56 protein-coding genes and 1 tRNA gene (2 of these 57 running past the window's edge) are annotated in these 55,675 nt (G+C 68.3%); 28 read left to right on the top strand and 29 right to left on the bottom strand.

The annotated features are described in order from the left end of the window. Positions 1-644: the 5' portion of a PPE family protein, SVP subgroup gene (locus tag ACKY0W_RS15625; protein ID WP_409434807.1), read on the bottom strand. It extends 634 nt beyond the left edge of the window; the window shows 644 of its 1,278 coding nt (coding positions 1-644); it begins with the start codon at positions 642-644; the stop codon falls past the left edge of the window. A 4-nt stretch (positions 645-648) separates the two neighbouring features. Next, on the bottom strand, positions 649-1,989 hold the full coding sequence (locus tag ACKY0W_RS15620; RefSeq protein ID WP_409434806.1) for a PPE family protein, SVP subgroup: 1,341 nt from the start codon (positions 1,987-1,989) through the stop codon (positions 649-651). A gap of 201 nt (positions 1,990-2,190) precedes the next feature. Here ACKY0W_RS15620 and ACKY0W_RS15615 point away from each other — a divergent pair, with 201 nt between their 5' ends. Then, positions 2,191-2,913, top strand: coding sequence for a response regulator transcription factor (locus ACKY0W_RS15615; protein ID WP_409434805.1), 723 nt, complete (start codon positions 2,191-2,193; stop codon positions 2,911-2,913). Further along, positions 2,910-4,370 (top strand): sensor histidine kinase, encoded by a 1,461-nt coding sequence (locus ACKY0W_RS15610; protein WP_409434804.1) that lies wholly within the window; start codon positions 2,910-2,912, stop codon positions 4,368-4,370. The genes ACKY0W_RS15615 and ACKY0W_RS15610 overlap by 4 nt, the downstream gene beginning before the upstream one ends. Here ACKY0W_RS15610 and ACKY0W_RS15605 read toward each other — a convergent pair. Together ACKY0W_RS15605 and ACKY0W_RS15600 are read right to left on the bottom strand one after the other, a co-directional pair. Next, positions 4,367-5,335 carry a dimethylarginine dimethylaminohydrolase family protein gene (locus tag ACKY0W_RS15605; RefSeq protein ID WP_409434803.1) on the bottom strand — a complete coding sequence of 323 codons (969 nt, stop codon included), beginning with the start codon at positions 5,333-5,335 and terminating at the stop codon, positions 4,367-4,369. The two genes, ACKY0W_RS15610 and ACKY0W_RS15605, sit on opposite strands and share 4 nt — an antisense overlap. Positions 5,336-5,355: 20 nt before the next feature. Further along, entirely contained in the window at positions 5,356-6,216 is an 861-nt protein-coding gene (locus tag ACKY0W_RS15600; protein WP_409434802.1) for an SDR family oxidoreductase, read from the bottom strand. A 262-nt stretch (positions 6,217-6,478) separates the two neighbouring features. Here ACKY0W_RS15600 and ACKY0W_RS15595 point away from each other — a divergent pair, with 262 nt between their 5' ends. From ACKY0W_RS15595 to ACKY0W_RS15585, 3 genes are all read left to right on the top strand, one after another. Continuing rightward, positions 6,479-7,117 carry a TetR/AcrR family transcriptional regulator gene (locus ACKY0W_RS15595; RefSeq protein WP_409437806.1) on the top strand — a complete coding sequence of 213 codons (639 nt, stop codon included), beginning with the start codon at positions 6,479-6,481 and terminating at the stop codon, positions 7,115-7,117. Between the two features lie 79 nt (positions 7,118-7,196). Further along, positions 7,197-7,370 carry a CsbD family protein gene (locus ACKY0W_RS15590; RefSeq protein ID WP_406758167.1) on the top strand — a complete coding sequence of 58 codons (174 nt, stop codon included), beginning with the start codon at positions 7,197-7,199 and terminating at the stop codon, positions 7,368-7,370. A gap of 155 nt (positions 7,371-7,525) precedes the next feature. Further along, positions 7,526-8,059: an anti-sigma factor antagonist gene (locus tag ACKY0W_RS15585; protein WP_409434801.1), complete on the top strand. Its 534-nt coding sequence runs from the start codon at positions 7,526-7,528 to the stop codon at positions 8,057-8,059. 16 nt (positions 8,060-8,075) lie between these two features. Here the strand turns inward: ACKY0W_RS15585 and ACKY0W_RS15580 are convergent, their stop codons facing one another. Continuing rightward, on the bottom strand, positions 8,076-8,573 hold the full coding sequence (locus ACKY0W_RS15580; protein WP_409434800.1) for an aminoacyl-tRNA deacylase: 498 nt from the start codon (positions 8,571-8,573) through the stop codon (positions 8,076-8,078). Positions 8,574-8,776: 203 nt separating this feature from the next. Here ACKY0W_RS15580 and ACKY0W_RS15575 point away from each other — a divergent pair, with 203 nt between their 5' ends. After that, entirely contained in the window at positions 8,777-9,445 is a 669-nt protein-coding gene (locus ACKY0W_RS15575) for a sigma-70 family RNA polymerase sigma factor (protein ID WP_409437805.1), read from the top strand. Then, the gene (gene rsrA, locus ACKY0W_RS15570) at positions 9,442-9,741 is read left to right on the top strand and encodes a mycothiol system anti-sigma-R factor (RefSeq protein ID WP_406758170.1); all 300 of its coding nucleotides are present in this window, start codon (positions 9,442-9,444) and stop codon (positions 9,739-9,741) included. Before ACKY0W_RS15575 ends, rsrA begins: the two co-directional genes overlap by 4 nt. A gap of 191 nt (positions 9,742-9,932) precedes the next feature. On the opposite strand, the gene ACKY0W_RS15565 is transcribed toward rsrA, so the two are convergent. Next, on the bottom strand, positions 9,933-10,007 hold the full coding sequence (locus ACKY0W_RS15565) for a 50S ribosomal protein bL37 (protein ID WP_011728008.1): 75 nt from the start codon (positions 10,005-10,007) through the stop codon (positions 9,933-9,935). A gap of 115 nt (positions 10,008-10,122) precedes the next feature. Beyond that, positions 10,123-10,560, bottom strand: coding sequence for a hypothetical protein (locus ACKY0W_RS15560; protein WP_409434799.1), 438 nt, complete (start codon positions 10,558-10,560; stop codon positions 10,123-10,125). A gap of 263 nt (positions 10,561-10,823) precedes the next feature. On the opposite strand from ACKY0W_RS15560, the gene ACKY0W_RS15555 reads away from it, so the two are divergent. Together ACKY0W_RS15555 and ACKY0W_RS15550 are read left to right on the top strand one after the other, a co-directional pair. Further along, positions 10,824-11,039, top strand: a complete 216-nt coding sequence (locus tag ACKY0W_RS15555) for a biotin/lipoyl-binding carrier protein (RefSeq protein WP_409437804.1) — start codon at positions 10,824-10,826, stop codon at positions 11,037-11,039. A gap of 32 nt (positions 11,040-11,071) precedes the next feature. Further along, a complete protein-coding gene (locus ACKY0W_RS15550; protein WP_406758172.1) occupies positions 11,072-12,568 on the top strand; it encodes a sensor histidine kinase in 1,497 nt (498 codons plus the stop codon). 67 nt (positions 12,569-12,635) lie between these two features. Here the strand turns inward: ACKY0W_RS15550 and ACKY0W_RS15545 are convergent, their stop codons facing one another. Next, positions 12,636-12,890: a WhiB family transcriptional regulator gene (locus ACKY0W_RS15545; protein ID WP_024443658.1), complete on the bottom strand. Its 255-nt coding sequence runs from the start codon at positions 12,888-12,890 to the stop codon at positions 12,636-12,638. Positions 12,891-13,143: 253 nt separating this feature from the next. Then, positions 13,144-14,109, bottom strand: a complete 966-nt coding sequence (locus ACKY0W_RS15540; RefSeq protein ID WP_409434798.1) for a diacylglycerol/lipid kinase family protein — start codon at positions 14,107-14,109, stop codon at positions 13,144-13,146. A gap of 13 nt (positions 14,110-14,122) precedes the next feature. Between ACKY0W_RS15540 and ACKY0W_RS15535 the strand changes: the two genes are divergently transcribed. Further along, entirely contained in the window at positions 14,123-14,557 is a 435-nt protein-coding gene (locus ACKY0W_RS15535) for a hypothetical protein (protein ID WP_409434797.1), read from the top strand. Here ACKY0W_RS15535 and ACKY0W_RS15530 read toward each other — a convergent pair. Together ACKY0W_RS15530 and ACKY0W_RS15525 are read right to left on the bottom strand one after the other, a co-directional pair. Next, complete coding sequence (locus ACKY0W_RS15530; protein WP_409437803.1) at positions 14,517-15,575, bottom strand: isochorismate synthase MenF; 1,059 nt, start codon at positions 15,573-15,575, stop codon at positions 14,517-14,519. The genes ACKY0W_RS15535 and ACKY0W_RS15530 overlap by 41 nt on opposite strands. 59 nt (positions 15,576-15,634) lie before the next feature. Then, a complete protein-coding gene (locus tag ACKY0W_RS15525; protein ID WP_409434796.1) occupies positions 15,635-16,231 on the bottom strand; it encodes an acid phosphatase in 597 nt (198 codons plus the stop codon). A 78-nt stretch (positions 16,232-16,309) separates the two neighbouring features. On the opposite strand from ACKY0W_RS15525, the gene ACKY0W_RS15520 reads away from it, so the two are divergent. Beyond that, positions 16,310-17,110, top strand: a complete 801-nt coding sequence (locus tag ACKY0W_RS15520) for a ParA family protein (RefSeq protein ID WP_409434795.1) — start codon at positions 16,310-16,312, stop codon at positions 17,108-17,110. 105 nt (positions 17,111-17,215) lie between these two features. Here ACKY0W_RS15520 and ACKY0W_RS15515 read toward each other — a convergent pair whose 3' ends face one another. Next, the gene (locus ACKY0W_RS15515; protein WP_409434794.1) at positions 17,216-18,451 is read right to left on the bottom strand and encodes a hypothetical protein; all 1,236 of its coding nucleotides are present in this window, start codon (positions 18,449-18,451) and stop codon (positions 17,216-17,218) included. Between the two features lie 14 nt (positions 18,452-18,465). Then, a complete protein-coding gene (locus ACKY0W_RS15510; protein WP_409437802.1) occupies positions 18,466-19,968 on the bottom strand; it encodes a DEAD/DEAH box helicase in 1,503 nt (500 codons plus the stop codon). Between the two features lie 267 nt (positions 19,969-20,235). Between ACKY0W_RS15510 and ACKY0W_RS15505 the strand changes: the two genes are divergently transcribed. The 4 genes from ACKY0W_RS15505 to ACKY0W_RS15490 all read left to right on the top strand — a co-directional run bounded on the left by ACKY0W_RS15505 (position 20,236) and on the right by ACKY0W_RS15490 (position 22,224). Continuing rightward, entirely contained in the window at positions 20,236-20,931 is a 696-nt protein-coding gene (locus ACKY0W_RS15505; RefSeq protein ID WP_409434793.1) for a ferritin-like fold-containing protein, read from the top strand. Positions 20,932-21,011: 80 nt separating this feature from the next. After that, complete coding sequence (locus ACKY0W_RS15500) at positions 21,012-21,464, top strand: helix-turn-helix transcriptional regulator (RefSeq protein WP_409434792.1); 453 nt, start codon at positions 21,012-21,014, stop codon at positions 21,462-21,464. Next, positions 21,461-21,868, top strand: coding sequence for a VOC family protein (locus ACKY0W_RS15495; RefSeq protein WP_409434791.1), 408 nt, complete (start codon positions 21,461-21,463; stop codon positions 21,866-21,868). Before ACKY0W_RS15500 ends, ACKY0W_RS15495 begins: the two co-directional genes overlap by 4 nt. Before the next feature lie 101 nt (positions 21,869-21,969). Then, positions 21,970-22,224, top strand: coding sequence for a DUF3107 domain-containing protein (locus ACKY0W_RS15490; protein ID WP_409434790.1), 255 nt, complete (start codon positions 21,970-21,972; stop codon positions 22,222-22,224). On the opposite strand, the gene ACKY0W_RS15485 is transcribed toward ACKY0W_RS15490, so the two are convergent. Then, positions 22,214-22,900: a TetR/AcrR family transcriptional regulator gene (locus ACKY0W_RS15485; RefSeq protein WP_409434789.1), complete on the bottom strand. Its 687-nt coding sequence runs from the start codon at positions 22,898-22,900 to the stop codon at positions 22,214-22,216. The two genes, ACKY0W_RS15490 and ACKY0W_RS15485, sit on opposite strands and share 11 nt — an antisense overlap. A 202-nt stretch (positions 22,901-23,102) precedes the next feature. On the opposite strand from ACKY0W_RS15485, the gene ACKY0W_RS15480 reads away from it, so the two are divergent. The 3 genes from ACKY0W_RS15480 (at position 23,103) to ACKY0W_RS15470 (ending at position 26,375) form a co-directional block, all read left to right on the top strand. Then, positions 23,103-24,137: a DUF3152 domain-containing protein gene (locus ACKY0W_RS15480; protein ID WP_409434788.1), complete on the top strand. Its 1,035-nt coding sequence runs from the start codon at positions 23,103-23,105 to the stop codon at positions 24,135-24,137. Between the two features lie 98 nt (positions 24,138-24,235). Then, positions 24,236-25,429: an adenylyltransferase/sulfurtransferase MoeZ gene (gene moeZ, locus ACKY0W_RS15475; protein WP_409434787.1), complete on the top strand. Its 1,194-nt coding sequence runs from the start codon at positions 24,236-24,238 to the stop codon at positions 25,427-25,429. Positions 25,430-25,520: 91 nt separating this feature from the next. Beyond that, entirely contained in the window at positions 25,521-26,375 is an 855-nt protein-coding gene (locus ACKY0W_RS15470) for a TIGR02569 family protein (protein ID WP_406758185.1), read from the top strand. A gap of 94 nt (positions 26,376-26,469) precedes the next feature. Here the strand turns inward: ACKY0W_RS15470 and ACKY0W_RS15465 are convergent, their stop codons facing one another. Both ACKY0W_RS15465 and ACKY0W_RS15460 read right to left on the bottom strand, forming a co-directional pair. Then, the gene (locus tag ACKY0W_RS15465) at positions 26,470-26,766 is read right to left on the bottom strand and encodes an MGMT family protein (RefSeq protein WP_409434786.1); all 297 of its coding nucleotides are present in this window, start codon (positions 26,764-26,766) and stop codon (positions 26,470-26,472) included. 11 nt (positions 26,767-26,777) lie between these two features. After that, entirely contained in the window at positions 26,778-27,566 is a 789-nt protein-coding gene (locus ACKY0W_RS15460) for an alpha/beta fold hydrolase (RefSeq protein ID WP_409434785.1), read from the bottom strand. Positions 27,567-27,624: 58 nt separating this feature from the next. Here ACKY0W_RS15460 and ACKY0W_RS15455 point away from each other — a divergent pair, with 58 nt between their 5' ends. Genes ACKY0W_RS15455 through nudC form a run of 4 tightly spaced genes read left to right on the top strand, consistent with a single transcriptional unit; the run spans position 27,625 to position 36,194 of the window. Continuing rightward, the gene (locus ACKY0W_RS15455) at positions 27,625-30,765 is read left to right on the top strand and encodes an ATP-dependent helicase (RefSeq protein ID WP_409434784.1); all 3,141 of its coding nucleotides are present in this window, start codon (positions 27,625-27,627) and stop codon (positions 30,763-30,765) included. Then, on the top strand, positions 30,762-34,085 hold the full coding sequence (locus ACKY0W_RS15450; protein WP_409434783.1) for an ATP-dependent helicase: 3,324 nt from the start codon (positions 30,762-30,764) through the stop codon (positions 34,083-34,085). Before ACKY0W_RS15455 ends, ACKY0W_RS15450 begins: the two co-directional genes overlap by 4 nt. Before the next feature lie 56 nt (positions 34,086-34,141). Next, entirely contained in the window at positions 34,142-35,218 is a 1,077-nt protein-coding gene (locus tag ACKY0W_RS15445) for a potassium channel family protein (protein WP_409434782.1), read from the top strand. Positions 35,219-35,270: 52 nt separating this feature from the next. Further along, positions 35,271-36,194: an NAD(+) diphosphatase gene (gene nudC, locus ACKY0W_RS15440; RefSeq protein ID WP_409434781.1), complete on the top strand. Its 924-nt coding sequence runs from the start codon at positions 35,271-35,273 to the stop codon at positions 36,192-36,194. A 5-nt stretch (positions 36,195-36,199) separates the two neighbouring features. On the opposite strand, the gene ACKY0W_RS15435 is transcribed toward nudC, so the two are convergent. Continuing rightward, a complete protein-coding gene (locus ACKY0W_RS15435) occupies positions 36,200-36,448 on the bottom strand; it encodes a mycoredoxin (protein ID WP_024443678.1) in 249 nt (82 codons plus the stop codon). Positions 36,449-36,521: 73 nt separating this feature from the next. On the opposite strand from ACKY0W_RS15435, the gene ACKY0W_RS15430 reads away from it, so the two are divergent. Then, positions 36,522-38,675 carry an ATP-dependent DNA helicase UvrD2 gene (locus ACKY0W_RS15430; RefSeq protein WP_409434780.1) on the top strand — a complete coding sequence of 718 codons (2,154 nt, stop codon included), beginning with the start codon at positions 36,522-36,524 and terminating at the stop codon, positions 38,673-38,675. 308 nt (positions 38,676-38,983) lie between these two features. After that, positions 38,984-39,229, top strand: coding sequence for a WhiB family transcriptional regulator (locus tag ACKY0W_RS15425; protein ID WP_409434779.1), 246 nt, complete (start codon positions 38,984-38,986; stop codon positions 39,227-39,229). Positions 39,230-39,241: 12 nt separating this feature from the next. Here the strand turns inward: ACKY0W_RS15425 and ACKY0W_RS15420 are convergent, their stop codons facing one another. From ACKY0W_RS15420 to ACKY0W_RS15410, 3 genes are read right to left on the bottom strand one after another with little or no spacing between them, the layout of a single operon-like run. Next, positions 39,242-40,597 (bottom strand): ABC1 kinase family protein, encoded by a 1,356-nt coding sequence (locus tag ACKY0W_RS15420; protein WP_409434778.1) that lies wholly within the window; start codon positions 40,595-40,597, stop codon positions 39,242-39,244. Positions 40,598-40,652: 55 nt separating this feature from the next. Further along, on the bottom strand, positions 40,653-41,522 hold the full coding sequence (locus ACKY0W_RS15415) for a cyclodehydratase (protein WP_409434777.1): 870 nt from the start codon (positions 41,520-41,522) through the stop codon (positions 40,653-40,655). Between the two features lie 40 nt (positions 41,523-41,562). Next, on the bottom strand, positions 41,563-42,138 hold the full coding sequence (locus ACKY0W_RS15410; protein WP_409434776.1) for a TetR family transcriptional regulator: 576 nt from the start codon (positions 42,136-42,138) through the stop codon (positions 41,563-41,565). A gap of 47 nt (positions 42,139-42,185) precedes the next feature. On the opposite strand from ACKY0W_RS15410, the gene ACKY0W_RS15405 reads away from it, so the two are divergent. Further along, a complete protein-coding gene (locus tag ACKY0W_RS15405; protein ID WP_409434775.1) occupies positions 42,186-43,052 on the top strand; it encodes a lysophospholipid acyltransferase family protein in 867 nt (288 codons plus the stop codon). Positions 43,053-43,067: 15 nt separating this feature from the next. Here the strand turns inward: ACKY0W_RS15405 and ACKY0W_RS15400 are convergent, their stop codons facing one another. After that, positions 43,068-44,408: a zinc-dependent metalloprotease gene (locus ACKY0W_RS15400; RefSeq protein ID WP_409434774.1), complete on the bottom strand. Its 1,341-nt coding sequence runs from the start codon at positions 44,406-44,408 to the stop codon at positions 43,068-43,070. A gap of 100 nt (positions 44,409-44,508) precedes the next feature. On the opposite strand from ACKY0W_RS15400, the gene ACKY0W_RS15395 reads away from it, so the two are divergent. Continuing rightward, the gene (locus ACKY0W_RS15395; protein ID WP_409434773.1) at positions 44,509-45,528 is read left to right on the top strand and encodes a PDZ domain-containing protein; all 1,020 of its coding nucleotides are present in this window, start codon (positions 44,509-44,511) and stop codon (positions 45,526-45,528) included. Positions 45,529-45,584: 56 nt separating this feature from the next. Continuing rightward, entirely contained in the window at positions 45,585-48,545 is a 2,961-nt protein-coding gene (locus ACKY0W_RS15390; protein WP_409434772.1) for a UPF0182 family protein, read from the top strand. A 12-nt stretch (positions 48,546-48,557) separates the two neighbouring features. Here the strand turns inward: ACKY0W_RS15390 and ACKY0W_RS15385 are convergent, their stop codons facing one another. The 4 genes from ACKY0W_RS15385 to ACKY0W_RS15370 are packed head-to-tail and all read right to left on the bottom strand — an operon-like array spanning position 48,558 to position 51,807. Further along, complete coding sequence (locus ACKY0W_RS15385) at positions 48,558-49,790, bottom strand: TetR/AcrR family transcriptional regulator (protein WP_409434771.1); 1,233 nt, start codon at positions 49,788-49,790, stop codon at positions 48,558-48,560. Continuing rightward, positions 49,783-50,589 carry an oxygenase MpaB family protein gene (locus tag ACKY0W_RS15380; protein ID WP_409434770.1) on the bottom strand — a complete coding sequence of 269 codons (807 nt, stop codon included), beginning with the start codon at positions 50,587-50,589 and terminating at the stop codon, positions 49,783-49,785. The genes ACKY0W_RS15385 and ACKY0W_RS15380 overlap by 8 nt, the downstream gene beginning before the upstream one ends. 2 nt (positions 50,590-50,591) lie before the next feature. Next, on the bottom strand, positions 50,592-51,530 hold the full coding sequence (locus ACKY0W_RS15375) for an oxygenase MpaB family protein (RefSeq protein ID WP_409434769.1): 939 nt from the start codon (positions 51,528-51,530) through the stop codon (positions 50,592-50,594). Positions 51,531-51,573: 43 nt separating this feature from the next. Continuing rightward, positions 51,574-51,807 carry a hypothetical protein gene (locus tag ACKY0W_RS15370; RefSeq protein WP_409434768.1) on the bottom strand — a complete coding sequence of 78 codons (234 nt, stop codon included), beginning with the start codon at positions 51,805-51,807 and terminating at the stop codon, positions 51,574-51,576. A gap of 351 nt (positions 51,808-52,158) precedes the next feature. On the opposite strand from ACKY0W_RS15370, the gene ACKY0W_RS15365 reads away from it, so the two are divergent. Beyond that, a tRNA-Met gene (locus ACKY0W_RS15365) sits at positions 52,159-52,232 on the top strand. A gap of 80 nt (positions 52,233-52,312) precedes the next feature. Here ACKY0W_RS15365 and ACKY0W_RS15360 read toward each other — a convergent pair. The 4 genes from ACKY0W_RS15360 to ACKY0W_RS15345 all read right to left on the bottom strand — a co-directional run. After that, a complete protein-coding gene (locus tag ACKY0W_RS15360) occupies positions 52,313-53,020 on the bottom strand; it encodes a DsbA family protein (RefSeq protein ID WP_409434767.1) in 708 nt (235 codons plus the stop codon). Beyond that, positions 53,017-53,817 carry a maleylpyruvate isomerase family mycothiol-dependent enzyme gene (locus ACKY0W_RS15355; protein ID WP_409434766.1) on the bottom strand — a complete coding sequence of 267 codons (801 nt, stop codon included), beginning with the start codon at positions 53,815-53,817 and terminating at the stop codon, positions 53,017-53,019. The genes ACKY0W_RS15360 and ACKY0W_RS15355 overlap by 4 nt, the downstream gene beginning before the upstream one ends. An 84-nt stretch (positions 53,818-53,901) precedes the next feature. Continuing rightward, complete coding sequence (locus tag ACKY0W_RS15350; protein WP_409434765.1) at positions 53,902-55,323, bottom strand: TIGR00366 family protein; 1,422 nt, start codon at positions 55,321-55,323, stop codon at positions 53,902-53,904. 92 nt (positions 55,324-55,415) lie between these two features. Then, positions 55,416-55,675, bottom strand: partial view of a TetR/AcrR family transcriptional regulator gene (locus tag ACKY0W_RS15345; RefSeq protein WP_409434764.1) — the 3' portion only. 328 nt of this gene lie beyond the right edge of the window; the window shows 260 of its 588 coding nt (coding positions 329-588); its start codon lies beyond the right edge, outside the window; its stop codon occupies positions 55,416-55,418.

Genomic DNA, 55,675 nt, shown 5'->3' with positions numbered 1-55,675 from the left:
GCCAGGGCAGACGAGGACTCCAGCGCATGGGTGAGTCCGGTGACGACGCCCTCGCCGTGGCCCTCCGAGGTGGTGGCGGCCGCATGCATGACGGCCGCTGACTGCGCGGACGCGGCGGCGGAGTTGGTGGTGCGCGGTGGTTGCCGGAACGGGGCCAGCCTGCTGGCGGCCGCGGCACCGGCGGCGTAGCCGTACATAGCGGTGGCGTCCTGGGCCCACATCTCGTAGTAGTGGGCCTCGGTGGCCGCGATCGCGGGAGTGTTCTGGCCGAGAAAGTTGGTCGCGACCAAGGTCATCAGCAGGCTGCGGTTGGCGGCGATGACCGGCGGCGGCACGGTCATGGCGAAAGCGGACTCGTAGGCGGCGGTGGCGGAGCGGGCCGCGATGGCGGTCTCCTCGGCCTGGATCGCGGCGGTGTGCAGCCACTGGGCGTACGGTGCTGCCGCGGCGGTCATCGCCCGCGCGCTCGGGCCTGCCCAGCCGGCGCCCAGTTCGGTGAGCACCGAGGTGTAGGCCAGGCCCGCGCTGTGCAACTCGGCGCCCAGAGCGTCCCAGGACGACGCCGCGGCCAGTAAGGGGCCGGCGCCCGCGCCGGAGTACATCCGGGCGGAGTTGACTTCCGGTGGTAACAGTGCGAAATCCATGGTGCTACCGGCCGAGGAGGCGCCGCTTCTCCTGGGTGAACTCTTCGTCGGTGAGGATTCCCGCATCGCGCAGATTGGCCAGCTCGCGCAGCTCGCCGGAGATCCGCGTGATCGGTCCGTTCAACGGCCGTACCGGCTGCTTCTCCGGCTTCTCGGCTTGGTCGCGCAGCTTGACCATGGCGCGAGGCGCCCGTTTGGGGGTTGCCTTCGCATTAGTGGTGGCGCCGCGACCCCGCCCGATGCCGGCGGTGGCCCGGCCGGCCAGTCCGGCGGCGCCGATGGCGGCCAGCGGTAGCGCGCTGGCCCCGGCCGCAGCGGCTGGGAGTGCGCCCTCCGCCGCGGTCGCCAACGCGCCACCAACCTGCTGGATCACCGTGGTCGTCGGCGCCGCGGTCGCCCAGGACTGCGGCACCGACAGGCCGCTGAGGGTGGCTGCCTCGCCCACCTCCGCGGTCACCGGCGTGACCGCACTGGCCAGGGCCATCTCCGGCAGAAGTTCGCTCTCGATCTCGCCGACGCCGATCAGGTCGATACCGAAGGTGCCGGCCGCGTCCACGCCGAAGGTGCCGGCCGAGTCGATGACAAACGTGCCGAACAGGCTGGAGGCCAGCGCCAGGTAGGACGCCGCCAACCCGGGTTCCATCGCCGCCGCCGAACCGATCGAACTCGTCAGCGCCGCATTCGATCCCGCCGCCGCCGACCCCGGCGCGCTGAGGCCCTGCAGGGCTTGAGTGATCGCGGACACCGCGGTATCGGCGTGGCTGCCTGCCGCGGTGGCGGTGGACTGGCCGACCGCGCCGGCCTGATTCGCCGCCCCGCCGGGGTTGGTGGTGCGCGGGGGCGGGGTGAACGGGACCAGCCTGGTGGCGGTGGCGGAACTGGTGGCGTAGCCGTACATGGCGCTGGCGTCCTGGGCCCACATCTCGTAGTACTGGGCGTCGGTGGCCGCGATGGCAGCAGTGTTCTGCCCCAGGTAGTTGGAGGCCAGCAGGGACATCATCTGGGTGCGGTTGGTGGTGACTACCGGGGGAGGGACGGTCATGGCGAACGCCGCGTCGTAGGCGGCGGCCGCGGACCGGGCCGCCGAAGCGGTGTGTTCGGCCTGGGTGGCAGTGGCGTGCATCCACTGGGCGTACGGTGCCGCGGCTGCGGCCATCGCGGTGGCGCTGGGGCCGGCCCATTCGGCGGTCAACTCGTCGATCATCGAGTCGTACGCCAGGCCCACGCTGTTCAGTTCGGCGGCCAGCGCGCTCCAGGCGGAGGCGGCGGCCAGCAACGGCTGTGCGCCCGCCCCCGAATACATCCGCATCGAATTGACCTCTGGCGGCAGCGTTGCGAAATCCATTGTCAGACAGTCCCGTTGGTAGTAGGCGTCATCGTGTCTCCTGAATTTCCCCGGTTCGCGCCGGTGCGAAGGGCGCCGGGCGCACTCGGTCACCGTGACCGTAGCGAGCCAACTTGAAGTGAACCTGAAGAACGCGATGGCGGGCGAAAGCCGCGCCGCTGGGATCTCCCCATCGCGGCGTGACGGTGTTATCAATGGACCATGGCCGATTCCCGGTCCGCCGACCGTCGCGGCGGCACCCCCTTCAGTGTGGGGACGCCGCGGGTGCTGGTTGTGGAGGACTCCGAGACCATTCGCGAGATGGTCAGCGAGGCGCTGGCCGATGCCGGCTACCTCACCGACACCCAGCCTGACGGGCACGGTCTGGAGGAGGTGCTCGACGGCTTCCGGCCGGATCTGGTGGTACTGGACGTCATGCTGCCGGGACGCGACGGCTTCGCGCTGATGGATGTGATCCTGCGCTGGGGCGAGGTGGGGGTGGTGTTGCTCACCGCGCGCGACGGCTTACCCGACCGGCTTCGCGGTCTTGATGGCGGCGCCGACGACTACGTGGTCAAGCCGTTCGAGCTGGCCGAACTGGTGTCGCGCGTCGGTGCGGTTCTACGCCGGCGGGGACGGCTGCCGGCGGCCGTGCAGTTCGGGGATCTGATGGTCGATGTCGACGCCGGAGTGGCCGCCCGTTCGGGCACCCCGCTGGGCTTGACCGCCACCGAGCTTCGGGTACTGGTCTACCTCGTGGAACAACGTGGCCGCATCGTCAGCAGTGCGCAGATCCTCAACGCGGTGTGGGGTTATGAGGCCTACGATCCCAACCTGGTGCAGGTCCACATCAGCGGGCTGAGGCAGAAGCTCGAGGCACACGGACCGCGGATCCTGCATACGGTGCGCGGGATCGGTTACCGGCTCGAGCTTTCGGCTTCATGACAGCCACCCCCTCGCTGCGGCGCCGGCTGACCGTGATGGTGCTGGCGTTGCTGGTCATGCTGATGCTGGCCATGGGGTTGGTGATCAATGCCACGTTGACCGCGCTGGCAACGCGCAGCGTGCACGAACGACTCGCGGCGGCCACAGCGCGGGCGGATTCCTTGGTGGCGCTGGGGATCTCGGCTGAGCAGATGTCGGAACAACTCAACGGCGGCATCATCGCCGCGCTGGTCGTCACTGCCGACGGCACCAGCTACGGCGACCCGGCGATCGAACCCGACGCGACCACCGGGTCCAAGATTCCGGCCCCGCCGCTGGAGCCCGATGACACCGCGACGGTCCTGGTGCATCCATTGGCCAACGGCAACCGGGTGATCCTGGTCGCAGACACCACCGAGTCCGACGAGACATTGCGCAGACTGCGGCGCTTGATGATCGAGGCCGGCGTGGGGACTCTGCTGCTCGCGTCGACTCTGCTGGCCGGTGCGAGTCGTGCCCTGCTCGCGCCGCTGGACCGTCTCACCGACCTCGCCCGCGACATCACCACCGGGGACCGGGGCCGGCGACTGCGCCCCGACCGCCCCAAGACCGAACTTGGCCGGGCGGCAGAAGCTTTCGATGACATGCTCGATGAGTTGGAGGACTCCGAGAAGCGAGCGCAGCGCGCCGCGCAAGGGGCGCAGCGCGCCGAGGCCGCGGTCCGGCGTTTTCTCGCCGACGCCGCTCATGAGCTGCGCACCCCGATAGCGGGAATGCAGGCCGCCGCCGAGCAGATTGCCGGAAACGTCAGCGCGCAGGTCGGCCCGTCGATCGGCGAAGAGGCGATCGAACCCGAAGTGCTGCGCCAACATCGTCGCGCCAGCCTGCTGTTGACCGAAGCCCGGCGGGCCACTCGTCTGGTCACCGACATGCTGGATCTGAGCTATATCGATGCGGGATTGCCCCTGGAGCTCAAGGAGGCCGACCTGGTCGGCATCGTCGATACCCAACTGGATCGGGCAGCGCTGCTTGCCCCGCAACTGCGGATCGGGCGCACGGGCCTGGACTCCGTAGCAGTCCGGGTCGACCCCACTCGGGTGGCGCAGATTCTGTCCAACCTGCTCGACAACGCGCGCCGTTACACCCCGCCAGGCGGGCAGATCAACATCGACGTCGGTCAACTCGGCGGTGCTGTCGCCGTGGTCGTCACCGACACCGGCATCGGTGTTCGTAGCGAGGACGCCGAGCGGATCTTCGATCGGCTGGTGCGCCTGGACAGCGCCCGCGGCCGCGACCACGGTGGTGCTGGACTGGGGCTGCCGATCGCTCGGGCGCTGGCCGTCGCGCACGGCGGGACGCTGACCTGCATTCCCCACGACGGGGGCGCCTGCTTCCGGCTGGTCATCCCGGGGCGGCCGCAAAGCGAGCCGTTGCCGCCCGGCGCCCCGCCGGGGGTCGCGCCGCGGGACGTCGGTTAGCGGCGGCGCAGCAATGGCTGGGTGCTGCACCGGAATGCGCCGCCCAGCGATCGGCTGATTCCGAACTCGACATACTCGACGGTGATCCCACGGTGTTCCAGTTGCTCACCGAGCCAACCGAAGACCGGATCGGTGACATAGACGTCGGGGGAGATCGGCAAACCGTTGGTGGCCAGATCCTTGGTCTGCGACAGCGAAACCGGAATCCGCTCCCAGGATTTCAGCGCGGCCGGGACCCCGTCGAGCAACGCCTCTTCGCAGACGACCAGCAACCCGTCGCGAATCAAACCGAGCGCGCAATCCAAGTGCAAGATGTCGGGGGCCAAACGAATGACCTCAACGGTGTAGCCCCGCGGGGCGAGCAGCTTGGCCAGCCAGCGCGCTCCGAGCTCATTCGACGCCAGCCCTGATGTCCCCACGAACACATGCTTGTCGAGCACCAGCACGTCGCCGCCCTCCAGGAACGGCCCGGGCCAAAGCGTCGCGTCGTCGTCGGCGGCGATCTCGGGAGCCGGTACGGCGACATAGTCACACAGCGTCGGATAAACCCGCTTGAGCAGGATGTCGCGGACCGGCAAGACCTCCCGGCGGCGGTGCCGAAACCGAAGTGATCCCTCGATCACGACGTCTCCGATGGTGAAAAACGGGTCGCGCACAAAGAAATTGGCGTATCCGTCGGATCCGGCCGCGGCCTTCTCGGCCGCGGTCAACATCCGCGGACGTAGTACTTCGACACCGTATCGGAGCAGCACCGCCTCGAAGTTGCGCCGTTCCCGCAGCCACAACTGCTGCCGCCTGGGGAAAGCTGCGCCGAAATCCTGTCCGGCGGAGATCGTTTCGTTCGATCCCGCGGGAAGAAAGGCCAGTTCGACGTCCGGGATGTCTTGCGGCAGGGCTAGTTCGGACTGGGCGAGCACCACGGTGCGCAGCGGCGCGAACTCGCTTTCGACGAAGACCTCGGTCACGGTCGGCTCATCGGGCGGCGCTAAGGCTGCACGTACCCAGGTGGGTTGACGGTGTCGACCCACAGGTCCACGCCCAGGTCACTACCGGGCACGCAGTCATAGACCGACAGGTCGGTGACGCCGGAATCCAGCAGCACGTCTTCGCACAACAGCGAGTTGCCGGTGTAGGAGGTGGCAGGCTTGGTCACGATGGCGTAGGCGGCATCGGCATAGACGTCGGGCGTGCGGGCTCGCGCCATCGCTTCGTCGCCGCCGAGCAGGTTCTGCACCGCGGCGGTCGCGATCAGGGTGCGCGGCCACAGCGTGTTGGACGCGATCCCGTGCGAGCGCAGCTCTTCGGCCATACCCAGCGCGCACAGGGTCATCCCGAATTTGGCCATCATGTACGCGGTGGGCTTGAGCCATTGGGGCTCCAGCCGGATCGGCGGGGACAGCGTCAGGATGTGCGGGTTCTCGCGGCCGATCATGTGCGGAATGCAGGCCTGCGACACCGCGTAGGTACCGCGCACCTCGATGCCGTTCATCAGGTCGAAGCGCTTGAGCGGTACTTCGAGGATCGAACCGAGGTTGATCGCCGAGGCGTTGTTCACGCAGATGTCGATGCCGCCGAACCGCTCGACCGTCGCGGCCACCGCGCCTGCCACGGAGTCTCCGTCACGGATATCACCGACGATCGGCAGCGCCTGTCCGCCGGCCTCTTCGATCTCGGCGGCCGCGGTGTAGATGGTGCCGTCGAGTTTCGGATGGGGTTCGGCGGTCTTGGCGATCAGCGCGATGTTGGCGCCGTCGGCCGCGGCTCGCTTGGCGATCGCCAGCCCGATGCCGCGGCTGGCACCCGAAATGAACATGGTTTTCCCGGAGAGCGGGCCTGTGTTGGGCATGGCTGTCAGCCTATGCCGCGGGGGCCTGCTGCGGGTGGCCGGCGTTCAACGCCGGACCGTTTGCGTTGACCCGGCACTTTCACGTCTGACAACCGGCTTACGACGTAAACTGAGGCACCAATCGTCGCCGACATGCAGACCGGGTGATCTTCGTGTCGGAGCACTGAGAAGGGGTGGTCTGGTGGATGCCGGGGTGGACGCTGCGGCCACGGGCGACGGCCTGCGCTCGTCGCCGCAGTTGAGCCGTGACGGGATCCTGGAAATGGCCATCGACTTCATTGACCGCCAGGGCCTGTCGAAATTGACGATGCGCGCCTTGGGTGCGGCCTGCGGCGTCGAGGCGATGGCGCTCTACCGCTACGTGCACGGCCGCGGCGACCTGCTCAGCGGCGTGGTCGACCACATCATCGATCGGCTCTACGCCGATCAACTCGCGGCGCGGCGCCAGGAAGACGGCTGGCAGGACTACCTCATGCGGCTGGCTCACGGCGTACGACAGATCGCCCTCGATCATCCGGAGGTCTTTCCGCTGGTCGCCACCCAAGCGCCGGAGGCGCCGTGGGTTCGGCCCCCGCTGCGCAGCCTGCGCTGGATGGAGAGTTTCCTCGACACGCTGATCTCGTACGGATTCGACGACGGCGCCGCGGTGGCGGCCTACCGCTCCTACACCACATTCTTGATCGGTCACCTGCTGTTGGAAGTGTCCGCGCGCGGCGCCGCGCTGCACCCCGACGAGGTCCTGCTCGACGACGGTGGCGAGCGGCCCGGGCGCAACCTGACCGACTACCCGCACCTGCGGCGCCTGCAGCCGATGTTGTCACAGGATCGCAGCACCGCCGAGTTCGAAGAGGCGCTGGAAGCCATGCTGGATCGACTGGAACTGCTGCTCGCCCAACGCTGAGGCAGTCCTTCTGAGGTTTACGTTGTAAACATCGGGGTATGTCTCGTGGTGCAACGTCACACGAGGGAGGAGCTGCACGATGGGACTGGCAGACAAGGCCAAGAACGCCGCACAGGACGTCGCGGGCAAGGCCAAGGAAGCCGCCGGCAAGGTCACCGGCGATGACGGCCTCAGGAACGAGGGCAAGGCCGACCAGGGGAAGTCCAGCCTGAAGAAGGCCGGCGAGAACATCAAGGACGCCTTCAAGGACTGACGAGCGCAAACGCCGCCCCGTGTGCTGACTACTACGGCGCGCGGGGCGGCGGCGCATTCGTGGGGCGGCAGCGGCTGCGAGGGTTCGAAAACGTGGCCCCAGAAGTCTGTACGGCCCGGTTTACAACGTAAACAAACCGGCGTAGCTTCAATCTCATGCTGTCCGGTTTACGGCGTAAACTCACCCGCTGCGCGGTTTGGCGCCGCACCCTGACCGGCTCGGAGCGGGCGGAAGTAGCCGGAGCCACCGCGTTGGTGGCCGGCGGCTTTGGCGGGGATGAGCCGTTCGTCGCCCAGGGGAGCCCCGCGGAAGACGAGTTGCACGTCCTGTTGGAGCGTCGCGGCTCAGCGCTGCTGGTCCGTGCGGGTGGCAGCATCGACGCGTCCAACGTCGTCGTCTGGCGTCGCCTGGTCGGCGAGGCGGCCGAGGTCGCGACAGCGCCCGGTCCGTTGATCATCGATACCAGTGGACTGGAGTTCATGGGAATCTGCGCCTTCGCGGTGCTGGTCGAGGCATCGGTCAGCTGTCGCCGGCGCGGTATCAGACTTTGCCTGGTCAGTGACCAGCAGATCGCCGCCCGGGTGGTGGCCGCCGCGGGCATCGATGCCGCGTTGTCGTTCGCTGCGACCGTCGACGACGTCCTCGACGACGCCCGACGCGACGAACCCGGTTCGGTCTTGGACACCTGAACGGCTGACTGCCCGGTCAGGGGGCCTGAATGTCGGCGGTGACCGCACCGGTCAACCGGATCAGGTCCGCGGGCGCCACCGCTACGTCCCAGCCCCGTTGGCCCGCGCTGCACAGCACCCGGTCGAAATCCAGCGCCGAGGCGTCCACCGCCGTCGGCAGTGCCTTGCGCTGCCCGAACGGCGAGATCCCGCCCAGTACATAACCGGTCGCGCGTTGTGCCGCCGCCGGGTCGGCCATGGCGGTCTTGGGCACCCCGAGCGCGGCGGCGACTGCCTTCAGTGACAGCTTCGCCGGGACCGGTAGCACCGCCACCGCCAGACCGCGCGGGACGGTGATGACCAGCGTCTTGAAGATCTGCTCGGGCCGCACACCGTCCGGCCCCTCGGCCGCGAGCTGCTCGACGGCTTCGGCGCCGAAGGCGTGCTGGTCCGGCTCGTGCCGGTAGCGCAGCACCTCGTGGGGCACCTGCGCGGCGATCAGGGCCGCGATAGCTCGGGTTGCCGCGCGACTCACCGCGCCAGGATACGGGCCGGAAATAGCGCCATGGCCGACGCTGTTGAGTAAGGCAGTTCGTGTGGTCGCTGCGCCAAGCCGTCGATCACGGCCCTAGGATCGGAAAGGAGTCGCCGATGTCAACGGCGAGCGGTCTGCTGGAACGCGAGCTATCGGCTGGGCCGGTTGCGGGCAGCGCGACAGAAGGGACATCGGCGATCGAGATGGCTGACGGCGAGAGTGCGTCCGGTACCGGAACCGAGGCTTCGACCGAAGCCAAGGCCCCGGTGCGTTCCGATGAGACCGACGAGCAGCTGACCGCTCGGTTCGAACGCGACGCGATCCCCATGCTCGATCAGCTCTATGGCGGTGCGTTGCGCATGACGCGCAATCCTGCCGATGCCGAGGACCTGCTGCAGGAGACCATGGTCAAGGCCTATGCCGGGTTCCGCTCGTTTCGGGAGGGCACCAACCTCAAGGCGTGGCTGTACCGCATCCTGACCAACACCTACATCAACAGCTACCGCAAGAAGCAACGCACGCCTGCCGAGTACCCGACTGACGAGATCACCGACTGGCAGCTGGCGGCCACCGCCGAACATTCGTCGACGGGGCTGCGCTCGGCGGAGGTGGAGGCCTTGGAGTCGCTGCCCGACACCGAGATCAAAGAGGCGCTGCAGCAGCTTCCCGAAGAGTTCCGGATGGCGGTGTACTACGCCGACGTCGAAGGGTTCCCCTACAAGGAGATCGCCGAGATCATGGATACGCCGATCGGCACGGTGATGTCGCGCCTGCACCGCGGTAGACGACAGTTGCGCGGTCTGTTGGCCGATGTCGCCCGCGACCGTGGATTCATTCGCGACGGCCAGGCTCCCGAGGAGGTGTCGTCGTGACCGAACGCTCGCGAGACTGCAACACCTCGCCGGCCGGCGGCGGGTCCGACGCCGACTGTTCGGAGGTGATCGCCGAAGTATGGACGCTGCTGGACGGCGAGTGCACGGCCGAGACCAAGGCCAAACTGCGTCAGCATCTCGAGGAATGCCCGGGCTGTCTGCGGCACTACGGGGTCGAGGAACGGATCAAGACCTTGATCGCCAGCAAATGCAGTGGTGACAAAGCTCCGCGGCGGCTCTATGAGCGGGTGCGGCTGGAGATCAGTCGGACCACGATCATCCACCGCGAAGGCTAAGGCGATCGCAAGCGCGGCGGAGCCGGGCGAAGCGGGTCGCCGTCACGGCCCAGATCTAGAAGACCCAGACTTGGGCGCTAACCGAAGCAAGCCCGGCCTGCGGCCGGGCTTGCGATCAGCTGTGCTGGCGACGCTGACCCGCTGCGCCCGGCCTGCGGCCGCGCTTGCGATCAGCGAGCTGAACCTACGCTCTAGGCGTTGGGTCGCTTGCCGTGGTTGGCTTTGCTGTGCTTGCGATCGCGCTTCTTGCGGCCACGTTTTGCCATGATTGGCCCTCCTAGCAGGTATACCGGCTGACCAGTCTCTCATGCCGCCGGGTGTGATGCGGTGGCGGGGCCTCCAGTCGGCCCCGCCACCGCAGCCACCGCGCCTGTGTTCGCCTCAGTGAAAGGTCCGCGCACCCGCCAGGGTCTGCGGCACGAGTGCCGGCGGGGTCGCCGGGGCCGGCGGGGTTTCGAGCGCGGGCCCCGCGGACATGGGCGCACCGGGCGGCGTCAGCGAGCTGACGTCGGTCGGCATGATCGAACCCACCCCGGGCACTACCTTGTTGAGCATGCCGTTGAGCACCTGCAGGAAGGAGTTCGCGGCGTTCACACCGGCCGCGGAGCTTCCGGCGGCAGGTCCTGGCATGCCGAGCGGGCTGGGGGCGCCCACGGGGGCCGGGGTGCCGAGCGGGGCCGGAATCGGCATGGGGTCATCGACCAGCGTCGGGGCAGCTTTGGCGGATGCAACGCCGAATCCGAGCGTGGCCAGCGTCATCGCGCCGGCGCAGACCAACGTCAGCCGGACTCGTGGCTGGGCAAAACGGTTTACAGACAACGCGCTACTCCTCAAGTTCGATCTCGACTTGTGCCGCGTCACGGCGATTTCGTCACGCGTTCAAAACACTCGAGTAACGGTGCTATGCAATTGTCACAGGAGAAACACGACACGATCACGGATCGAACTCTCTACGTCCTCTTATTTATCTTGGAGTTCGCTTACCCGAGCGCCCTGCCCGACGGGCTGAGGCGGTTGTGGTTCGATAGGGCCTAGCTTTTTGGATGTACGTAATCGTCGACTGGGTGATGAACGAGGTGAAGATGGCCGAGGACGTTCGCGCGGAGATCGTGGCCAGCGTGCTCGAAGTCGTGGTCCGCGAGGGCGACGAGATCAACGAGGGCGACACCGTGGTGCTGCTGGAGTCGATGAAGATGGAGATCCCGGTGCTGGCCGAGACCGCGGGCACCGTCAGCAAGGTAGCCGTGCAGGTCGGCGACGTGATCCAGGCCGGCGATCTCATCGCCGTGATCAGCTGATCGCAGCCGGTGTGAACGGCGCAACCTAGCCGATGTCCACACTCGGTGACCTGCTCGCCGAACACACCGTTTTGCCCGGCAGTGCGGTGGACCACCTGCATGCCGTGGTCGGGGAGTGGCAACTGCTGGCGGACCTGTCGTTCGCCGACTACCTGATGTGGGTTCGTCGTGACCCCGATGCCGACGGCGCATTGGTCTGCGTGGCGCAATGTCGGCCAAATACCGCGCCCACGGTGCTGCTCAGTGACGCCGTCGGCACCGTCGTGGTTCCGGAATGGATGCCGCTGGCGGTCGCGGCGTTCGATTCCGGGACGATTTGGCGTGAAGGCTCGGAAGGCTCTGCCGGACAACGCAATATGGAAGCCGTGCCGGTCCGGCACGGCGGCCGTATCGTGGCCGTGCTCACCCACCAGACCGCATTGACGGGTGGGCGCGAATCCAGCCGGTTGGAAGCGGCCTACCTGGACTGCGCGGCAGACCTGGTGCACATGCTCTCCGAGGGCACCTTCCCCGACGTCGGCGACATCGCGGTGTCACGCTCGAGTCCGCGGGTGGGCGATGGCTTCATCCGGTTGGCCGTCGACGGCACGGTCCGCTACGCCAGCCCGAACGCGGTGTCGGCCTACCACCGCATGGGGCTGGCCGCCGAGCTGGCCGGTCACGACCTGGTCGCGATCACCCGGCCGCTGATCTCGGACCCGTTCGAGGCGCACGAGCTGGCCGAACATGTGCGTGAGTCACTGTCGGGCGGATCGAGCATGCGGTTCGAGGTCGACGCGGCCGGGGCGGTGGTGCTGCTGCGTACCCTGCCGCTGATCGTGCATGGCCAGCCGGCGGGGGCGGCGGTGCTGGTTCGCGACGTCACCGAGGTGAAGCGCCGCGATCGCGCGCTGCTCTCGAAGGACGCGACCATTCGGGAGATTCATCATCGGGTGAAGAACAATCTGCAGACCGTGGCGGCGCTGCTGCGCCTGCAGGCCCGCCGCACCGCCAGCACCGAAGGCCGCGAGGCGCTGCTGGAGTCGGTGCGTCGGGTGTCGTCGATCGCATTGGTCCACGAAGCGTTGTCGATGTCGGTCGACGAGGTGGTGAACCTCGACAAGGTGATCGACCGGATCCTGCCGATGATGAACGACGTTGCCAGCGTGGATATCCCGATCCACGTCGCCCGGATCGGATCGATCGGCTCGCTGGACGCCGACCGGGCCACCGCGTTGATCATGGTGATCACCGAACTGGTGCAGAACGCGATCGAGCACGCCTTTGAGGCAGAGGCGGACCGCCGTGCTGTGACCATTCGAGCCGAGCGCTCGGCTCGTTGGCTCGACGTCGTGGTTCACGACGACGGTCACGGCCTGCCCGAGGGGTTCCGGCTGGAAACCTCCGACCGGCTCGGGCTGCAGATCGTCAACACACTGGTGTCAGCGGAGCTCAACGGCTCGCTGACCGCTCGAGACGCGCCGGGCGGGGGGACCGAGATGGTGCTGCGCATTCCGGTCGGGGGTCGCCGCCTGCGTCAGGCGTTGTGAAACCGGGCCCGACACAAAACGACGCGGCCCCGACCAAGTCGGGGCCGCGTCGTTGTCTGTCTGAGGGTCAGACCCCGCTGCGCGCCCGGGTACGGGCGTTGCGGCGCTTGAGCGCACGACGCTCGTCCTCGCTCATGCCGCCCCACACGCCGGCGTCCTGGCCGGTCTCCAGCGCCCAGGTCAGGCACTCGGTGACCACCGAGCAACGGGTGCAGACCTGCTTAGCGGAAGCAATCTGAGCGAGAGCCGGCCCGCTGTTTCCCACCGGGAAGAACAGCTCCGGGTCCTCGTCGCGACAGACCGCCTTGTGGCGCCAATCCATAGGTCTCCAACTCCTTACTTTGGGCGCAGCGGGGTGCGCTAGTGCTTTTCGGCTGTTATAAGCGGCGCAAGAAATGATTACGGCTTGCTCCGATCGCTCGATCGTGTCACAGCCTGGACAGATGTCAAGGGTGCGCTTTATCACGTGGCCTAGGTCACGTTTGCGAGGGGCTGCTCCCAGCGTGCCCTTGCGGGTGTACTACAGTGGGCTTAACTGTGCGCTCATCGAGCGATTTGAGCGCTATCTCCGCAGGTCAGCGGGATTTCTCCACCAGGGGTGCGACGACGCTCAAGGCGTCGGGCACTGCGCGGAACGTCATCGTGCTACGCAGCCCGAGATATTCGCCATCGATCTGAGTAGCTATCGGTGTGTCGCCCGCGTCCACCCGCAATGCGGCCACGTCGTCGTCGCGGATGAGCTGTTTGGCGCGCAGCTTCGGCCGTTTCGACAGCATCTGCCGGACCAGCCTCAGCGTGGGTAGAACCTTCATGCTGGTGGTCGCGAACACGCCCATGCCCGCCTCGAAGGTGGTGTCGGGGTTGGTCCACACGCATCGCTCGTCGGCGTAGGTCCACGGCGCGCAGTTCGAGACGAACACGAAATGCACCCCTTCGACCGGTGGCTCGTCGCCCAGTTGCAGGGTCAACGTCGGCGCGCGGCGGGTGGTGGCCAGTACCGCGGGGACCGCCGCACGGATATAGCGCAGCGGGGTGACGGCGTTGCCCTTCTCGCGTTCGGCTTCCACCGCGGCCACCACCTCGCCGTCGACCCCCATGCCGGCGTTGAGGACCGACCACCGCTCGCCGCAGTCGATGAGACCGATCCGGCGCCACGTGGGACGGCCCACGGGGGGATTGATCAACTCGATGAGCTGGTTGGTCGCGGCGATCGGGTCGGCTGCGATGCCCAGCGAACGGGCGAACACGTTGGCCGACCCGCCGGGTACCACCGCCACCGCGGGCAGGTGCGCCGGAGGAGGCGAGCCGGGTGTGCCGAGCAGGCCATTGACCACGCCATGCACGGTTCCGTCGCCGCCGTGCGCGATGACGAGGTCGATGCCGTCGCGGCACGCGGCCTGGCTGATCTCGATCGCATGGCCGCGATAGTCGGTGTGCACCACGGTCAGGTCCAGGCGGCTCTTCAGCGCGTGGGCAAGTAGGTCTCGGCCCGCCGGCGTGGTGGACGTGGCATTGGGGTTGACGATCAGCACGGCACGCACGGGATACGAGTCTATGGGCATCGAGGATGTGGGACCGGGTGGTTACGCTGGCGGCGTGAAAGCCGTCGCTGACTCACCGCGCGCTGTATGGGGCGCGGGCCTGATCGTTGCAGTGCAGGGCGTGGCCGCGCTGGCTGTCGCGGCGGTGTTGGTGCTGCGGGCATTTGCCGGCGCGGACCAGCATGACGCGAATGGCTACGGCACCGCGGCATGGTTCGCCTTCGTCGGTGCCGCCGTCTCGGCAGCCGGTTGGGCGCTGCTGCGGGGCCGACGGGTCGGGCGTGGCATAGCGGTGTTTGCCAATCTGCTGCTGCTGCCGGTCGCCTGGTATCTGGGGGTGGGCTCACACCGCTGGGGCTACGGCGTGGTGGTCGGCGCGGCGGCCGTTGCGGTGCTGGCGGCGTTGTTCAGTCCGGCGGCGCTGCGCTGGGCGGAACGGCGCCCATAGCCGACAGGATCGTGCGGAACTTCGTCACGGTTTCGGCCAGTTCCTCATCCGGGTCAGATTCGGCGACGATCCCGCCGCCGGCATGGGCCAGGGCTGATCGGCGGTCGGCGGACAGTTGCGCGCAGCGGATCGACACCACCCAGCGGCCGTCACCGCCGGCGTCGCACCAGCCGACCGCGCCGGCGTAAAAGCCCCGGTCGCCCTCCAGTTCGGTGATGAGGTCGACCGCAGCCGCCGTCGGTACCCCGCCGACCGCAGCCGTCGGGTGCAGAGCCAGAGCCAAATCCAGTGCAGTGAAGGAGGTGTCGCGCAGCCGGCCGGTGATCGGGGTGTTCAGGTGCCACACCGCGGAGGTACTGCTGAGCTGCGGCGCCGGCGCGATGTCGAGTTCGGTGCACAGTGGCTCGAGTGCGGCACGCAGTTGGTCGACGACCAGCTGATGCTCATGGCGGTTCTTGCCCGACTCGGCCAGTGCGGCGCCGTTGGCCGCGTCGACGGCGGGGTCCAGTGAGCGCGGCGCCGAGCCGGCGAAGGGCCGGCAGGTGACCCGGTCGCCGTCGCGGGCCACCAACAGCTCCGGGCTGGCGCCGACCAGGACGGAGCCGGCGTAGGCCGGCCCGGCCGCACTCAGGTCGACCAGATAGCCGTAGCCGCTCGGGTCGGCGGCGACCAACCGGTGCAGGAGTGTGTCGGCATCCAGCGGGGCATCGGCGGCCAGGCGCAGCCCGCGGGCCAGCACCACTTTGTGCAGGGATCCGTGCGGTGCGGTCAGTTCGTCGAGGGCTCGGCGGATCCGGGCGCGGTGCTCGTCGGGCTGCGGAATCTGCGCGACAACGTGGACCGCCGGCAGCACCGCGCCACGCGCGGGCGGCAGCTCCTCGTCGCGTCGCACCCCGCGTGGGACGAACAGTGCCGCAGCAGAATTCGGGTGGAACGGCAACGCGCCCACCACTATCGGTGCTTCGCCGCAGGACAGTGCGGCCTGGGCGGCGGCGACATCGGCGAACCCGGTTGTCATCGCGTCGGCCGACAGCGTCCCAGCGGGTCCGGAAAGCACGAACGTCGGTGTCGGCAACCTCAGGCTCCCGGTCCGGTCAACCCGAGTGCGACGAGCTGGCGCACCCCGTGCTCGAATCCGCAGACGGCCAGCGACGCCACGGTCATCCCGAACCGCGCTCCATCGGCCAACGGCAGCTCGAGCCAGCGGGTGATCACCGCCCGGGAGAAGTGGCCGTGGCCGACGAACACCACGTCACGCGAGGCGAGCTGCCGCAGCGCCAACGCAACCATCCGGTCGGCGCGGTCGCTGACCTGCGCCACCGACTCACCGCCGGCACTGCCGTGTGTCCAGATCAGCCAGTCGGATTCGGATTGGCGAATCTGTGCGGTGGTCAGCCCTTCGTAGCGGCCGTAGTCCCACTCGGCGAGGTCGCCAGAGATCTCATCGACGTGCAGTCCGGCCAGCTCGGCGGTCGTCTGGGTGCGGCGGCGCGGGCTGCAGATCACCAGCGGGTTGTCCAGCGCAAGCTTTGTCAGCGTCGCGCGGGCGGCGACGGCCTGGCGCCGCCCCACCTCGGTCAACTCCAGATCGGTGCGTCCAGTGTGCCGACCACTTTGGGACCACTCGGTTTCGCCGTGACGCAGCAGCAGAAGTCGGTGCTCCTCGATCCCCACGCCCGTCGATTCTGCCCGACGGCGGACACCGACCGGCGTTTGGTGCTCCCGCGGCGCAAGCCGTGCCAGTATGTCGGTGTGACGGGGATGCGGATCTTGGCGGTTGCCAACCAGAAAGGCGGCGTGGCCAAGACCACGACGGTGGCGTCGCTGGGTGCGGCGATGGCCGAGCTGGGCCGGCGGGTGCTGCTGGTCGACCTCGACCCACAGGGCTGCTTGACCTTCTCGCTGGGGCACGACCCCGACAAGCTGCCGGTATCGGTGCACGAGGTGCTGCTCGGCGAGGTGGAACCCAACACGGCACTGGTGCCGACCGACGAGGGAATGACCCTGCTGCCGGCCAACATCGACCTGGCCGGCGCCGAGGCGATGCTGCTGATGCGGGCCGGGCGCGAATACGCCCTGCAGCGGGCGCTGGCCAAGCTGGACGACGAGTTCGACGTGGTGGTCATCGACTGCCCGCCGTCACTGGGTGTGCTGACCCTCAATGGTCTGACCGCGGCCGGCGAGGTGATCGTGCCGCTGCAATGCGAGACCCTGGCGCACCGAGGCGTCGGCCAATTCCTGCGCACCGTCTCCGACGTCCAGCAGATCACCAACCCCAAGCTACGTCTGCTGGGCGCGCTGCCGACGCTCTACGACTCGCGCACCACCCATAGTCGCGACGTGTTGCTCGACATCGCCGACCGCTACGAGCTGCCGGTGCTGGCCCCGCCGATCCCGCGTACGGTGCGTTTCGCCGAGGCCAGCGCATCGGGCGCGTCGGTGATCGCGGGGCGCAAAAACAAGGGCGCGCAGGCCTATCGGCAGCTGGCCGAGGCGTTGCTCAAGTACTGGAAGAACGGCAAGACGCTGCCCACATTCACTCCCGAGGTCTAGCGCCCTTTCGCGCGAGCGTGCGCGTCTGTACGGCGACACGCCGGTTGGCGGCGTACGACTATGCACCCTCGCGCCGGTGGAGGAGCCGATGGATTCGGGCCGCCATCAGCCCAGCGCGACGATGGTGTCGCCGCGCTGCTCCAGCACCGTCGGACCCGACACCGCCGGAAACACCGTCGAGACCCCGGGTGGACGACCGACCGGGATGATCCGTTCGGCAGTGCCGGTGTTCTGGTCGAAAACGCCGACCCCGTCGGTCACCGGGATCAGCAGGCGACCGGCCATCGCCGCCGCCGGCCCCAGCGGAACCGCGGCGCCCGAGCGCGGGATGGTGTAGCGGTAGGTCAGGGTTCCGGAGTCGAACACCATCACGGCATCGCCGGTCCACCAGCAGATCAGCCCGGTGGGCCGCGACACCGGGAGTGCGGCGCTATCGGGGGTGGGCTTGGCGGGCAGCAGAGTCTTGGCGATCGTGCTGCCGGTCTGGTCGACGACCTCCACCCGGGGCTGTGGGGTGGGCAGATAGATCGCGGTGTTGGTGCCGGCGTCCGAGTCGGTCACCGCAAGCACCCGCGCGCCGGAGTCGGCGGTCACTCCGCGCTCGGCGATGTGCTGGGTCTCCGGCTCGTCTTCTTCCTTGCCCGCGCGCAGCAGGGTCAATTGCAGGTCTTCCTGGCCTGGGCAGGCTTCCAACACCGAGACCGCCGAGGAGGCCGCCGCCGCCGAGACCAGGGTGCAGCCCTGGCCGCGGCCACGTGCCGACGGTTTCACCCGGGCGTCGATCTCCCCGTAGGACAGCACGCGGACCAGGTCCGAACGCCACAGTTCCAGGCGGGTGGCGCCGACGGAGAGCACTGAACTGCCTTCGGAGGTGACCCGCACGGTCCGGTCGGCGTAGCTGGTTCGGGCCGGACCGCGCAGGCCGTCCGCGGCGACGATTGAGCTGACCTGACCGCAGCCGCGAGTATCGGGGTAGACCGCGACGGCATACCGGTAGATCCAGGAAACCCCGCACAGGTCGACGTCGCGCGAATAGCTCCAGCGTTCCTCCCCGGTGGCCGGGTCGCGCCCGCTCATCCTCGGGCCGTCGCCGGTGATCACCGTGCCGGAGACCAGCACCGGCGCCCAGGTGGCCGGACTGGCCGTCGTCCACAGCTGAGACAGCGCCACCGGCACCATCGCCGCCGATGGGGGATTGGTCGCCGAGTCCGATGCGGGCCGGCTGATCGTGGTGCGGGCATCGCTGGCCCACCAGATGACCACCCCGACGACGACGACTACGACTGCGATCAGCGCCGCCGCCACCAGATCGCCGGAGGTGCGCCGCTCGGGTCGCACCATCTGGGCGGCCTAGCTCAGCTGCCGTTCGCGGCAGCGGCCGCGGCCTTGTTGGGACGCCGACGGCGGCGACGACGCGGGGCACTGGGCCCGGTGGCGTCGGAGGAGGGGGCGGTGCCGGTCTCACCCGTTTCGACGGCCTGCTGAGCGCTGTCGGCCGCGCCCGCCTGACCGCCGCCCCGGGTGCGCCGCCGTGCCCGGGTGGTGTTGCGGGGTGCCCGCTGCCGGTCGGCGGCCGTCTCGCGGGTCTCGCCTTCGGGCCGCTTGGCCGGTGACCGGCGCGCCTGGCCGATGGAGCCGCCGGCCTCGGTGGGAATGTTCAGCTCGGTGAACAGGTGCGGAGAGCTGGAATAGGTCTCCGCCGGGTCCGGGCAGCACAGGTTGAGGGCCTTGTCGATCAGGGTCCAGCGAGCCAGCTCGTCCCAGTCGACCAAGGTGACGGCGACGCCGGTCTTACCGGCGCGGCCGGTGCGGCCGATGCGGTGCACGTAGGTCTTCTCATCGTCGGGGCACTGGTAGTTGATGACGTGAGTGACGTCGTCGATGTCGATGCCGCGGGCGGCCACATCGGTGGCCACCAGCACGTCGATGTCGCCGGTGCGGAACGCCTTGAGTGCCTTCTCGCGAGCCACCTGGTTGAGGTCACCATGCACCGCACCCACCTTGAACCCGCGCTCGTTCAGGTCGTCGGCGACCTTCTGGGCGGTCCGCTTGGTGCGGGTGAAGATCATCGTGGCGCCGCGACCGCGGGCCTGCAGCACCCGAGCCACCAGCTCGGCCTTGTCCAGCGCGTGCGCCCGGTAGACGAACTGCTCGGTGGCGTCGTGCACGGCCGAGGAGTGCGGCGCCTCGGCGCGGATGTGGGTCGGCTGGTTCATGAAGCTGCGGGCCAGCGTGATGATCGGGCCGGGCATGGTCGCGGAGAACAGCATGGACTGCCGGTCGTCGGGGATGCGGGCCAGGATGCGCTCGATGTCGGGCAAGAAGCCCAGGTCCAGCATTTCGTCGGCCTCGTCGAGCACCAACACGGCCAGGCCGCCCAGCTGCAGGTGTCCCTGCTGGGCCAGGTCGAGCAGCCGGCCCGGGGTGCCCACCACCACGTCGGCGCCGGCCTTCAGTGCTTCGATCTGCGGTTCGTAGGGCCGGCCGCCGTAAATGGCCTGCACCGACAGGGGACGGTCCCCGGCGGTCAGGTACTTGGCCGCGTCGGCCAGGTCGCCGGAGACCTGGATGCACAGCTCACGGGTGGGCACCACGACCAACGCGCGGGGCGCACCGGTCAGCGGTCGGTCCGGGCTGGTGGTGACCCGCTGCAGCAGCGGGATGCCGAAACCGTAGGTCTTGCCCATGCCCGTGCGGGCCTGGCCGATCAGGTCGTCGCCGGCCAGGGCCAGCGGCAGCGTCAGTTCCTGGATAGCGAAGGCGTGCTCGATACCGTCCTCGGCAAGTGCGCGGACGATCTCGTCGCGAACGCCCAGTTCGGCGAAGCTCGGAGGGGTAGTGGGGACGGTGGTGGAGATCAGTGGGGTCATGCGCGGGCAGATGCCTTTCGAAGTTGGCGCGGTATGTCAGTCGATCGCGGTGCGGGTCGGGGCGCACACACTGCGACGGTCGATACTTTGCCCATCATTCGAAGGCACCGCCGGGGGCCCTGCACTCGCCTAGTAGGCGGGCCAACCGCGTGTACGCACATTGCGCGGCAGCGCCGAATAGGCACTGCCTGGGGCTCATACTACCTGGTCGGGCCGGGCAGCGGTCTACCGCCGCGGAACGCCTACAGTGTGGTGATGAATTCGGTTCCCTCCGCCGACGCGGAAGCGCAGACTTCCCCGCCGCGGCTGTCCGCCGATCATCCCGGTGTCAACGAGCTTTTCGCGGTACTGGCTTACGGCGAGGTGGCCGCGTTCTACCGGCTCACCGACGAAGCCCGGATGGCGCCCGATCTGCGTGGCCGGATCTCGATGGCGGCGATGGCGGCCGCGGAGATGGGCCACTTCGAACTGCTCCGCGAAGCGCTTGAGCGCCGCGGTGTCGACGCGGTCGCGGCGATGTCGAAATACGCTAACGCCCTTGACAATTACCACCGGCTGACGATGCCCAGCACCTGGCTGGAGGCATTGGTCAAGACCTACATCGGCGACGCGATGGCCGCCGACTTCTACCTGCAGATCGCCGACGGACTTCCCGACGAGGTGGGCGACGTGGTGCGTGCGGTGCTCGCCGAGACCAAGCACTCGCAGTTCGTCGTCGACGAGGTGCGCGGCGCGGTCACGGCCAGCACCAAACAACGCAGCCGGCTCGCGTTGTGGTCGCGCCGCCTGCTCGGTGAGGCGATCACCCAGGCCCAGTACGTGTTGGCCGACCGCGACGAACTCGTCGATCTGGTGGTATCCGGAGCGGCCGGGTTGGCCCAGATGGCCGGGTTCTTCGACCGTCTCCAACACACCCACGACGAACGCATGCGCGAGCTGGGGTTGGCCTAGCGGCGATCGCGAGCGCGGCGGAGCCGGGCGAAGCGGGTCGCCGCCGTCAACGAAGCGGGTCGCCGCGATAATGTCAGCGGGTGACTGGCGGGCGTGCCCAGGACCTGCGTGACCTCGCGCGGCTGCGACGCGTTCGGGACCGGATCGACCGGGACTACGCCCAACCGCTGAACCTGGAAGCACTGGCTCGCGACGTTCACCTGTCCACGGGGCACTTGTCGCGACAATTCAAGCTCGCCTACGGCGAATCGCCTTACTCCTACCTGATGACCCGGCGGATCGAACGTGCGATGGCATTGCTGCGGTGCGGAGACATGAGCGTCACCGAGGTCTGTTTCGCGGTGGGCTGCTCCTCGCTGGGGACGTTCAGCACCCGCTTCACCGAACTTGTCGGGATGCCACCGAGCCGCTATCGGGCGGAGACCAGGCACCTCACCGCGGGCATCCCGTCGTGTTTGGAGAAGCAGGTCACCAGACCGATCAGGAATCGAGAAGCCCCGGCCGGCGCGCTGCACCTACCGTCACCGCTATGAACATCACCATTCACTCGAGTTTCCTGCCGCACGACGATCCGGAAGCCTCCGTCGCCTTCTACCGCGACGCGCTGGGCTTCGAGGTGCGTCTGGATGTCGGGAAAGGCAGGATGCGCTGGATCACGGTCGGTCCCCCCAATCAGCCCGACACCTCGATCGTCTTGTGTCCGCCGGCGGCCAACCCCGGGATCACCGACGCGGAGCGCCGCGTCATCGCCGAAATGATGGCCAAGGGGACCTACGGCACACTGCTGCTGGCCTCCGACGATCTTGACGGCGTCTTCAATCGGCTGCAGGCGACGGACGCCGAAGTGGTCCAAGAGCCGACGCAGCAGCCATATGGCGTGCGGGACTGCGCTTTCCGTGATCCCGCCGGCAACATGGTTCGCATTCAACAACGCTGAGAAGTCCGTTATCGCCGAGGGCGAACAGTCCGGTGCGCACCAACCGGGCGCCCGTCCACTAGCCTGCTTAGCAACGCCCAACGCAAACGAAAGGGGCCGGCGTGGAGGTCAAGATCGGGGTCACCGACAGCGCGCGCGAACTGGTGATCAACAGTGCGCAGACGCCCGATGAAGTCGAGAAGCTGGTCGGCGTCGCGTTGGGCAAGGGCGCGGAGAGCGCGGGACTGCTCTCCCTCACCGACGAAAAGGGCCGTCGCTACCTGGTGCAGGCCGCTAAGATCGCCTACGTGGAGATCGGCGTGGCCGACAGCCGCCGGGTCGGTTTCGGGATCGGTGCCGACGCTGCTACCGCGTAAGCGGCACGTGTGACAGACCGCCCCAGGCGAACGCCACCGTCCCGTCGACGGCGTCGTCCTTGGAGATCGGGCGGTCACTGTCCAGCCAGTACCGGGCGCAGTCGACGCTGATCGCGACCAACCCCACCGCGACCATCCGGGCGCGGTGCGGGTCCAGGCCGGAGTCACGGCTGACCAGGTCGAAAATCGCATCGATGCACGACTCGGTGGCCACCCGCACCTGGACCGCTACCTGCGGCTCGGCGACGTTGTCGTTCTCGAAGATCAGCCGGTAGCCCTGGCTGTCGTGCTCGATGAAGTCGAAGAATGCCTGCACCGCCGAACGCAACCGCTGGCGGTTGTCGGTGGTGGTCCGCAGTGCCTGACGGACACCGGAGACCAGGTTCTCCACGTGCCGGGCCAGCACCGCCAGGTACAGCTCCAGCTTCGACGCGAAGTGCTGGTAGAGGATTGGTTTGCTGACACCGGCCCGCTCGGCGATCTCATCCATGCCGGCAGCGTGGTAACCGCGTTCGACGAATACATCGCTGGCGGCGATCAGCAGCTGACCGCGTCGCTCGTCGCGGGGTAGCCGGCTGCCCCGACGGCCGCCCCCAGTCGACGCCTTGGCGGCGCTCGAGCGGCGGCCGGACGGCTGGGCGCCGTCCCGCTCTGCCGTGTCGATCGGTTTGCTCATCGACTCCTCAATCTGGTTCGGCCGGACGCCTGGGACTGGGTCCGCGACGGCCGGTGCGTGAGAGCGAGACTACGCGCTACACCCGTCACTTCCACCAGCGACATCCGCCAGTCCGGCATCGATCAGCATTTCGAAGTCCTCGCAGTGCCCTCCTGGCGTGCCGCAGAGTCCCAGCTCGCAGACCTTGTGCCATTCTGGGACGGTGACCTACGACCCGGGGCGAAGCGGCGGCGGTCGAGCCCCGGTGCTACGGGATCGTTTCCGCGAGCCCCTGCGCGCCCAGCGTGACCCGCTCGCGGCCGGTGCCGGGCGGCTGCGGTCCGACCGTGATGTGCACCGCCAGTGGCGCAAGCAGACGTGGCTGGGCAGGTTCGTGTCCACCTATGGTTGGCGCGCCTACGCGCTGCCGGTGCTCATGGCGCTCACCGTCGTGGTGGTGTATCAGACGGTGACCGGCACGGGAGTGCGCACCCAGGCCGCCGACGACACTGTTCAGGGCCCGCCGACGATCGGATCGGCCGGTACTTCGATCATCGGTGCGCCGCCGCGCGGCCTCACCGAGTTCGACGTCAACCTGCCGACCGGGGTGCTGCCCAACGGCGGCCCGTTCACCGAAGCCGGCGACATGTCCTGGCACGTCATACCGGGAACGGAGCCCGAATTCGGTCAGGGCACCGAGAAGGTGTTCGCCTACACCATCGAGGTGGAGAACGGCATCGACACCACCGCCTTCGGCGGTGACGAGGCGTTCGCCCGGATGGTCGACCAGACCCTGCGCAACCCCAAGGGCTGGACGCACACCCCGCAGATCGGGTTCGTGCGGGTCGACGGCAGCAGCCCGATCACCCCGGATTTCCGCATCTCGCTGACGTCGCCGATCACGGTCCGGGAGGGCTGCGGCTACGAGATTCCGCTGGAAGCGTCCTGCTACAACCCGTCCTACGGGGCAAAGTCGGAGCCGCGGGTGTTCGTCAACGAAGCCCGTTGGGTGCGCGGTGCCGTGCCCTTCCAGGGCGACATCGGGTCCTATCGCCAATACCTGATCAACCACGAGGTCGGTCACGCCATCGGCTATCAGCACCATGAGCCGTGCGACAAGCAGGACGGGCTGGCGCCGGTGATGATGCAGCAGACGTTCGGCACCTCCAACGACGACGCGGCGAAGTTCGACCCGGACTGGGTCAAGCCCGACGGAAAGACCTGCCGCTTCAACCCCTGGCCCTCGCCGATCGCCTGAGCCGGTCAGCTGCCGTGGGAAGGGTTCCCCGCGGTTTGTCGTTGCCCCCAGCAGCTGCTGTGATGGATTGGCGGACGCGACGTTGAGGAGATTGCCCGGTGCCGATATCACTGCCGCCGCTGGTGGAACCGGCCGGCGAGCTGACCAGGGATGAAGTGGCGCGCTACAGCCGTCACCTGATCATTCCCGACGTCGGCGTGCAGGGGCAGAAGCGACTCAAGAACGCCCGCGTGCTGGTGATCGGCGCCGGCGGACTGGGTGCGCCGACGCTGCTGTATCTGGCGGCCGCCGGCGTCGGCACCATCGGGATCGTCGACTTCGACGTCGTCGAAGAATCGAACCTGCAGCGCCAGGTCATCCACGGGATCTCCGACATCGGCCGCGCGAAAGCCGAAAGCGCCCGTGACTCGATCGCCGAGGTCAACCCGCTCGTACGGGTGCAGCTGCACCAGGTGCGGCTGGAGGCGTCCAACGCAGTCGAGCTGTTCGCGCAATACGACCTGATCCTGGACGGTACCGACAACTTCGCCACCCGCTACCTGGTCAACGACGCAGCGGTGTTGGCGCACAAGCCCTACATCTGGGGATCGATCTACCGCTTCGAGGGCCAGGTGTCGGTGTTCTGGGAGGACGCGCCGGCCGATGAGGACGGCAATGAGCGCGGCCTCAACTACCGCGACCTGTACCCCGAACCCCCGCCGCCGGGAATGGTGCCGTCGTGCGCCGAGGGCGGTGTGCTCGGGGTCCTGTGCGCCTCGATCGGGTCGGTGATGGGCACCGAAGCGATCAAGCTGATCACAGGTATCGGAGAACCGCTGCTCGGCCGGCTGATGATCTACGACGCCCTGGAGATGAGCTACCGCACCATTGCTATCCGCAAGGACCCCGCCACGCCGAAGATCACCGAGTTGATCGATTACGACGCGTTCTGCGGCGTGCTCTCCGAACAGGCCGCCGAAATGGCCGCCGGGTCAACGATCACCCCCGCCGAGCTGCGCGAGCTGCTGGACTCCGGTCAACCGTTGACGCTGATCGACGTGCGCGAGCCCGGAGAGTGGGCGATCAACCATATCGAGGGTGCGCAGTTGGTCCCGCAGTCGACGATCAACACCGGTGAGGGCCTGGCAAAGCTCCCGCAGGACCGAATGTCGGTGCTGTACTGCAAGACCGGTGTCCGTTCGGCGGAGGCCCTGGCCACCCTGAAGAAGGCCGGATTCGCCAATGCAGTGCATCTGCAGGGCGGAATTGTGGCGTGGGCCAAGCAGATGCAGCCCGACATGGTCATGTACTAGGCGCTAGAGACCCGGTGAAACCGCGCATAGGGCGGTGACCCGCCGCGCCCGGCTCCGCCGTGCTTGCGATCACCGCGGTTAGTCTTATCGCGTGACCATCGAGCCGCCGCCCGAACATGTGCTGGCGACGTTCGGTATTCGCAACGTTTCGCCCACTCCGCTCGGTGCCGGCTGGGAAGACGGCTGGAGGTGCGGGGAAGTTGTCCTGTCGATGGTCGCCGACCATGCCAGGGCCGCGTGGTCGGCGAAAGTACGCGAAACGCTGTTCGCTGACGGCATCCGCCTGGCCCGCCCGGTGCGCTCCACCGACGGACGTTATGTGGTGTCGGGTTGGCGAGCAGACACCTTCGTCGGTGGCAGCCCCGAGCCGCGCCACGACGAGGTGGTGTCGGCGGCGGTTCGGCTGCATGAAGCCACTTCCAAGTTGGAGCGGCCCCGTTTCCTGACCCAGGCGCCGGTGGCGCCCTGGGCCGATGTCGACGTGTTCATCGCCGCGGACCGGGCCGCCTGGGAGGAACGGCCGTTCGCCTCGTTGCAGGCCGGTGCCCGGCTGGCCCCGGGCTCGGTGGACGGTCAGCGGTCGATCGACCTGATCAACCAGCTGGCCACCTTGCGCAAACCCACCAAGAGTCCCAGCCAGCTGGTGCACGGCGACCTGTATGGCACGGTGCTGTTCTCCGGCGCCGCGGCGCCCGGCATCACCGACATCACGCCGTACTGGCGGCCGGCCTCGTGGGCTGCGGGGGTGGTAGTGGTGGATGCCCTGTCGTGGGGCGATGCCGACGATGGGCTCATCGAACGGTGGGAAACAATGCCCGAGTGGCCGCAGATGTTGCTGCGGGCGTTGATGTTCCGACTCGCAGTACATGCGCTGCATCCGCGCTCGACCGAGGAGGCGTTCCCCGGGCTGGCCCGCACGGCGGCGCTAGTGCGTCTGGCGCTCTAGCTTCTCGTTCCTCGTGTCTCGCCGAACGTGTACTCAGCACGGGATTTCGGCCGATTTTTCGGCCTGATTACACGTTCGCCGAAATGTGCCACCGTCAGAACCGGTGTCGCAGCGTGCGCAGATCCACTTTCCCGTCGACGGCCAGCACTCCCTCGGCGCGAAGGCGTTCCAGCTGCTCGGTGCGCAAGTGTGCCGCCGGCCGTCCCGACGCCGGGATCACTCGGTGCCAGGGCAGGTCGGTGCCGTCGATCCGCAGAATCCACCCCACGATGCGAGGACTGGAAAGCCCTGCCGCGGAAGCGACGTCGCCATAGGTGGTGACCCGGCCGGCCGGCACGCTGATGATCAGCGCGCGCACCAGCTCGACCTGTTCGTCGGTGACGGCCGCCACGGACTGCGCTCCTAGCGCCGGGCCAGCTGCGCGCGGATCACGGCGGCAGCCTCGGCGGGACGGGCCTGGTCGACCATGTGATTGCAGTCGAAGTCGACCAGCTGGAAGTTCGCGCCCAGCCGGTCCCGCAGACCAGCGATGAGCGCCGCTTCCACATACGGCGGCGAGGTCCGGGTGGCCCGCACCACGGTGGTCGGCGTTGATGTCGGCAGCACCACGGCGCGAGCCAACTCGCTCCAGTACGACATCACCGCGGGCACGCTGATCCGCCACCCGAAGCGGCCCGAGGGCAGCGCGATCAGATGCTCGTCGAGTTCGACGTCGAGCAGGCCGGGATCCACGTCGGACCACGCTCCGTTTTCCTTCTCGGCCCGCGCCTGCGCGGCATCGGGGTAGTCGGGGGAGGCCAGCATCGCTGCGGCGATCCTGGCCATCCACTCGCCGTCCAGGCCGATCGCCGGATCGAGCAGGATCAACGCATCGACCAGATCGGGCCGCGCCGCGGCCAGATGCAGCGCTATTGCCCCGCCGAAGGAATGTGCGACCACCGGGACCGGGCCGTGCGCGGTGCCCTCCAGCAACGCCGCCAGCGCCTCGACGTTCGCGTCGATGCTCCACGGGGCCGCCCACGACGAGTGTCCATGGCCGATCAGGTCCGGCGCGGCGACGGCGATGTCGGGCAGTTGCTCGGCCACGTAGCGCCAGCGCGCCCCGTGACCGGTCAGCCCGTGGACTGCCAGCAGCCCCACTGGTCCGTCCGGCCCGTAGCGGTGCACATGCAGTCGATGATCGGGATTCACCCGTCGATGGTGCCAGCCGCGCCCTCACTTGTCGGAGGGCAGTGCTCTTATAGGCGGCATGCCACAGGATTGGGGATCGCCCACCGCGCAGGTCGCCGCGGCTCTCGATCCGCGTGCGCGTGGCGTTCTGCAGGTACGTGGGGGGCCGGGCACCGGCAAGACCAGCCTGCTGGTGGAGGTGGCCACCGCCCACGTCTCCGCGGGTGTGGACACGAATTCGGTGCTGCTGCTGACCGGGTCGGGCCGGCTTCCCGCGGCGGACCGTGGCGCGCTGACCGCGACGTTGCTGGCGGCCGGGGGGCCCGCGGCGGGCCGGGCGATCCGGGAACCGCTGGTGCGCACCGTGCACGGCTACGCCTTCGCGGTGCTCCAGCGCGCCGCCCGGCGGGCCGAGGCCACCCCGCCGCGGCTGGTCACCGGGGCCGAGCAGGACAGCGTGATCCGTGAACTGCTCGCCGGGGACGGTGCCGGCGCCTGGCCGCCGTCGTTGCACGCGGCACTGGCCACCGACGGCTTCGCCACCGAACTGCGCGACTTGATGGCACGCTGCGCCGAACGCGGTGTGGACCCGGCCGAACTGACCAGGCTGGGTAGGCGCTGCCGCCGCCCGGAGTGGACCGCCGCGGGCCGGTTCGCCCAGCAGTACGAGCAGGTGATGCTGCTACGTGCCGCGGTCGGTACCGCGGCGCCCCAGGCGACCACGCCGGCGCTGGGCGCCGCGGAATTGGTCGGGGCGGCGCTGGAGGCATTCGCGACCGACCCGGATCTGCTCATCGAGGAACGCAGCCGGATCCGGTTGCTCTTGGTCGACGACGCGCAGCAACTCGACCCGCAGGCGGCCCGGTTGGTGCGGGTGCTGGCCGCCGGTGTGCAGCGGACGGTGATCGCGGGCGACCCCGATCAGGCAGTGTTCGGATTCCGTGGCGCTGAACCCACCGTCCTGTTGGCCGACGACGCGCAACCCGGCGGGGCCACTGTCCCCGTACTGACGCTGACGACGTCGCACCGCTGCGCGCCGGCGGTGGCCCGGACTATCAGCGCCGTCGCCGGGCGGCTGCCCGGCACCAACCCCACCCGCCGGATCGAGGGCACCGGACCCGACGCCGGGGCGGTGAGTGTGCGTACGGCGGCCACCAGCCACGCCGAGGCAGCCCTGATCGCCGACACCTTGCGGCGCGCGCACCTGATCGATGGGGTGCCGTGGTCGCAGATGGCGGTGATCGTCCGGTCCGTGCCGCGGGCGGCCGCGCGTCTACCGCGCACCCTGGCCGCCGCCGGCATCCCGGTCACGCTGCCGGCCAGCGGTGGATTGTTGGCTGAACAGCCCGCGGTGGCCGCCCTTCTCACGGTGCTGGAGTGCACCGCTGACGCGGTGGACGGTGCTCGGGCGCTGGCGTTGCTCAGTGGGCCGATCGGGCGGGTGGACCCGATCTCGCTGCGGCAGCTGCAACGCACCCTGCGCCGCGGTACGGTCGGACTGCAATCGCCGCATGAACCCGGCGACCGCCTCGCGGCGGTGCTCACCGGTGCGCCCGGTGAGCTGCCGGCCGCGCACACTCGCGCGCTGCGCAGGGTTCGGGCGGTGCTGCAGGCCGCGGCCCGCAGCCACGCCGACGGCCGCGATCCGCACCACACGCTGTGGCAGGCCTGGAATCGCTCAGGGCTGCAACAACGTTGGCTGTCGGCCGCCGAGCGCGGCGGTCCGTCCGGCGCCCAAGCCGGTCGGGATCTGGACGCGGTGACCGCACTGTTCGACCTCGCCGAGCAGTACGTGGCGCGCACCGCCGGCGCCACCGTGACCGGGCTGGTCGAGTACGTCACCGCCATGCAGTTGGCTGCGCCGCGCCCCGATACCGTGACGGGCACCGAGGCGGTGGGTGTGCTCAGTGCGCACGCCGCGCTCGGGCGCGAATGGGATCTGGTGGTCATCGCCGGCGTCCAGGAAGGACTGTGGCCCAACACCGTTCCACGCGGCGGTGTGCTGGGAACCCAGCGGCTGCTGGACACCCTGCAGGGCTTCGGGGAAGAGGTCTCGGCCCGTGCCCCGCTGCTTGCCGAGGAGCGACGGCTGCTGGTGGCGGCGCTGGGTCGGGCCCGGCGCCGGCTGCTGATCACCGCTGTCGACGGCGACGGGGGCAGCGGTGCCGAGGAGCAGATCCCGTCGGAGTTCTTCGCCGAACTCACGGCCTGCGCCACCGGCGAGGTGACAACGGCACCGGCTGCACCGGTGTTTCCCCCGCCGGTGCTGTCCGCGGCCGGATTGGTGGGCCGACTGCGCGCCGTGGTCTGCGCACCGGAGGCAGTGGTAAGCGAATCCGAACGCGCCGACGCAGCAACGCAATTGGCGCGGCTTGCCCGGGCAGGGGTGCCCGGCGCCGACCCGCAGAGCTGGTACGGCACGGCACCGCTGAGCACCGAGGAGCCGCTGTGGCACCCCGGCGGCGGACCGGTCACCCTGTCGCCGTCGGCGCTGCAGAGCCTGTTGGACTGCCCGCTGCGCTGGTTGGCCGAACGCCACGGCGGAACCGACGGCCGCGACCTGCGCTCGACGATCGGATCGGTGATACACGCGCTGGTCGCGGAATCAGCTGGCAGCCCGCAGGAACTGCTCGCCGAGTTGGACCGCGCCTGGAAGCGGCTGCCGTTCGCATCGCAGTGGTACTCGGCCAACGAACACGACCGGCATCGCGCCATCATCGAGACTTTCCTGGCATGGCGGGCGCAAACCCGTGGCGAGCTCACCGAAGTCGGCACGGAGGTCGCCTTCGACGGAGTGATCGACGCCGGTGATGACGGGGTGCGGCTGCGCGGCCGGATCGACCGGGTCGAACGCGACGCCGCCGGCCGGCTGGTAGTGGTTGACGTCAAGACCGCGAAGACCCCGGCCAGCAAGGACGACGCACAACAGCACGCACAGCTGGCGGTCTACCAACTGGCGGTCGAAGCCGGGCTCATCGGGCCCGACGAGCAACCCGGTGGCGCCCGCCTGGTCTATCCCGCCAAACCCGGAACGGTCGGCGCCACCGAACGCGAACAGGACCCCCTCACGCCCGACACCGGTGGGCAATGGCGGGAGCGGATCGGGCAGGCGGCCGCGGCCACCGCCGGGCCGCAGTTCACCGCCCGCGTCAACGACGGCTGCCGGCACTGCCCGGTCCGGCCGATCTGCCCCGCCCACAACGGCGGGTGCGGGGGATGAGGAACCACTACGACCCCGCCGAACTGGCGGCCGCGCTCGGGTTACACCAACCCACCGAAGAGCAGGCCGCGGTCATCGCCGCCCCGCCGGGTCCCCTGGTGGTGATCGCCGGCGCGGGCGCCGGCAAGACCGAGACGATGGCCGCCCGGGTGGTGTGGCTGGTTGCCAACGGCTATGCCCACCCCGGCCAGGTCCTGGGACTGACCTTTACCCGCAAGGCGGCCGGCCAACTGCTGCGCCGGGTTCGATCCCGGCTGGCGCGCTTGGCCGGCGCGGGACTGGTGGCGGCCGAACCGAACCAGCCCGGCGGTTCGGTGAGGCTCGACGGCGCCCCGGCGACAACACCTGTTGTGAGCACCTACCACGCCTTCGCCGGCGCGCTGCTGTGTGAGCACGGGCTGTTGCTCGGAATCGAGCCCGACACCCGGCTACTCACCGAGACCGGGTTGTGGCAGTTGGCGTTCGATGTGGTCTGCGGTTATCCCGGGGAATTGCACACCGACCGGGATCCCGCCGCCGTCACCGCGATGGTGTTGCGGCTGGCCGGGCAGCTGGCCGAACACCTGGTGGACACCGACGCCCTGCGCCACACCCACCTGGAATTGGAGCGGTTGGTGCACACCCTGCCGCCGGGCCCGCGCCAGCGCGCCGAACCCACCCAGTCGCTGCTCAAGATGCTCGACACCCAGACCGAACGTGCCGAGCTGGTGCCGCTGATCGACGCCTTACACCAACGCATGCGGGCGGAACGGGCCATGGACTTCGGGGCACAGATGGCCACGGCCGCTCGGCTGGCGCAATCCAACGAGGTCGTCGGCGCGCGGTTGCGCGCCACCTATCGGGTGGTGCTGCTCGACGAGTATCAGGACACCGGTCATGCCCAGCGCATCGCCTTGTCGTCGCTGTTCGGCGGCGGCGCCGACGATGGCCTGGCGTTGACCGCGGTGGGCGACCCGATCCAGTCGATCTACGGCTGGCGCGGCGCCTCGGCAACCAACCTGCCCCGATTCGCCACCGACTTCCCCCTGTCCGACGGCAGTCCGGCACCCACCCTGGAGCTGCGGACCAGCTGGCGCAACCCGCCGGAAGTGCTGCAACTGGCCAACGAGATCTCCGCCGAGGCACGTCAGCGCTCCGTCACGGTGCAATCGCTGCGGCCGCGCCCCGCCGCGCCCCCCGGTGACGTGCGGGTCGCGCTGCTGTCCGACGTAATCGCCGAGGACGAGTGGGTCGCCGAGGCATTGCAGCGGTGCTACCGGCAAGCCGATGCCGACGGCGTGCCCCCGCCCACGGCCGCTGTGCTGGTGCGGCGCAACGCCGATGCCGCGCCGCTGGCCGAGGCGATCCGCGCCCGAGGTATCCCGGTGGAGGTGGTGGGGCTGGCCGGACTGCTGTCGGTGCCGGAGGTTGCCGATCTGGTGGCGATGCTGCGACTGATCCAGGAGCCCACCGCCGGCGCCGCGGCGATGCGGGTGTTGACCGGCCCACGATGGCGGCTCGGCGCCGCCGACCTGGCCGCGCTGTGGCGGCGCGCCGCCGAGCTGGCCCGGCCCGAACAGTCGACCGCGCCGGTCTCGGCTGCCGAGATCGCTGCGTCGGCCGGGCCCGATTCCGACACCGCGTGTCTGGCCGACGCGCTCGCCGATCCCGGACCGGCAGAGCGCTATTCGACCGTCGGATACCGGCGCATCGGCACCCTTGCCGAGGAACTGACCCTGCTGCGCGGGCACCTGTGGCATCCGCTGCCCGACTTGGTCGCCGAGGTACGTCGGGTGCTCGGCCTGGACTGCGAGGTACTCGCCGCGCAGCCGGTGGCGGCAAGTGCGGCCGGCACCGAACAGCTGGACGCTTTCGCCGACGTGGTGGCCGGTTATGCGGACGGCGCCGGGGCTCCCGCCGCTCTGCCAGGTCTGCTGGGTTATCTGGACGCCGCCGCCGTGGTGGAGAACGGGCTGGCGCCGGCCGCACCGGCGGTTTCTGCCGACCGCGTCCAGATCCTCACCGTGCATGCCGCCAAGGGGCTGGAATGGCAGGTGGTGGCGGTACCGCACCTAGTGGCGCGGGTTTTCCCGTCGACCGCATCGCGACGCAGCTGGCTCTCCGATGCCGCCGAACTGCCGCCGCTGCTGCGCGGCGACCGGGCCCAGCCCGGCGTTTCAGGGAGGCTCGACGGAGGAGAGGCGAAGCTGGGACCGGGCGATCACGGCATCCCGCTGCTCGACACCGACGCGGTCACGAACCGAAAGCAGTTGTCCGACGCCATCTCCGAACATCAGCGCCGCCTGGACCAGCGGCGGGTCGACGAAGAGCGCCGGCTGCTCTATGTCGCAGTCACCCGCGCCGAGGACACCCTGCTGGTCTCTGGCCACCACTGGGGCCAGGGCGAGACAAAGCCGCGCGGCCCGTCGGACTTCCTCACCGAGATCAAGGCGGTGATCGACAGCTCGGCTGAGGCCGGGACTCCGTGTGGGATGGTCGAGCACTGGGCGCATGCGCCGGCCGATGGAGAGAAAAACCCGTTGTCCGACAACGTAAACGAAGGAACCTGGCCAGCCGACCCGCTGACCGGCCGGCGCGGTGATGTCGAGCGCGGGGCCGCACTGGTCGCCGCACAGTTGCAGGCCGGCGAGCCCCAGGACGGCGCGGCCTCGGTCAGTCCGTGGGCCGCCGATGTCGACGCGCTGTTGGCAGAGCGAGCCACGACCGCGACGCAGCAGGCGCGCACCCTGCCCACCCAGCTCTCGGTGAGCGGCCTGGTGGAGTTGAGCCGCGACCCCGCCGGTGCAGGCCAGCGCCTGAGTCGCCGGCTTCCGGCCCGGCCGGACCCGCATGCGTTGTTGGGCACTGCCTTTCACGACTGGGTCCAGCGACTCTATGGTGCCGAGCGGCTTTTCGAGCTCGAAGATCTGCCCGGTGCGGCCGACGCCGACACCGCCCGCGCCGATGCGCAGGAGCTGGCACGTCTGCAGGCGGCTTTCCTGGAATCGCCGTGGGCAGCTCGCACTCCCACCGCCGTCGAGGTGCCGTTCGAGATGGCCATCGGCAGCCGGGTGGTGCGCGGCCGGATCGACGCGGTGTTCGCCGAACGCGACGGTGGCGTCACCGTGGTGGACTGGAAGACCGGTGCGCCGCCCGATGGGCCCGAGGCACGCCGGCACGCCGCCGTGCAGCTCGGCGTCTACCGATTGGCCTGGGCCGCGCTGACCGGCTGCCCGGAATCGCGGGTGCGAGCCGCCTTCCACTACGTGCGCACCGGGACCACCGTCGTCGCCGAAGAACTGCCCGAACTGGCTGAGCTCGCCGCGCTGCTCAACAGCTGAGGACACGTGTGGTTACAGTGGGTCCGTGCGTCAGGTGCGACCGATGACCGCCCGTCGTGGCGGGAGCTAGCTGGCGGCGGTTGCGTCGTCTCGACGAGACGCTGACCGCCCAACCCAGTCACGCGCTTGTCGGGGTGCTGCGCATCCCTCATGGGCAATACAGCCCCGGTCGCATCGTCTACCGGCGCACCGCCATTGCACTGGCGGCGCTGCTGGTGTCCACGCTGCTGGTCTACGTCGACCGCGACGGCTACCAGGACGTGCAAGGCGACCGGCTGAGCTTCCTGGACTGCCTGTATTACTCGGCGGTGACGCTGTCGACAACCGGGTACGGCGACATCACCCCGGTCACCGAGTTCGCCCGCATGATCAACGTCGCGATCATCACGCCGCTGCGGATCGCCTTCCTGATCTTGCTGGTCGGAACCACCGTGGAGGCGTTTACCGAGACTTCCCAGCAGGCATTCCGCATTCAGCGTTGGAGGAAAAGAGTGCGCGACCACACCATCGTCATCGGATACGGAACCAAGGGAAAGACCGCGATCGCCGCGATGCTCGGCGACGACGAGACCACCCCCAGCGACATCGTCGTGGTGGACAACGACCGGGCCGTGCTCGAGCGCGCCAAGAGCGCCGGGCTGGTGACGGTCGACGGCGACGCGACCAGATCGGACGTACTGCGGCTGGCCAGCGCCCAGCGTGCATCGGCCATCGTGGTGGCCACCGGCTCGGATGCCACCGCCGCATTGGTCACCTTGACAGCCCGCGAGATTGCGCCACAGGCCACCATCGTGGCGGCCATTCGGGAAGCCGAGAACCAGCATCTGCTGGAACAGTCCGGCGCCAACTCGGTGGTGGTGTCCTCCGAGACCGCCGGACGGCTGCTCGGCATCGCCACCACCACCCCCAACGTGGTCGAGATCATCGAGGACCTGCTCACCCCGGACGCCGGCTACGCCATCGCCGAACGCGAGGTGGAACAGCAGGAAGTCGGCGGATCGGCCAAACACCTCAACGAGATCGTGCTCGCCTTGGTCCGCGAGGGGCGGCTGCTGCGCCTGGATGCACCGGAGGTCGATGCCATCGAGGCCGGCGACCGGTTGCTCTACGTGCGTACGGTGACCAACCAGTGACGATCACAAGCGTGGCGAAGCCGGACGCGGCGAGTCGGCAAGGGGTGCAATGATGGGCAACTTCCAGCTGCGCCAGGTGCCCCTGCTCTCGCGGGTCGGGGCGGATCGCGCCGACCAGTTGCGGACCGACACCGACGCGGCCGTCGCCGGGTGGTCGTCTGCCGCGCTACTGCGGGTCGATCCCCGCAACCAGGTCTTGGTCGCGGCCGGCCGGGTGGTGCTGCAAGAGGCTCGTGAGCTGGGCGATACACCGCCATCGGATGCGGTGTTTCTGGGCCGCGTCGAGGACGGTCGCCACGTCTGGGCCGTCCGCGGCGCGCTGCAGGCCCCGGCCGGTGCCGACGTGTCGGTGCTGGACATCCGTGCCACCGGCGACATCTTCGACGACGTCAGCGCCCAATTGGTGTCGTCGGCCATAGCGCTGCTGAATTGGCATGACAATGCCAGGTTTTCGGCCGTCGACGGCACGCCGACCAAGCCGGTGCGCAGCGGCTGGGCGCGAGCCAATCCGGTCAGTGGCGTCGAGGAGTTCCCGCGCATCGACCCGGCGGTGATCTGCCTGGTGCACGACGGCGACGACCGTGTGGTGCTGGCCCGCCAGCACAACTGGCCGGTCCGGATGTTCTCGCTGCTGGCGGGCTTCGTCGAGGCCGGCGAGTCGTTCGAGACCTGCGTGGTCCGTGAGGTTCACGAAGAGGTCGGGCTGACCGTGCGCGATGTGACCTATCTGGGCAGCCAGCCGTGGCCGTTCCCGCGGTCGCTGATGGTCGGCTTTCACGCCGTCGCCGACCCGGGCCAGACCTTCGTGTTCAGCGACGGCGAGATCACCGAGGCGGCCTGGTTCACCCGTGACGAGGTGCGGGCCGCGCTGTCCGCGGGGGCGTGGAACAGCGGCGACCCGGACGCCAAACTGCTGCTGCCCGGGTCGATCTCGATCGCTCGGACGATCATCGAGTCGTGGGCCGAATCGACCTGACGGGCCTACCCGCCCAGGCGCTCCAGCTTCGCCTTGACCTCACGCCCGGTCGGGTTCGTAAGCGTCGAGCCGTCGGCGAAGCGCAGCGTCGGCACCGTGCGGTTGCCACCGTTGGCTGAGCTGACGAATTCCGCCGCCGTCGGGTCCAACTCGATGTCGATCTCCTCGTAGTCGATCTCGAGCTTCTTCAACGACGCTTTGAGCTGCCGGCAGTAGCCACACCATTGGGTCGTGTACATGACGAGCTGGTTCATAACTCCCCAAACCTAATAGGTCACCCGATGATTCCCGAATCGGCGTCCGGGGCCGTCGGGGGTGCCTGCCAAGATGGACGCCATGGATGCGCTGATCGCCGGCCTGGACGAGGAGCAGCGTGCTGCGGTGCTGGCGCCGCGAGGCCCGGTCTGCGTTCTTGCCGGCGCCGGGACCGGCAAGACCCGCACCATCACCCACCGCATCGCCCAGCTTGTCGCCGGGGGGCACGTTGCGCCCGGACAGGTGCTGGCGGTGACGTTCACCCAGCGTGCCGCCGGCGAGATGCGGTCGCGGCTGCGCGCCCTGGGCTCGGCGGCCGGCGCGGGAGCGGCCGCCGGGGTCGGCGGAGTTCAGGCGCTGACGTTCCACGCCGCCGCCCGGCGGCAGTTGCGTTATTTCTGGCCGCGGGTGGTCGGCGCCACCGGTTGGGAACTGTTGGACCGCAAGTTCGGGGTGGTCGCCCGCGCCGCCGGCCACGCCGGCCTGCGGTTGAGCAATGACGACGTCCGCGACGTGGCCGGCGAGATCGAGTGGGCTAAGGCATCGCTGATCGGGCCGGAGCAGTATCCCGAGGCGGTGGCCGCGGCCGGCCGCGACACCCCGCTGGACGCCGCGAAACTGGCCGACGTCTACGCCGGGTATGAGGCGCTGAAGGCCCGCGGCGAAGTGGCGATGCTCGACTTCGACGACCTGCTGCTGCACACCGCCGCCGCCATCGAGAACGACCCGGCGGTGGCCGCCGAGTTCCGGGACCGCTACCGCTGCTTCGTCGTCGACGAATACCAGGACGTCACCCCACTGCAGCAGCGGGTGTTGTCGGCCTGGCTGGGGGAGCGCGACGATTTGACCGTGGTCGGCGACGCCAACCAGACCATCTATTCGTTCACCGGTGCCTCGCCGCGCTATCTGCTGGATTTCACTCGCCGGTTCCCGGACGCCGCGCTGGTGCGCCTGGAGCGCGACTACCGGTCCACCCCCGAGGTGGTGTCGCTGGCCAACCGGGTGATCGCCGCCGCGCGTGGGCGGGTGTCCGGCAGCAAGCTGAAGCTGATCGGTCAGCGCGAATCCGGCCCGGCGCCGGTCTTTCGGGAGCATCCCGACGAGGTCGCCGAGGCCGCGGCGGTCGCCAAGTCCATCGCCCGGCTGATCCACGACGGCACCGCTGCGGCCGAGATCGCCGTGCTGTATCGGATCAACGCGCAGTCAGAGGTCTACGAAGAGGCACTCACCGAGGCCGGCATCGCGTATCAGGTGCGCGGCGGGGAGGGGTTCTTCACCCGCCAGGAGATCCGCCAGGCGCTGGTCGCGTTGCAGCGGGCGGCAGAGCGCGGAGCGGACGGGCCGCTACCCGAGGTCGGCGATCGCCAGCGCGGCGAAGCCGGGCGCAGCGGGTCGCCGCTGTCGGAAACCGTGCGCGGTGTGTTGGAACCGCTCGGTCTGACCACCGAACCACCCAGTGGGGCCAAGGCGCGTGAACGCTGGGAGGCCCTCGGTGCACTGGCCGAACTTGTCGACGACGAGGTGGCACAACGTCCCGACCTCGATCTGCCCGCGCTGTTGACCGAACTGCGGATGCGAGCCGACTCCCGCCACCCGCCGACGGTGCAGGGCGTCACCCTGGCGTCACTGCACGCAGCCAAGGGCCTGGAGTGGGACGCGGTGTTTCTGGTCGGCCTCGCCGACGGCACCCTGCCCATCTCGCACGCCCTTGCGCACGGCGCGGACAGCGAGGCAGTCGAAGAGGAACGCAGACTGCTCTACGTCGGCGTCACCCGGGCCCGGATCCACCTCACGCTGAGCTGGGCGCTGGCCCGCGCCCCCGGCGGGCGGGCCGGCCGCAAACCATCGCGTTTCCTCAGCGGTATTGCCCCTCAGGCCGACACCACTGCCACCCCCGGCAAGCGACGGGCTCGGGGTGCCCCGAAGTACTGCCGCGTCTGCAACAAGGCGCTGGCCACTCCGGCGGCCATCATGCTCAGCCGCTGCGAGACCTGTGCTGCCGACGTCGACACGGAGCTGCTGGTGGCGCTCAAGGACTGGCGCCTGCGTACCGCAACCGAGCTGAAAGTGCCGGCTTACATCGTCTTTTCCGACAACACCCTGACCGCGATCGCCGAGATGCTGCCCGGCGACGAGGCCGCCCTGGTGGCCATCCCGGGCATCGGCGCGCGCAAGCTGGAACAGTTCGGCCCCGACGTGCTGGAACTGGTCCGCAACCGGGGTTGAAACCGGGGTTGAGCCGCCGCGGCGGTAATTCGGTTGTGGATCGGTGGGCCGAGCGGCTAGCCTCGGAACCCATGACCACGATCAACGTCCTGCGGGTAGCCGGCGCGCGCCATGCCGCTGCTGCCGAGGCGGCGGCGCGCCATGCCGCCGTCGCCGTAGACGCGTCCGTGCATCGGGGTTCGCCCTAGCAGCAGCCCCATCCCCGATGGCCACGGACCCGACCAGGATCCGTGGCCATTTTTTTGCTCGGTGGCCCGCCGACCGGCCCGGATCCGAATCCCACGAACCGACCGGAAAGCAGATACATCATGTCGAGAACCCTCAAGTTGCCGTGTAAGAGCGATCCCGACCTGTGGTTCGCCGACGACCCGGCCGATCTGGAGCGGGCCAAGGCGCTCTGCGCTCAGTGCCCGATCCGCCAGCAGTGCCTGGCAGCGGCGTTGCAGCGCGCCGAGCCGTGGGGTGTGTGGGGCGGCGAGATCCTCGACCGGGGCAGTGTCATCGGCCGCAAACGGCCGCGTGGCCGTCCCCGTAAGGAGCCGGTGGCCGCGTGAGCGGCCGCAGCATCAGGACGAGGGACTGACCGCGGCGTCTTCGGGGTCGGTGAAGCCCGGGACCAGTTCCTCGGAAAGCCGCTTGATCGGCACGTGGGCATCGAGCTGGCACATGATCGCCGTGGTAGACCCGAGCACCCGCATCGGCATCGCGAGCTTGGGCGGCAGATCCAGCTGGCGGGCGGTCTTGAGCTGCTCGACCGGGCGCTCCAGCTGCTTGCCGGCCATCCGCATCAGCCACTTGCGGGTGTAGTGGAACACTTCGACTTCCACCGGCTCGACGTGCTGGCGCAGCATCTCGTCGATCTCGCGCACCGAGACGGTCTGGCCCTTCTGAATGAAGCCGCCCTGGCGCATGGTCTCGATGACCTTGTCGTAGTTCTTGTCCCGTGCGTAGCGCACCGAGGCGCCCAGTTCCGGCGGGAAACCGCCGGGCATCGGTGCCACCGCGCCGAAGTCGATCACGCCCATCCGGCCGTCCGGCATCAGCATGAAGTTGCCGGGGTGAGCGTCGCCATGGATCAGCTCCAGCCGGCGCGCCGCGTCCCAGGTGAATTCGGCCAGCCGGGTTCCCATCAGGTCACGCTGCTCGACTGTGCCGTTGCGGATGATCTCGGCCATGCCGACGCCGTCGATCCACTCCTGGATCACTGTTTTGGGGGCGCTGGCCACCACGTTCGGAATCTGGAAGTGCGGGTGGCCGGCGTAGGCCTTGGCGAAGATGCGCTGGTTGTCGGCCTCGAGCCGATAGTCCAGCTCCATCTCGGTGCGCTCGATGAGCTCGTCGACGACGCCCTTGACGTCGACGCCGGGTGCCAGCTGCTTGAAGACGCCGGTCAACCGCCGGATCGTCTTGAGGTCGGCGCGCAGCGCCTCGTCGGCGCCGGGGTATTGGATCTTGACCGCGACGGGACGGCCGTCCGCCCACACCGCCTTGTGCACCTGGCCGATGCTGGCCGAGGCGATGGGGGTGTCGTCGAAGTCGGTGAACCGCTCCCGCCACTTGGTGCCCAGCTGTGCGTCGAGAACCCGGTGCACCTTGTCCGCGGGCAGCGGCGGGGCGTCTTTCTGCAGCTTGGTCAGCGCCTCCCGGTAGGGCTCGCCGAATTGCTCGGGGATGGCCGCTTCCATCACCGACAGGGCCTGGCCCACCTTCATGGCGCCGCCCTTGAGCTCACCGAGGACGGTGAACAACTGGTCGGCCGCCTTCTCCATGAGCTCGGCGGTGACCTCGTCCTTGGACTTGCCGGTCAGCCGTTTCCCGAGCCCGAGTGCTGCCCGGCCGGCGAAGCCGACGGGCAGGCTGGCCAGCTTCGCATTGCGCGCTGCGCTTCCGCGTTTGATTTCTGACACCTGTCCATCATCCATGACGTCGTTGTGGTGCCGGTCACCGCGGTGACAATTTTCAGTGCCGATCGAGGCCTCAGCAATCGCATAGCGGGTGCCGGACCCAGCGCCTCGTCACGATCGATCCGGCGGCCAGGTCCAGCTCCAGGGTGGCGTTCAGCGTCGGGGGAGCGGCCAGGCCCGCACCGGTTGCCGTCCCGCGCACTGCCGCAATCACCCGGTCGACTTGGCCCAGTGCCAAAGCCGCCGTCGCGAGCACCGTGGCCCGGTCGACGTAGGCGACGGTATGACGTAGTTGCGCGGCCACCGCGGGCCACGCGGCGTCCCGGTCCCGCCGGTGCAGGTCGGCGCACCCCAGGCAGCTGGTAACCCCCGGCAAGACCAGCGGGCCGACCACTCCGGTGCCGTCGCGCACCCGCACCGGCAGGTGCGGTACCCGCTCGGCGTGCAGTTCACGTATCAGTCTTGGGTCGGAGACCAGGTAGTCCGCCAGCACCACCAGATCGGTCCCGGCGGTGCTCACAACGGCGTGCGGATGACTGCTGTGCTGGACCACGGCGCTCGAGCAGCGCAGCGATTCGACGAGCAGATCCGACAAGGGGCCGCGGCCGTGCACCCGCAGCGAGACCGTGCGGCACTGACGGCGCGGCCCGGCGCCGCGGACTGCGACACCTGCGGCCACCAGCGCGGCCAACAGGGCGTCCAGCTCCGCGGTGTCCACCGGACCGTGTTGGGCGGCTTCGTGGTGCAGCGCGGTGCCGGTGGTCGGGATCTGCATCACGCGCAGGACGGTGGCCAGCGCGGCCGTGCTCAGCCCGCGTGGCGGCTGCACCAGCACGGCGCGCCGCGGGTCCCAGCCGACCTGCACAGCACCGTCGGGGCGCAGCAACACCGGCAGCGCCGGATCGAGGGTGTAGGTGGCGGTCTCGGAACCAACCCTTCTCACGCACGCGACCCTGCCATGTCGGGCGGCAACAGCTCTCCCGTCATCCACAGGGGCGCGCAACGATGCGCCGGGCGGCCTCCACAGCGGCGCCACGCTGGCGCGCGATGACGGTGCGGTCGGTGAGGGTTTCGTAGGGGTCGGGGGAGTGGGCCCAGGCCAGGCCGATACCGAACAGCAGGGCCAGCAGATCGAGGGGCTCAAAGGAGCTGTCCACGTGCCCGTCGGTCTGGGCGGTTTCGATGGCGGTGATCGCGTGCTCGAAGATCGCCTGCCCGTCGGCGTGGGGCTCATCGAGGGCCAGGCCTTCCAGGCGCGCCCAGGTGATCATGCGGAGGTGCTCGGGGCGGCTTCTGCCCAAATCGTAGACGTCGCCGGCGAATTCGGGCACCGCGTCGGGCCGAAGAGTGACCGACCGATAGAAGGCTGCCACGTCGGTGGCCACCACTTCCCGAAACAGTGCTTCCTTGTCGCCGAAGTGGGCGTAGAGACGTTCCTTGCTGGCGTGCGCCTGGCGGGCGATGCGGTCGATGCGCGAGCCGGCAAGCCCATGGCGAGCGAACTCGACGCGGGCAGCGTCCAGTATCTGGTCACGTAGCTGCGTGGCGCTCCTCCTCACAGCAAGATCATAACCATACGAACTAGTTCGTTCTGTAATGTGAGGACATGCACGTGCTCCATGACACTGACGCGATCCTGAACCACCCGCCGCGAGTCGAGGCCATGCGGCGGGCGGTGGAGGCCGTCGCCGACGCGGTCACGCCCGTCGTCGAGGCATACCGACCCTACGTCGAGGGGCTCGACAACCTACCCGCCGATGGTCGATTTCTCTTGGTAGGCAACCACACTCAGGTCAGTGTGGAAGCCTTGTTGATTCCGTTCCATGTTCGGCGGGCGATCGGCAGACGGGTCCGGCCATTGACCGACCGGCAGTTCGGGCGCATGCGGGGCCCGGCGCGGGATCTACTCGCCGCCGCGGGGGCGCTGGTAGGCGCGCCCGAACCCGTCCGCGAACTGATGCGCCGAGGCGAGCCCATTCTGGTGTTCCCCGGCGGCGGTCGCGAGATTCCCAAATTCAAGGGGGAGGAGTACACGCTGCGCTGGCAGGGCCGGGCCGGCTTCGCCCGTCTCGCAGTCGAACACGACTATCCGATCGTGCCGGTCGGATTGGTCGGTGGCGATGACGTCTACCGAAGCCTGAGTCGTCGCGGTGGCAGTTGGGAGCGCTTCAGCTCGGCCGTTTCCCGACGGCTTGCCGGCCCGCCGGACATGGCCATCCCCCTGCAGCACGGCATCGGCCCGACCCTTATCCCGCGCCCGCAGCGGATGTACTTGCGCTTCGGCGCCCCCATCGAAACCATCAAGCCGGACCGCGTCTCGAGCGAGAGATGGGTTGCCACCGTGCGGGAGTCGACTCAGCAGTCGCTCGAGCGGATCTTGGCCGAGCTGCTGGACGTCCGAGCCGAGGATCCCTACCGGCACCTCAATCCGTTGGCTTGGCGGCACGCCGTCTCACCACCAGTACGCCACTGATCTGGCGGCGGCGACTCAGTCGGCGGTGTCGTCGCTGTTGTTGCCGGCCTCCCGCTGGAACTCCGCAATCGCCTGGTCGATGGCCGAGTCGACGTCGCTGGAGCCACCGATGATGCGGTCGATGAACGCGGCCGGCTCGTCGAGATCGGAGGACTCGGGCAACAGGTCGGGGTGCTGCCACACCTTGTCGCGAGCGTCGGATCCGACCGCCGTGGTCAACCGCTCCCACAGCACGGCGGCCTCGCGCAGCTTGCGCGGTCGCAGTTCCAGACCGACCAGGGTGGCGAAGGTCTGCTCGGCCGGGCCACCGGTGGCCCGTCGGCGGCGCAGCATCTCCGAGAGTGCGGCGGTGCCCGGGATGCGGTCGCCGAGCGCCGCATTGACCACGGTCTGCACCCAGCCCTCGATCAAGGCCAGCAGGGTCTCGAGGCGCTCCAATGCGGCGAGTTGCTCTGGAGTCGACTTGGGCTCGAACACGCCTTGGTTGAGCAGTTCATTCATGGCCGAGGGGTCGGTCATCGCTGCCGGATCGAAGCCCTGAGCCAGTTCCTCGATGCCCCGGATGTCGATCTTGATCCCCCGGGCGTAAGCCTCCACAGCGCTGAGCAACTGGTTGGACAGCCACGGCACGTGGGTGAACAACCGGTGATGGGCGGCCTCGCGGGCGGCCAGGAAGGTGACGATCTCACTGCGCGGCTGTTCCAGCCCGCCGGCCAATTCCTCGATCGCACCGGGCAGCAGCGCGGCCACCCCGCTGGGGCCCAGCGGCAGGCCGATGTCGGTCGAGGTCAGCACCTCTCCGGACAGCCGTCCCAGCGCCTGGCCCAATTGGGAACCGAACGCCAACCCGCCCATCTGCGACATTACCGACAACAGTGGGCCGGCCATGCTCTTGGCCTCTTCTGGCAGTGCCGACGCCCACACCGACGAAACCTGTTCGGCCATCGGGTCGCACAGTCGCTGCCAGGTCGTCATGGTGTGCTCGACCCAGTCCACGGGCGTCCAGGCGACCCCGCTGGTGGTGCCGGCCGGAAGCGAGGTGGCCCCGTCGAGCCAGGTTTCGGCCAGGTGCACCGCGTCGCCGATCGCGGTCGCGGTCGACGCGGTGACGGGCGAGACCGAACCGATCGACTTGGTCGCGACCTGTCGTGCCAGGTCGTAGTTGACCGGCCCGGCCGGTCGGCCGTCGGCACTCACCTGGCCGGCGCCGCTGAACATCTGCCCGAGCTGGGTGAAAACCTGACCCAGATCGGCCATGTTGAAGCCAGCACCCATACCGAACGGGTCGGTGGGCCCGGAGCCTCGCTCGCGGTCGGGGTCGTCCCCGGAAGAGAAACCGAAGGGCAGATCAGCCATAGACACAACCGTACTCACCGGCAACCTCCGGCGGTACGACACGCCGCCACCGGTGGTCGGGCCGTTACCGCCTGGGCGGCGGCCGTTTACCATACCCGGGGTGAACAGGCGGATTCTGACGCTGTTGGCGGCTGTGCTGCCGGTGATCGCATTCGGCGTGCTGCTGACGGCGGTGACGGTGCCCTTCGTGTCCCTGGGGCCGGGCCCCACGTTCGACACCCTCGGCATGATCGACGGCAAACAGGTGGTCGACATCGAGGGGACCACCACGCACCCGACGACCGGTCACCTCAACATGACCACGGTGTCCCAGCGCGACGGTCTGACGCTGGGCGAGGCGCTTGCTCTGTGGCTGTCCGGACGTGAGCAGCTCATGCCTCGTGACCTGGTATATCCGCCCGGCAAGTCCCGTCAGGAAGTCGACGAGAGCAACGACGCCGACTTCCGTGCGTCCGAGCAGAGCGCCGAGTACGCCGCGCTGGGCTACCTGCGCTACCCGTCAGCGGTCACCCTCGCCGACGTCCACGACCCGGGACCGTCGGCCGGCGCGCTGCAGCGCGGCGACGCCGTGGACGCCGTGGACGGCGAACCGGTCTACACCGTGCAGCAGTTCACCGCGCGGCTGGCCGACACCAAGCCGGGCCAGACGGTTGTCATCGACTACCGGCGCAAGAACTCAGCGCCCGGTACGGCGCGGATTACGCTCGGAGAGAACAAGGACCGCCCGAACGGATTCCTGGGCGTGTCCGTCCTCGATGCGCCCTGGGCGCCGTTCACCATCGACTTCAACCTGGCCAACATCGGCGGCCCGTCGGCGGGGCTGATGTTCTCGCTGGCCGTCGTCGACAAGCTGACCACCGGCACCCTGGCCGGGCCGAATTTCGTTGCCGGCACCGGGGTCATCAAGGCCAACGGCCAGGTCGACTCAATCGGCGGGATCGCGCACAAGATGATGGCGGCCCGCGAGGCCGGCGCGACGGTGTTTCTGGTCCCGGCCGACAACTGCTACGAAGCCAGAAACGACGACAAGGGTCTGCAACTGGTGAAGGTCGACAACCTCGCCCAGGCGGTTGGCGCGCTGCGAACCATCACCGACGGAGGTCAGCCGCCCTCTTGCTGAGACTTCGTTGGCTACAGTGGGGCCGTCAGGAACAACTGAGCTAGGGAGCGTGGCACGTGGGGATGCGGCCCACCGCGAGGATGCCGAAATTGACCGCGCGCAGCCGGATCATGGTCGGCAGCGCGTTCGTCGTGATCGCGCTGCTGCTGGTGGGGCCGCGGCTGATCGACGGCTATGTCGACTGGTTGTGGTTCGGCGAGCTGGGCTACCGCTCGGTGTTCGTCACCACGTTGCTGACCCGGCTGATCACGTTCGTCGTGGTGACGCTGCTGGTAGGCGGAATCGTGTTCGCCGCGATGGCCACGGCCTTCCGGGTCCGGCCGGTGTTCGTGCCCAGCAACGGGGTCAACGACCCGGTGGCGCGGTATCGGACCACCGTGCTGTCGCGGCTGCGACTGTTCGGATTCGGGATTCCGGCCGGCATCGGTGTGCTGGCGGGAATCGTCGCGCAGAGCTACTGGGTGCGCATTCAGCTGTTCCTGCGTGGCGGTGACTTCGGGATCAACGATCCGCAGTTCGGCAAGGATCTGGGCTTCTACGCCTTCGACCTGCCGTTCTACCGGCTGGTGGTGGGGCTGCTGCTGGCGACGCTGTGCCTGGCCACCATCGCCAACCTGACCACGCACTACATCTTCGGCGGCATTCGGCTGTCCGGCCGGGCCGGCGCCCTGAGCCGCCCGGCGCGCATCCAGGTGGTCAGCCTGATCGGCACCCTGGTGCTGCTCAAGGCCGGGGCCTACTGGCTGGATCGCTATGAGCTGCTCAGCCACACCCGAACGGGCAAGCCCTTCACCGGAGCCGGCTACACCGACATCAATGCGGTGCTGCCGGCCAAGATGATCCTGCTGGCGATCGCCCTGATCTGCGCGGTCGCGGTGTTCTCGGCGATCGTGCTGCGCGACTTGCAGATTCCGGCGATCGGTTTGGTGCTGCTGCTGCTGTCGTCGGTCGTGGTCGGCGCGGGCTGGCCACTGATCGTCGAACAGTTCAGCGTCAAGCCGAACGCGGCGCAGAAGGAAAGCGAGTACATCTCCCGCTCCATCACGGCGACTCGAGCGGCCTATGGGCTGACCGAAGATGTGGTCACCTACCGGGACTACCGCGGTGATGCGCGAGCGACGGCCGCTCAGGTGGGCGCCGATGCGGCCACCACCTCCAATATCCGGCTGCTGGACCCGACCATTGTCAGCCCGGCGTTCACCCAGTTTCAGCAGGGCAAGAACTTCTACTACTTCCCCGACCAGCTCACCATCGACCGGTATCGCGACGACGAGGGCCAACTGCGTGACTACGTGGTCGCCGCCCGCGAGCTGAACCCGGATCGACTGATCGACAACCAGCGTGACTGGATCAACCGGCACACGGTGTTCACCCACGGCAACGGGTTCATCGCCTCGCCGGCCAACACCGTGCGCGGTATCGCCAACGACCCCAACCAGAACGGTGGATACCCGGAGTTCTTGGCCAACGTCGTCGGCGCCAACGGCGGTGTCGTCTCCGATGGGCCGGCCCGCCTGGACCAGCCGCGTGTCTACTACGGTCCGGTGATCGCCGACACCGTCGCCGACTACGCGATCGTCGGACGCAATGGTGCCGACCGCGAGTACGACTACGAGACCAACACCGAGACCAAGAACTACACCTACACCGGCACCGGCGGTGTAGGCGTAGGAAACTGGTTGGCCCGCAGCGTATTCGCCGCGAAGTTCGCCGAGCGCAACTTCTTGTTCTCCAATGTGATCGGCGCGGACAGCAAGATCTTGTTCAACCGCGACCCGGCGAGCCGGGTCCAGGCGGTGGCGCCCTGGCTGACCACCGATTCCACGGTGTACCCGGCGATCGTCAACAAGCGACTGGTGTGGATCATCGACGGCTACACCACGCTGGACAACTACCCGTACTCGGAGCTGACGTCGCTGTCGTCGGCGACTGCGGACTCCAAAGACGTGGAGTTCAACCGGCTGCTGCCGGACCGGCGGGTGTCCTACATCCGCAACTCGGTGAAGGCCACCGTCGACGCCTACGACGGAACGGTGAGCCTGTACGCCCAAGATGAGCACGACCCGGTGCTGCGGGCATGGATGAAGGTGTTCCCCGGAACGGTCAAACCGAAGTCCGACATCTCGCCCGAGCTCGCCGAGCACCTGCGCTACCCCGAAGACCTGTTCAAGGTGCAGCGCATGTTGTTGGCCAAGTACCACGTCAACGACCCGGTGACGTTCTTCTCCACCTCGGACTTCTGGGACGTGCCGCTGGACCCCAACCCGACCGCCAGCAGCTTCCAGCCGCCGTACTACATCGTCGCGAAAAACCTTGCCAAGGGTGATAATTCGGCGTCCTACCAGCTGACCAGCGCGATGAACCGATTCAAGCGCGACTATCTGGCCGCCTACATCAGCGCCAGCTCGGATCCGGACACCTACGGCAAGATCACCGTGCTGACCATTCCCGGGCAGGTCAACGGGCCCAAGCTGGCCAACAACGCGATCACCACCGACACGACGGTCAGCCAGGACCTCGGTGTGATCGGTCGCGACAATCAGAACCGCATCCGGTGGGGCAATCTGCTGACTCTGCCGGTCGCACAGGGCGGTCTGCTCTACGTCGAACCGGTCTATGCCTCACCGGGTTCCAGCGACGCCTCGTCGTCGTACCCGCGCTTGATCCGGGTGGCGATGATGTACAACGACAAGATCGGTTACGGGCCGACGGTCTCCGACGCGCTGACCGGTCTGTTCGGGCCCGGCGCGAGCGCGGCAGCCACCGACATCGCCCCCACCGAGAGCGGCGCGGCGGCGCAGGGGACACCGCCCTCGGCCACCCCGCCGGTGGCCGCGGTACCCGCACCGCCGTCCGCCGAAGCCGGATTGTCCCCGGCTAAAGCTGCGGCGCTGCGCGAGATCGAGGCGGCGCTCACCGCGGTGCGAGACACCCAGCACCGCGGCGACTTCGCGGCCTACGGTGCGGCGCTGCAACGCCTCGACGACGCGATGGCCAAGTTCAACAGCGCCAAATAGCGCGCGGTGCGCTCAGGCGCCGAACAACGCGGAGTGCATCAGCGTGCGCACGCATGCCTGCTCATAGGCCAGGTGGGGTGTGCCGGCCTCCGCCGTGTCCGGGGCGGGCCGGTCGTAGTGCACCAGCCGGCCGATATCGACCACTAGGCCCATCGCGGCGTGTACCAGGAATCGGGCGGCTGTGGCGGTGAGTTCGGGCCGCACCGAGCGCAACAGCCCGACCCACGAGTCGATGGTGGAACGCTGCACATTCCGCAGCAGCTTCCGGTCGGATCCGGACAGGTGGATCTGTTCGCTGTAGTAGATCGCCGCAAGTTCCGGGTTGGCGAACGAGGTGGCCACGTAGATGTCGATCAGTTGCGTCAGCGCTTCTCGCGGTTCGGGCCCATTGGTGTTGACCACCGACAGCTCCGCGGAGAGCCGGTCGGACGAGCGTCGTAGCGCGGTGCTGAGGATGTCGGCCTTGCCGGGAAAATAGCGGTAGATACTTGAGATTCGCAGCCCGGCGGTTTTGGCGATCTGGGCCACGCTGGTTTCGCCGTACCCCTGACGGTGAAACAGCATCATCGAGGCGTGCAGCACCGCTTCGTACATCCCGGCATCCGCGGTGAAGATGCGTGCTCCGAGGGCGCCGGTCGTAAAGTCTTCCGGCACAGGCAGTTCGGTGTGCAGCAATGCCCACGACGCCGCGGTCATCAAGTCGGTGATGTCGGTGACCGTGGCACGTAGGTGGTGGTCGGTGATGCCTCCGGCGACACTGAGCAACGCTGCCGAGAGCATCTGTCGGTGCAACAGGGGTGCCTGCGGCTGTAGTTCGGCCAGCGGTTGCTGCAGGCGTTGGTTGACCAGCCGTAGTTGATCCAACAGCGCCGTCGCGTCGGGTTCGCGCAGATAGCGGGCCTGCCATCGGTACAGGCCGCCGGATTCGCGGTTGCGCAGTGCGACGTCGATCAGGGCGTGTATCAGCTGATCGAGTGCTGCCGCAGGGCCGGCTGCGGGGTCGGCAACGACGTCGGTGACGTCGACAAGTTGTTGGCTCAACGCCAGGACCGCGACGCGGAACAGGTCGTACTTACTGGCGTAGTGCCGGTAGAGGGCGGGGGCCGAGACACCGACCTCGGTGGCGATGTTCTCCACGCTGACCGCGTGATAGCCCAGGGTGCTGAACGATTCGGCGGCAGCCCTAGCGATCTGGTCCTTGCGATCTTTGGGGCGCCGCCGGGTCGTCCGTGCGGTATCAGCCACGCGTGGCGCCCAACGAGGTAGTCGGCTGATGCTGTGCCGCGGTGCGAAGTGCGGCGCGCGCCCTGGCGTTCCAGTGGTGCCTGGGGGTCAGCGACGAGAGCTGAGTCAACCGGACGAACTGGCGCAGCGACCATCGGTCGGCTGCAGTGACGTCGACCCCGGTGAGCTCGCGGGCGCGGGGGTGTTGCAGGGCGCGGATCGCGGGGCGGGGGACCGTGCGCATCCACCAATCGGTGGGAGCGAAGATCTGCTCGCGGAACGGCTCGAAATGGGCACCGGCCTTCAGGTGCGTTTGGCAGTAGTCCTCGAAATACTCGACGAACTCCGGCCAGGTCGCAGGCATTGGCCGGGTTGATACGCCGTATCGGCGATACCAGGCACAGCACTCCTGATAGAGCTGCTCGTGTTCGTCGGCGTCGAGGGGCCGAATGAAGGTATTGACCATGACGACGAGGGACTCTACGTAAGCGCTGTGCTGAAAATGGAACAGGTCGGGGTTCAACGCGTGGTATTTGTCGCCGAATTCGTCGACGCCCTTGACATGCTCGTGGGCGAAGCGCATCTGGGGCCGCATGTCGAGGTCGGCGTAGGCGTAGTTGACGGCTTGGGTGAAGGTGCGTTTCTTGTGCAACCAGATGCGCTTGCGCATCAGGGCGTGTTCGCTGATGCCGGCGGCAATGCCGGGATGCAGCAGCAGCAGACACACCGCTCGGGGCAACACGAACAGGTAGCGCCGGTCGGCCAGGAAGTGCCACAGCAGGCTGTCGGGACCTAGGCCGTCATCGTGGTGGGTCGCCATGGTCAGATCAGCGCCTTGTGCCGGCGGATGCGGTGGCGGACATCGGCCATCAGCACACTGTAGTTGGCGGTCCGGATGAACCGGGGAATGAAGCGGTTCACAAACGACACGAACAGGAAGAGATTCTCGAACCGGCGTTGTTCGGTAGGCGTCCATTGCACACCGAGCAGCTCACGGAAGCGCGGCGCCAGAAGCCCGATCGTCAAGAACCGCAGCAGCGGCCCGAGGAGCACCCGAAAGATCGGGTTGACCATCTTCAGGTCGACCAACCGCATGAGGTAGTCGCGGACAGCGTCGTCCATCTCCAGAGTTTGGCAGGTGGTGTTCCAGTAGGTATCGAAGTCGGCGCGGGTGGGCGGCCATTGGTCATCGGTGACCTGCAAGGTGGTGCCAAGCGGCCAGGCGTGGTGGTAGAACGTCTCCGCCTGTTCCTCGGTCATTTTGCCGCGCAACAGCTGGTAGGTGTCCTCGTAGAAGACGAACAGGCATGCGGCGACCCACAGTTGCAGATCGCGGTCGAAGGCGTTGTATTTGACCGGGCTGTCCGCCGTGGAGCGAACCTGCCGATGCGCGACGTTGACCGCGTCACGGTAGGCGCCACGTTCCTCCTCGGTGCCCAGCACCGCGACGGCCATGTATTGAGCCGTGGTGCGCAAGCGCTTCCACGGATGTTCCATCAGCGAACCGGATTTCACCCGACTCTCCACGACGCCGTAGCCGACGCCGGGCATGCTCAACTGCATGATGACGTTGGCGGCCGCCGCCGCTGCCGACCAAAAGTCCAGCGCCTCAGTCAGATCGACGGGGCGAACGTCAGTACGCGGGGTGTAGTGGTCGATGTGGATTCGGGTTCCGGCGGCATTCAGGGCCGACGTCTCGGGGGAGGCCCGGATGCCGAACACCCTGACGACCCGATCAATTGTCCGTACCAGAAACATCATCCGAGCGGCCTCCGATGTTGTGGGGCGACATTGCGTTTCGCGCTCACTGCATGCAGACGTTGGCGATCGCCAGCACCGGCCACGCCACGATGGAACCCAGGAACGACACCGCCAGGTCTAGGCCGTGCATCTCGTGTAGGCGGGTGGTGTGGGTCAGTGACCAGATTAGCCCGACGATCAGATAGGGGGCCCCAAGGATGAAGCCCAGGCCGATCAGCTCTCCGACAGTCATCCGATAGCTCAGTAGACGGCCCAGGCCGTCAAGGAGTCCGGGCATCTGTTGTCTCTCTCACTGTTGTGGCCCCGGAATGCAGCATGGCACAAGATGGCCGGTCCGACAAGAGAGAAGTTAATTTTGGTTTGCAGTCGCGGAGTGGCTGACCGAACTGGCTGGGCTTGGGTGATATTTGCGCCAATGAAGTGCGAGAATCCGGTCCTCATTGGCCAACTGGCGCGCCGATAGGGGCGGGATGAGGCAGTTGTTGCCACGGAACCGATCGCCATTTTGTTAATTTCGGTTTCACCCTGTTTTGGGGGTGGCTCGGGGTCGATGTCGTCGGCGGTAGCGGTACCGAATGCAGGCGATTTGGCGCCTGGGCCACCCGTTCGGTAACCTCGTAGATACCGACGCGGGGTGGAGCAGCTCGGTAGCTCGCTGGGCTCATAACCCAGAGGTCGCAGGTTCGAATCCTGTCCCCGCTACTAGTGAGAACGGCCCCCGGAGATTTCTCCGGGGGCCGTTGTCGTGCGGGTCGTTGGTTCCGCCGGCGACGCTGCGTTCGTCACCCGTCGGTTTCTGGGGCCTTGAAGCTGACCACCTCGCCCCGGTTGATCGACACCCAGTCGCGCGCTTGCAAATAGGGCTGGAACGTCTCGGCAATGCGCTGTTCGTCGGCGGGAGTCTTCGGCCGCTGGAGCTCGTACAGATGCGGAAACTCGGTCCAGCCGACAACGACGTCCCACAAGCGCACCGCAGCGTCGCCGGTGGGTGGATCGATGAGCACCGGCCCGAAGAGGCACTGCCCGTCGGGAAAGAACAGCGTGGGTACGCCATAGCCGCCGGCGGCGACCACCCGCTCATGGTCGGCCAGTACCTCGTCGCTGGTCGTCGGGTCGGCGATCGCCCGGTCGACGAGCTCGGGGTCGAATCCGAGTTCTGCCAGCAGATGGCGGGCGACCGCCTTCTCGTGCGGCTTGCGGCCCTCAACGTGCAAGGCGCGGCCGGCGCGCTCGTACCAGGCATCGACGTCGGCCATCGATTGGCGACGCAGCAGTGCTCCGATGCGCATCATCGACCAGCCGTAGGACCACTCGCGTTCCCAGGGGTGCTTCTTGCCCTCTTGGCGATTGATCTCCTCCAGGCTGAAGAAGCGCCAGTTGACCGTGAGGCCCGTCAGGTCGCGGACCTCCCGGATCCACCGCGAAGTCTGGTAGGCGTACGGGCACATGACGTCGAAGTGGAAGTCCACCGAATCCGGGCGACTGGTCACATCGTGAACCGCAGGTTGCGGGCGGCCCGGTCGCCGAGTTCGCCGTCGCCCATCCAGGTGACGGCGCCGGAGTCGATCTGGACCTGCGGGTCGATGCGCCCGCACGCCAGTTGGATGAAGGTCGTGGAATCGGTGGCCACCGTGACATCCGGATTGTCCAGGTGATCAACAGCTTTGGCTCGGCCATCCACAGCGACATGCAACTGGCGCGTGATGGGTCCGGTGAGGTCGAAGGTGATGCTCTTTGCGTCGGGAAGGCCCACCTTCTTGCCGACGATGTAGCCCAAGGAGCCGGCCACCTCGGCTAGTGCGATCTCAGCTCCCAGGCCGGTGTCGTCGGTTGTGCGCCCGAGCGGGGTGGTGATGTCTCGTTCGTGTACCCAGAAGTCGAAGACCCGGATCTCCAGGAACCGTCCGTAGGTGGCCGGGCCGATCGGAGTCCACGACGGCCGCATCAGATCCGCGTCGGACAACGCGGCTAGGTCGCGTCGGCGACGGTCATAGATACCGCGCACCAGTTCGCGGTACGCCGCTAGGTCGGTGTTGGCTTCGCGCAGGAAGTCCGCGGCTTTCTCGAACGGCGGCGGGGTGCGATCGTCGTCGGGCAGCCACCCTGTCATTACCGCTTCGATGCTGGTGACGTGGTTGATCACGTCACGGACGGTCCAATCCGGGCAGAGTGACTGAGCGCCCCACTCGGCGTTGCTGAGATCGGCGCACAGGGCTTCGATCGCGTCGTAGCAAGACCGCAGCGCGGTGGCGATCCTGGCCACACTGTCGGGTTCCGGTGTCTTCAATGCCGTCTACTCCTTCGCGGCCAGGACTCCCTACGAGCATCGGACACGCACGAGCAGATATCAAGGAAATGGCGACGCCGGACGTCAAATCACCCACGGTGCAACCAGCGTCATTGCCCCCAGCACCGCCAACCCGATGAAGAAGGCCACGATGGTAAAGCCCATCACCTGGCGGACATTGAGCTTGGCGATCGCCAACAGGGGCAGCAGCCAGAACGGCTGGATCATGTTCGCAACCCCCTCGCCGACGGCCACGGCCATCGACACCAACCCGAGATAGGCCGGTGACTGCTGGCCGATCGCCAGCGCGGAGTCGACGGCTATCGGGCCCTGCACCGCCCAGTGTCCGCCGCCGGACGGCACGAACAGGCTGATGATCACCGAGCCGATGAAGGTCAGGAACGGCAAGGTGTACTCGGTGGCGCCATTGACCAGCATCTGGGCCAGCAGCGTCTGCAGCGGCTTGGCGTCGTCGGCGCCGGTGTACGCCAGCAGCCCCACCAGTCCGCCGTAAAGCGGATACTGCAGCAACAGGGGGCCCGATACTTTGGCCGCACCGGTGAACGCGCGGATGAAGCGGATCGGCGTGCGGTGCAACAGGGCGGCGGTGATGGTGAACAGCATGATCATCGAGGAGATGTTCAGCGCGAAATCACTGGCCACGAAATACGTGATGCCCGCCGCGAACAGCAGCACATTGAGGATCCACTGGTTCTCCAGCCATTCGGCGAACGTCGTGCTGCGCTGGTCGGCGATCTCCGGCTCTTCCTCGAACACGGCGGGATCCGGCGCAAGAGCGTCAGCCGGCTCCATGCGCCACACCGCGAGCGCGAGCACCCCCAGCACGATCATCGCCGACAGCCAGCTGTACGGCTGAAAGATGGTCTGACTCAACGGCACTGTGAACCCGGCGATCTTATGGATCACGTTGATGGGGCTGCCGGCATCGGTGTTGGCCAGCGCGATCGAGGACGAGAGCCCCTGCGTCCAGACGATGAAACCCATGAACGCCGCGGCGATCAGATAACCGAAATGCGACTCGGGGAAACGTCGCGCCACCTGCCGGGCGACCAGTGCGCCGGCCACCAGCCCCAGGCCCCAGTTCAGCAGGGACGCGGCGGCACTGACGGTAAAGCAGAGCAGCGCCCCCTGCACCTGGCTGCGCGGCAGCGCCGCGACACGCACGATGGCCCGCTTCAGCACGGGCGCCTCGGCCAGCGTGTAGCCGGTCACCAGAATCAGCACCATCTGGAAGGCGAAGGTGAAGATGTTCTGCTGGCCCCACACCCCGGCGTACCACGCGTGCAGCATGCCGCTGGCCGACGCTCCGCGCACCAGAGCGGCGACCAGCCCGGCGACGATCAAGGTGAGGATCACCGCGAACAGATACGGGTCGGGCATCAGGCGCTCGACGTAGCGGACACTGAGCCCGGTGAGCGACTGCATGACGGCTCGGCGTGGTGTCGGTTGCTCGGTCTTCACGCCATCTGCCCGCAGCTCGGTCATCGGGCCAGCCTCTCGTTGTGAAAAACCGCTCGCACCGCGAACGCTCGTGCGTTGTGCCACGATAAATGCCGCGGCCGCTCGAGCCGGCGTTTTCAGCGCATGGTGGCGTGCAGCGCGTCGGTCATCGCCCCGATGGCGGCCTCGCGCTCCAGCGGCCAGCCGTCGACCAGCCACAGGTGCATGAACGAGTCGACCATGGTGTACATCATCGCGATGGCCAGCCGCAGCTGGTCCTCGGTAGCGCCGGGCATGGCGTCGGCCTCGATCCACTCGGTGATGTTGGCCTCCATGGTCGCTCGGTGCGCCGCGGCGAACTCCGGATCGGCCGCCCGCGCCTGATGCAGTGCCATGT

It is taken from the genome of Mycobacterium sp. SMC-14, from assembly GCF_046250075.1.
GTDB lineage: Bacteria > Actinomycetota > Actinomycetes > Mycobacteriales > Mycobacteriaceae > Mycobacterium.
Note: the sequence above shows the minus strand (reverse complement) of the source record. Positions and strands in the feature narration are given on the sequence as shown.

What these genes read in the sequence shown, in the direction of transcription:
- ACKY0W_RS15620 (WP_409434806.1), bottom strand. Translation starts at nt 1,989, where the DNA reads ATGGATTTCGCAACGCTGCCGCCAGAGGTCAATTCGATGCGGATGTAT.
- ACKY0W_RS15615 (WP_409434805.1), top strand. Translation starts at nt 2,191, where the DNA reads ATGGCCGATTCCCGGTCCGCCGACCGTCGCGGCGGCACCCCCTTCAGT.
- ACKY0W_RS15610 (WP_409434804.1), top strand. Translation starts at nt 2,910, where the DNA reads ATGACAGCCACCCCCTCGCTGCGGCGCCGGCTGACCGTGATGGTGCTG.
- ACKY0W_RS15600 (WP_409434802.1), bottom strand. Translation starts at nt 6,216, where the DNA reads ATGCCCAACACAGGCCCGCTCTCCGGGAAAACCATGTTCATTTCGGGT.
- ACKY0W_RS15595 (WP_409437806.1), top strand. Translation starts at nt 6,479, where the DNA reads ATGGCCATCGACTTCATTGACCGCCAGGGCCTGTCGAAATTGACGATG.
- ACKY0W_RS15590 (WP_406758167.1), top strand. Translation starts at nt 7,197, where the DNA reads ATGGGACTGGCAGACAAGGCCAAGAACGCCGCACAGGACGTCGCGGGC.
- ACKY0W_RS15585 (WP_409434801.1), top strand. Translation starts at nt 7,526, where the DNA reads ATGCTGTCCGGTTTACGGCGTAAACTCACCCGCTGCGCGGTTTGGCGC.
- ACKY0W_RS15575 (WP_409437805.1), top strand. Translation starts at nt 8,777, where the DNA reads ATGGCTGACGGCGAGAGTGCGTCCGGTACCGGAACCGAGGCTTCGACC.
- ACKY0W_RS15555 (WP_409437804.1), top strand. Translation starts at nt 10,824, where the DNA reads ATGGCCGAGGACGTTCGCGCGGAGATCGTGGCCAGCGTGCTCGAAGTC.
- ACKY0W_RS15550 (WP_406758172.1), top strand. Translation starts at nt 11,072, where the DNA reads ATGTCCACACTCGGTGACCTGCTCGCCGAACACACCGTTTTGCCCGGC.
- ACKY0W_RS15545 (WP_024443658.1), bottom strand. Translation starts at nt 12,890, where the DNA reads ATGGATTGGCGCCACAAGGCGGTCTGTCGCGACGAGGACCCGGAGCTG.
- ACKY0W_RS15535 (WP_409434797.1), top strand. Translation starts at nt 14,123, where the DNA reads ATGGGCATCGAGGATGTGGGACCGGGTGGTTACGCTGGCGGCGTGAAA.
- ACKY0W_RS15530 (WP_409437803.1), bottom strand. Translation starts at nt 15,575, where the DNA reads ATGACAACCGGGTTCGCCGATGTCGCCGCCGCCCAGGCCGCACTGTCC.
- ACKY0W_RS15515 (WP_409434794.1), bottom strand. Translation starts at nt 18,451, where the DNA reads ATGGTGCGACCCGAGCGGCGCACCTCCGGCGATCTGGTGGCGGCGGCG.
- ACKY0W_RS15505 (WP_409434793.1), top strand. Translation starts at nt 20,236, where the DNA reads ATGAATTCGGTTCCCTCCGCCGACGCGGAAGCGCAGACTTCCCCGCCG.
- ACKY0W_RS15495 (WP_409434791.1), top strand. Translation starts at nt 21,461, where the DNA reads ATGAACATCACCATTCACTCGAGTTTCCTGCCGCACGACGATCCGGAA.
- ACKY0W_RS15485 (WP_409434789.1), bottom strand. Translation starts at nt 22,900, where the DNA reads ATGAGCAAACCGATCGACACGGCAGAGCGGGACGGCGCCCAGCCGTCC.
- ACKY0W_RS15455 (WP_409434784.1), top strand. Translation starts at nt 27,625, where the DNA reads ATGCCACAGGATTGGGGATCGCCCACCGCGCAGGTCGCCGCGGCTCTC.
- ACKY0W_RS15450 (WP_409434783.1), top strand. Translation starts at nt 30,762, where the DNA reads ATGAGGAACCACTACGACCCCGCCGAACTGGCGGCCGCGCTCGGGTTA.
- nudC (WP_409434781.1), top strand. Translation starts at nt 35,271, where the DNA reads ATGGGCAACTTCCAGCTGCGCCAGGTGCCCCTGCTCTCGCGGGTCGGG.
- ACKY0W_RS15435 (WP_024443678.1), bottom strand. Translation starts at nt 36,448, where the DNA reads ATGAACCAGCTCGTCATGTACACGACCCAATGGTGTGGCTACTGCCGG.
- ACKY0W_RS15430 (WP_409434780.1), top strand. Translation starts at nt 36,522, where the DNA reads ATGGACGCCATGGATGCGCTGATCGCCGGCCTGGACGAGGAGCAGCGT.
- ACKY0W_RS15425 (WP_409434779.1), top strand. Translation starts at nt 38,984, where the DNA reads ATGTCGAGAACCCTCAAGTTGCCGTGTAAGAGCGATCCCGACCTGTGG.
- ACKY0W_RS15420 (WP_409434778.1), bottom strand. Translation starts at nt 40,597, where the DNA reads ATGGATGATGGACAGGTGTCAGAAATCAAACGCGGAAGCGCAGCGCGC.
- ACKY0W_RS15405 (WP_409434775.1), top strand. Translation starts at nt 42,186, where the DNA reads ATGCACGTGCTCCATGACACTGACGCGATCCTGAACCACCCGCCGCGA.
- ACKY0W_RS15400 (WP_409434774.1), bottom strand. Translation starts at nt 44,408, where the DNA reads ATGGCTGATCTGCCCTTCGGTTTCTCTTCCGGGGACGACCCCGACCGC.
- ACKY0W_RS15380 (WP_409434770.1), bottom strand. Translation starts at nt 50,589, where the DNA reads ATGGCGACCCACCACGATGACGGCCTAGGTCCCGACAGCCTGCTGTGG.
- ACKY0W_RS15375 (WP_409434769.1), bottom strand. Translation starts at nt 51,530, where the DNA reads ATGATGTTTCTGGTACGGACAATTGATCGGGTCGTCAGGGTGTTCGGC.
- ACKY0W_RS15370 (WP_409434768.1), bottom strand. Translation starts at nt 51,807, where the DNA reads ATGCCCGGACTCCTTGACGGCCTGGGCCGTCTACTGAGCTATCGGATG.
- ACKY0W_RS15350 (WP_409434765.1), bottom strand. Translation starts at nt 55,323, where the DNA reads ATGACCGAGCTGCGGGCAGATGGCGTGAAGACCGAGCAACCGACACCA.